The 40,632-nt window shown below is 60.6% G+C and carries 30 protein-coding genes and 1 tRNA gene (1 of these 31 cut by a window edge); 16 read left to right on the plus strand and 15 right to left on the minus strand.

Annotated features, from left to right (window positions below; translation table 11 throughout):
- The 3 genes from AB5750_RS05220 to AB5750_RS05230 form a co-directional block, all read left to right on the plus strand.
- Positions 1-292, plus strand: the 3' end of a protein-coding gene (locus AB5750_RS05220) for a DnaJ C-terminal domain-containing protein (protein ID WP_195503000.1). The gene continues 674 nt to the left of window position 1, outside the view; the window shows 292 of its 966 coding nt (coding positions 675-966); its start codon lies off the left edge, out of view; the stop codon is at positions 290-292.
- 72 nt (positions 293-364) lie between these two features.
- The gene (locus tag AB5750_RS05225) at positions 365-781 is read left to right on the plus strand and encodes a heat shock protein transcriptional repressor HspR (RefSeq protein ID WP_006235210.1); all 417 of its coding nucleotides are present in this window, start codon (positions 365-367) and stop codon (positions 779-781) included.
- Positions 782-1,232: 451 nt separating this feature from the next.
- Entirely contained in the window at positions 1,233-3,533 is a 2,301-nt protein-coding gene (locus AB5750_RS05230; protein WP_368145640.1) for a hydratase, read from the plus strand.
- Between the two features lie 211 nt (positions 3,534-3,744).
- Here the strand turns inward: AB5750_RS05230 and AB5750_RS05235 are convergent, their stop codons facing one another.
- Positions 3,745-4,392, minus strand: coding sequence for a hypothetical protein (locus AB5750_RS05235; protein ID WP_368145641.1), 648 nt, complete (start codon positions 4,390-4,392; stop codon positions 3,745-3,747).
- Between the two features lie 823 nt (positions 4,393-5,215).
- On the opposite strand from AB5750_RS05235, the gene clpB reads away from it, so the two are divergent.
- The 3 genes from clpB to AB5750_RS05250 all read left to right on the plus strand — a co-directional run bounded on the left by clpB (position 5,216) and on the right by AB5750_RS05250 (position 9,853).
- The gene (gene clpB, locus AB5750_RS05240) at positions 5,216-7,843 is read left to right on the plus strand and encodes an ATP-dependent chaperone ClpB (protein ID WP_138375308.1); all 2,628 of its coding nucleotides are present in this window, start codon (positions 5,216-5,218) and stop codon (positions 7,841-7,843) included.
- A 132-nt stretch (positions 7,844-7,975) separates the two neighbouring features.
- A complete protein-coding gene (locus tag AB5750_RS05245) occupies positions 7,976-8,179 on the plus strand; it encodes a hypothetical protein (RefSeq protein WP_138340859.1) in 204 nt (67 codons plus the stop codon).
- A 321-nt stretch (positions 8,180-8,500) separates the two neighbouring features.
- The gene (locus AB5750_RS05250; RefSeq protein ID WP_368145642.1) at positions 8,501-9,853 is read left to right on the plus strand and encodes an ATP-binding protein; all 1,353 of its coding nucleotides are present in this window, start codon (positions 8,501-8,503) and stop codon (positions 9,851-9,853) included.
- Between the two features lie 73 nt (positions 9,854-9,926).
- Here AB5750_RS05250 and AB5750_RS05255 read toward each other — a convergent pair whose 3' ends face one another.
- The 3 genes from AB5750_RS05255 to AB5750_RS05265 all read right to left on the minus strand — a co-directional run bounded on the left by AB5750_RS05255 (position 9,927) and on the right by AB5750_RS05265 (position 13,373).
- Complete coding sequence (locus AB5750_RS05255) at positions 9,927-11,408, minus strand: hypothetical protein (RefSeq protein WP_368145643.1); 1,482 nt, start codon at positions 11,406-11,408, stop codon at positions 9,927-9,929.
- Between the two features lie 231 nt (positions 11,409-11,639).
- Positions 11,640-12,647 carry a DUF5692 family protein gene (locus AB5750_RS05260; protein WP_368145644.1) on the minus strand — a complete coding sequence of 336 codons (1,008 nt, stop codon included), beginning with the start codon at positions 12,645-12,647 and terminating at the stop codon, positions 11,640-11,642.
- Positions 12,648-12,710: 63 nt separating this feature from the next.
- Entirely contained in the window at positions 12,711-13,373 is a 663-nt protein-coding gene (locus tag AB5750_RS05265) for a TetR/AcrR family transcriptional regulator (RefSeq protein ID WP_368145645.1), read from the minus strand.
- A 189-nt stretch (positions 13,374-13,562) separates the two neighbouring features.
- On the opposite strand from AB5750_RS05265, the gene AB5750_RS05270 reads away from it, so the two are divergent.
- The 7 genes from AB5750_RS05270 (at position 13,563) to AB5750_RS05300 (ending at position 20,930) form a co-directional block, all read left to right on the plus strand.
- Positions 13,563-16,340, plus strand: a complete 2,778-nt coding sequence (locus tag AB5750_RS05270; protein ID WP_368145646.1) for an FAD-dependent oxidoreductase — start codon at positions 13,563-13,565, stop codon at positions 16,338-16,340.
- A gap of 96 nt (positions 16,341-16,436) precedes the next feature.
- A complete protein-coding gene (locus AB5750_RS05275; protein ID WP_368145647.1) occupies positions 16,437-16,865 on the plus strand; it encodes a hydrogenase maturation nickel metallochaperone HypA/HybF in 429 nt (142 codons plus the stop codon).
- Between the two features lie 403 nt (positions 16,866-17,268).
- Positions 17,269-18,258 (plus strand): PTS sugar transporter subunit IIB, encoded by a 990-nt coding sequence (locus tag AB5750_RS05280; protein ID WP_148332486.1) that lies wholly within the window; start codon positions 17,269-17,271, stop codon positions 18,256-18,258.
- An 18-nt stretch (positions 18,259-18,276) separates the two neighbouring features.
- Positions 18,277-19,095, plus strand: coding sequence for a PTS mannose/fructose/sorbose transporter subunit IIC (locus AB5750_RS05285; RefSeq protein ID WP_055285302.1), 819 nt, complete (start codon positions 18,277-18,279; stop codon positions 19,093-19,095).
- A gap of 16 nt (positions 19,096-19,111) precedes the next feature.
- Positions 19,112-20,032 carry a PTS system mannose/fructose/sorbose family transporter subunit IID gene (locus AB5750_RS05290; protein WP_195364104.1) on the plus strand — a complete coding sequence of 307 codons (921 nt, stop codon included), beginning with the start codon at positions 19,112-19,114 and terminating at the stop codon, positions 20,030-20,032.
- Positions 20,033-20,152: 120 nt separating this feature from the next.
- A complete protein-coding gene (locus AB5750_RS05295; RefSeq protein ID WP_117646410.1) occupies positions 20,153-20,551 on the plus strand; it encodes a DUF956 family protein in 399 nt (132 codons plus the stop codon).
- 303 nt (positions 20,552-20,854) lie between these two features.
- A tRNA-Arg gene (locus AB5750_RS05300) sits at positions 20,855-20,930 on the plus strand.
- 265 nt (positions 20,931-21,195) lie between these two features.
- On the opposite strand, the gene AB5750_RS05305 is transcribed toward AB5750_RS05300, so the two are convergent.
- From AB5750_RS05305 to AB5750_RS05350, 10 genes are all read right to left on the minus strand, one after another.
- A complete protein-coding gene (locus AB5750_RS05305) occupies positions 21,196-21,717 on the minus strand; it encodes a restriction endonuclease subunit S (protein WP_368145658.1) in 522 nt (173 codons plus the stop codon).
- Complete coding sequence (locus tag AB5750_RS05310) at positions 21,602-22,339, minus strand: restriction endonuclease subunit S (protein ID WP_368145648.1); 738 nt, start codon at positions 22,337-22,339, stop codon at positions 21,602-21,604. Before AB5750_RS05310 ends, AB5750_RS05305 begins: the two co-directional genes overlap by 116 nt.
- On the minus strand, positions 22,332-24,248 hold the full coding sequence (locus tag AB5750_RS05315; protein WP_368145649.1) for an HsdM family class I SAM-dependent methyltransferase: 1,917 nt from the start codon (positions 24,246-24,248) through the stop codon (positions 22,332-22,334). The genes AB5750_RS05310 and AB5750_RS05315 overlap by 8 nt, the downstream gene beginning before the upstream one ends.
- Positions 24,249-25,014: 766 nt before the next feature.
- On the minus strand, positions 25,015-26,976 hold the full coding sequence (gene pknB / locus AB5750_RS05320; RefSeq protein WP_349087507.1) for a Stk1 family PASTA domain-containing Ser/Thr kinase: 1,962 nt from the start codon (positions 26,974-26,976) through the stop codon (positions 25,015-25,017).
- A 132-nt stretch (positions 26,977-27,108) separates the two neighbouring features.
- Positions 27,109-29,979: an FtsW/RodA/SpoVE family cell cycle protein gene (locus AB5750_RS05325; protein WP_368145650.1), complete on the minus strand. Its 2,871-nt coding sequence runs from the start codon at positions 29,977-29,979 to the stop codon at positions 27,109-27,111.
- 16 nt (positions 29,980-29,995) lie between these two features.
- Complete coding sequence (locus AB5750_RS05330; protein ID WP_368145651.1) at positions 29,996-31,930, minus strand: Stp1/IreP family PP2C-type Ser/Thr phosphatase; 1,935 nt, start codon at positions 31,928-31,930, stop codon at positions 29,996-29,998.
- Positions 31,927-32,343 carry an FHA domain-containing protein gene (locus AB5750_RS05335; RefSeq protein ID WP_368145652.1) on the minus strand — a complete coding sequence of 139 codons (417 nt, stop codon included), beginning with the start codon at positions 32,341-32,343 and terminating at the stop codon, positions 31,927-31,929. Before AB5750_RS05335 ends, AB5750_RS05330 begins: the two co-directional genes overlap by 4 nt.
- 6 nt (positions 32,344-32,349) lie before the next feature.
- Positions 32,350-33,363 carry an FhaA domain-containing protein gene (locus AB5750_RS05340; protein ID WP_368145653.1) on the minus strand — a complete coding sequence of 338 codons (1,014 nt, stop codon included), beginning with the start codon at positions 33,361-33,363 and terminating at the stop codon, positions 32,350-32,352.
- Positions 33,360-35,213, minus strand: coding sequence for a serine/threonine-protein kinase (locus AB5750_RS05345; protein WP_368145654.1), 1,854 nt, complete (start codon positions 35,211-35,213; stop codon positions 33,360-33,362). Before AB5750_RS05345 ends, AB5750_RS05340 begins: the two co-directional genes overlap by 4 nt.
- Before the next feature lie 148 nt (positions 35,214-35,361).
- A complete protein-coding gene (locus AB5750_RS05350; RefSeq protein ID WP_368145655.1) occupies positions 35,362-36,078 on the minus strand; it encodes a hypothetical protein in 717 nt (238 codons plus the stop codon).
- A gap of 115 nt (positions 36,079-36,193) precedes the next feature.
- On the opposite strand from AB5750_RS05350, the gene dnaX reads away from it, so the two are divergent.
- A complete protein-coding gene (gene dnaX / locus AB5750_RS05355) occupies positions 36,194-38,656 on the plus strand; it encodes a DNA polymerase III subunit gamma/tau (RefSeq protein WP_368145656.1) in 2,463 nt (820 codons plus the stop codon).
- Between the two features lie 21 nt (positions 38,657-38,677).
- Here dnaX and AB5750_RS05360 read toward each other — a convergent pair whose 3' ends face one another.
- Complete coding sequence (locus AB5750_RS05360; protein ID WP_368145657.1) at positions 38,678-39,151, minus strand: hypothetical protein; 474 nt, start codon at positions 39,149-39,151, stop codon at positions 38,678-38,680.
- A 339-nt stretch (positions 39,152-39,490) separates the two neighbouring features.
- Here AB5750_RS05360 and AB5750_RS05365 point away from each other — a divergent pair, with 339 nt between their 5' ends.
- Together AB5750_RS05365 and recR are read left to right on the plus strand one after the other, a co-directional pair.
- A complete protein-coding gene (locus AB5750_RS05365; RefSeq protein ID WP_006235174.1) occupies positions 39,491-39,811 on the plus strand; it encodes a YbaB/EbfC family nucleoid-associated protein in 321 nt (106 codons plus the stop codon).
- Positions 39,812-39,824: 13 nt separating this feature from the next.
- Positions 39,825-40,421 carry a recombination mediator RecR gene (recR, locus tag AB5750_RS05370; RefSeq protein WP_099432550.1) on the plus strand — a complete coding sequence of 199 codons (597 nt, stop codon included), beginning with the start codon at positions 39,825-39,827 and terminating at the stop codon, positions 40,419-40,421.
- Positions 40,422-40,632: the final 211 nt, after the last annotated feature.

Below are 40,632 nucleotides of genomic sequence, written 5' to 3' on the forward strand. Positions count from 1 at the left end.
CTCGGTCTATGAGGCGGCGCTCGGCTGCACGGTGGACGTGCCGACGCCCGGCGGCGCGACGGTTCGTCTGAAGGTGCCCGCTGGCACCCAGACGGGCAAGAAGTTCCGCTTTAAGGAGATGGGTGCGCCCGACGTTAAGCATCGCGGGCGCACCGGTGCACTGCTTGTCGAGATCAAGGTGCAGGTTCCCACGAACCTGTCTGATGACGAGCGCGATGCCATGACCAAGCTGCGCGAGGCCGACGCGCGCGACTATCGCGAGAAGGTCAACCGTTACAAGGCGACGTACTAGGGTGGTCGTGGCGCACGCCCGCGCCCGCGGGCTTATGATGGACGATAACGAGACGGAAAGGGGTCAGGTAGCATGGCCGAGGACAATAGGAACAAACCGCTGTACATGATCAGCGTGGCGGCCGAGCTGACCGGCATGCACCCGCAGACTCTGCGCGTCTACGAGTCCAAAGGCTTGGTGAATCCCCAGCGCTCGGGCGGCAACACGCGTCTGTATTCGCGTGCCGATATCGAGCGCCTGGAGCTCATCAACCAGCTGACCGACGAGGGCATCAACCTTGCCGGCGTGGTGCGTATCCTCGATATGAAGGAGCGTGCTGAGGAGCGCGAGCGCGAGAACGAAAAGCTCCGTGCCCGCGTGCGCCAGCTCGAGGACGAGCTGCACGAGTACAAGATGCAGAAGAAGATCACCGCCCTGGCCCCGCGCGACGGCTCGGTTAACCCCGAACAGGTCATGCGCAAGCTGCTGGGCGCCGGCGGGGATTTGTAGTTACGCGGGTTTACCAACCCGCGTAACGGGCCGACGCTGCGCGCCGCCCAGAGCGACAATTTGTCATTCAAAAGGCAAGGCATGACCAGAAGGTCTATGCCTTGCCTTTTTCATGCCAACTTGTTCGCTCTGGACGTCGCTCGCTGTCCGTCCCCTGCCTGCGGCGTCGCCTTGCTCCGGATGCGGTAGTCGTTGGTAGCCATTGGGCCCCGCTCGCTGTCGTTGCCAAAACATCGACGTTGTTATGGGTAGCCATTGGGGACGTTCTTAAATGACTAGTCGAAAGGGACGCTCTTGCACCAAATCTGTCGGCCCTCGCCGGGCTCGTCCTTTACTTTACCGAGATAAAGTGAACGTGCAGATTCGTAACCCACTTGCAACCGTTCTATGGCACGATATTGAACGAATGTATGCTATGCGCCCGAGCCTTTCGGGCAGAGTGGGAGACAGTATGGTTAAGCTGTACGAGGACGGCATCTACCTGCGTGGCGGCAGCGAGGTTGTGCCTGCGGCCGAGGCTGCCGAGCGCGGTATTACGCAGACGCCCGAGGACGCCAAGCGTGGCACCATCGCGTATTCGATCCTTCAGGCACACAACACGTCCGGCGACCCCGAGGCGCTCAAGATTCGTTTCGATGCCATGGCGAGCCACGATATCACCTTCGTCGGCATCATCCAGACGGCGCGCGCCTCGGGCATGGAGCAGTTCCCGCTGCCCTACGTGCTCACCAACTGCCACAACTCGCTGTGCGCCGTGGGCGGCACCATCAACGAGGACGACCATGTCTTTGGCCTTTCCGCGGCCAAGAAGTACGGCGGCATCTTCGTTCCGCCGCACATCGCCGTCATCCACTCCTTTATGCGTGAGAACTTCGCCGGCTGCGGCAAGATGATCCTGGGTTCCGACTCGCACACCCGCTACGGCGCTCTGGGCACCATGGCCGTGGGCGAGGGCGGCGGCGAGCTGGCAAAGCAGCTGCTGCGCGACACCTACGACGTTGCCTATCCCGGCGTCGTTGCCATCTACCTCACGGGCGCCCCGCGTCCCGGCATCGGCCCGCACGACGTGGCGCTCGCCATCATCCGCGCCGTCTTTGCCAAGGGCTACGTCAAGAACAAGGTCATGGAGTTTGTGGGCCCGGGCATCGCGAGCATGACGACCGATTACCGCAACGGCGTCGACGTCATGACCACCGAGACCACCTGCCTGTCGAGTATCTGGGCTACCGACGAGGACACGCACGCATTCTTGACCATGCACGGCCGCGGCGACGACTACCGCGAGCTCAAGCCCGCCGATGTCGCCTACTATGACGGCTGCGTCGAGGTCGACCTGTCGAGCATCAAGCCCATGATCGCGCTGCCGTTCCATCCTTCTAACGGCTTTGAGATTGACGAGCTCAATGAGAACCTCGAGGACATCCTGCATGAGGTCGAGCTCGAGGCCGCCAAGATCGGCGAGGGTAAGACGCACTTTAGCCTGCTCGACAAGATCGTCGACGGCAAGCTGCACGTGCAGCAGGGCGTCATCGCCGGCTGCTCGGGCGGCAACTACGACTCCGTGGTCCAGGCTGCCCGCGTGCTTAAGGGCGCCAACACCGGCTGCGGCGAGTTCTCGCTGTCGGTCTATCCTACAAGCCAGCCCGTGGCGCTCGAACTTACGCGCCGTGGCTATATCTACGACCTCATGGAGGCCGGCGCGATCGTGCGCACGGCGTTCTGCGGTCCGTGCTTTGGCGCCGGCGACACGCCCGCCAACAACGGCCTGTCCATCCGCCACACCACGCGCAACTTCCCCAACCGCGAGGGTTCCAAGCCGGGTAATGGCCAGCTGAGCGCCGTGGCCCTGATGGACGCCCGCTCCATTGCGGCGACGGCTGCCAACGGCGGCATCCTGACGCCGGCGACCGACCTGCCCGAGGAGACTTGGGACGAGGCCTGCGAGTACACCTTTGACGACGCGCCGTACAAGAAGCGCGTGTACTGGGGCTTTGGCAAGGCTGAGCCGGCCGACGAGCTGGTCGAGGGCCCCAACATCAAGCCGTGGCCCGCGATGGAGCCGCTCGGCGACGACATCCTGCTTAAGGTGTGCTCCAAGATCATGGACCCGGTCACCACGACCGACGAGCTCATTCCCTCGGGCGAGACGAGTTCCTTCCGCTCCAACCCGCTGGGTCTGGCCGAGTTTACGCTGAGCCGCCGCGATCCGGCCTACGTGGGTCGCTCCAAGGAGGTCGACGCCGTGGAGAAGCGCCGCGTGGCCGGCGAGGCTACGGGCGACCTGGCGGCGCTCAATGCCGAGCTTGCCGGTGTGTTTGAGGCGCTGACCGGCGCGGGCGTCGCGGCCGATGCCAAGGCGACCGAGTTTGGCTCCATGCTCTATGCCAAGAAGCCCGGTGACGGTTCCGCCCGCGAGCAGGCCGCGAGCTGCCAGCGCGTAATTGGCGGCCTGGCCAACATCGTTCACGAGTACGCCACCAAGCGCTATCGCTCCAACGTCATGAACTGGGGCATGGTGCCCTTCCAGATGGAGGCCGAGCCCAACTTTGAGGTGGGCGACTACGTCTTTGTGCCGGGCATCCGTGCCGCGCTCGATGGCGACCTCAAGAACATCGCCGCCTACGTGGTGCGCGCCGATGGTGCGGTCGAGCAGATTGAGCTCTACATTGCCGATATGACAGCCGAAGAACGTGCCATCGTCAAGGCCGGCTGCCTGATCAACTACAACAAGTTCAAGGCCGCTGCCGAGTAACGCACTTAATTGTCCGCCCGGGGCTTACCCTTTCTCGCCCGCTCACGCGCTTCGCGAGGGTCGCGTTCGGGAAAGGGTAAGCCCCGGACTACATTTCTGTGTTCTCGTTGGGTCTTGAGGGACGCTAATAAATAGACTTGCTTGATGCCGCCTCTTTTTATTGGGGCGGCTTCTTTTTGGACCACCACAAAGGTGCCTGTCCGGCGGGTTCTTATTTCGATGGGGTCCAGGTTATCTCATCGTCAAATAGCCAAGTGCGTGCTGAGCCGCTGTCGCGCGCTGTCTGCGGATCGGGCTCGCAGGTTTGTTCGTAGGCATCCTCGGTACACCGATCCATAAAATCGACGACTGCCGTCTGGTCGCCTTCCATGACGTAGATCACGTTGCCATCCGAGATATAGACTCCCGGCCCTTCGTTGTCCACGTAGCCGGGGTCGTATGAAACGTTGCACAGTCTGCTCCCGTTTGCCGCATCGAGTTCAAGGGTCGAATAATACCCGCCATTCATTTGGCCTTTCTTGGCTCGATATATTGCGGCGCCGTACCATCGCTTAAACGTCTTGCCTTTGAGTAAACTGGTTGCCTTGCCGATAAGCTGCTCATCTTGGGTATAGCGCGTGGCTCCAAGTTCGATTCGGGGATAGTTACTGATCCCAAGCGCTGCGGGCGTACCGTCGAAATCGACGTTGATTGAATCGGGTTTGACGATATCGGTGAGGATTTCGATGGGGTAGCTTACGGTTTCAACCGCCGCCTGCGTCGCAGAGGCGGGGAGAAATGCGAGATAGATAATTCCTACGCCGACTGCGGTAATCGCAAACGCTAAGACGAGCAGGCCGATATAGGTGGAGCGTTTCACGGCGGGTACCTCGCAAACAGCATGCATTCATTAAGATAGGTGATACCAGCTTACGACAATATTCAAAAGAAAGCGATCGATCGAAATGACGGGGCGAAAAGGCCCTATTGGGCTTCGATTTGACCTCTAATAGGAATATTTGCCCCACTCATTCTGGGCGAGAGGTCAATAATCGAGTCCACGAGTTTTGAGCGATACTCTTCTCACTAAACTCACTATTTTCACTATAAGCACTATAAATACGATAGGGAGGACGACGAGAACAATGTGGCGTGCGATAGCTAAGCCGTTTAAGCCGGACTCTGACCTTGAATCTCTGCCTCTATCTGTGCGAACGGGCTATTGTCGGTTCTCGATTTCATCACTGCGTTCTCGTTGGGTCTGGGGATCGCCAAACGTTGACTGGGCTTGATACCGCCTCTTTTTATTGGGGCGGTTTCTTTGTTGGACCACCACGAAGGTGCCTGTCCCCTTTGTGGTGGTTCTTGGTTTGTCTCGATCTGTAACAGTTAGATCCTAATTTGCCGAGTAGATGTTACAGATTGAGACGAACGGGCGCCGCTGGTCATTTCATCTTGATTTGTAACATCTGGAGCCATAAACAGTCGCTAGATGTTACAGATTGAGATAGTAAGGGGATGAGGCCGCAGCGGGTGAGCGCGCCTGTCCCCTTTGTGGTGATTTTCCATGTCATGAGAGCACTCAGAAAATCTTATATATAGAGACTTAGATTTGTGTATAAGATCGTACAAAGCTGGCAACAATACTTCTCGAACAACGTGAAGCCGCCCCGTAGGGTGGCCGCCCCAAGAGAGGTGATTCCATGAGAATCGATAAGCTAGCAATGACGTCGCGCGAAGCGCTGCAGACCGCCATGAGCACGGCTGCCGACGCGCAGGCCGGCGCGGTGGAGCCGATTCATCTGCTGTCTGCCCTGCTCGGTGCCGGCGAGCGCAATATCTCCGTGATCATCGAGCGCATTGGTGCCGACCCGGCTCAGCTCGCACGCTCCACACAGGATGCCATCGACCACGCGCCCAAGGTTTCGGGCGAGGGCCAGCAGATGGGCCTGTCCAACGAGCTCGTCCGCGTCATCGAAAAGGCCGAGAAGAAGGCCACCAAGATGGGCGACAGCTTTGTGGTGACTGAGCATCTGCTGATGGCGCTTGCCGAGGACAAGGGCGAGGCGGGCCGCGTGCTGCGCGACGCCGGCGTCACCAAGGAGCGCATTGAGCAGGTCTACGAGGAGCTGCGTGGCGATGACCGCGTGACGTCTGCCGAGGACAAGACTCAGTTTGAGGCACTGGAGCAGTACGGCCGCAATATCTGCGACCTTGCCCGCGCCGGCAAGCTTGACCCGGTCATCGGCCGTACCGACGAGATCCGTCGTACCATCCAGGTCCTGTCCCGCCGCACCAAGAATAACCCCGTGCTTATCGGTGAGCCGGGCGTCGGCAAGACGGCCATCGTCGAGGGCATCGCTCAGCGTATCGTGGCCGGCGACGTGCCGAGCACCCTGCGCGACCGCGACCTTATCGAGCTCGACATGAGCGCGCTGGTCGCCGGTGCCAAGTACCGCGGCGAGTTCGAGGACCGCTTGAAGGCCGTGCTCAAGGAAGTGCAAAAGTCCGAGGGCAAGGTCATCCTGTTCATCGATGAGCTCCACACCATCGTGGGCGCGGGTGCCACCGAGGGCTCCATGGACGCCGGCAACATCCTCAAGCCGGCGCTCGCCCGTGGCGACCTGCACGCGATCGGCGCGACCACGCTCGACGAATACCGCAAGTACATCGAGAAGGACGCGGCGCTCGCCCGCCGTTTCCAGACCGTTATGGTGAGCGAGCCTACCGTCGAGGACACCATTTCGATCCTGCGTGGTCTGAAGGAGAAGTACGAGATCTTCCACGGCGTGCATATCACCGATAGCGCGCTCGTGGCAGCTGCCGACCTCTCCGATCGCTACATCGCCGACCGCTTCCTGCCCGACAAGGCCATCGATCTGGTCGATGAGGCGGCAAGCCGCCTGCGCATGGAACTCGACAGCATGCCGGTCGAGATCGACGCCACCACGCGTCAGCTCACCCAGCTGCAGATCGAGGAGCAGGCGCTCATGAAGGAGACCGATGACGCCTCCAAGGAGCGTCTGGAGGCCCTGCGCCAAGAGATCGCCGAGGTCCAAGAAAAGCTCAACGTGCAAAAGGCCGGTTGGCTCAACCAAAAGAACGCCATCGACCACGTGCAGGAGCTCAAGGGACAGCTCGACGAGGCCAAGAGCGAAGAGGAGCGTGCGACGCGCAACGGCGATTTGGGCCGTGCGTCCGAGCTGCGCTACTCCGTGATTCCGGGTCTGCAGCAGCAGATTCAGGATTCCGAGGCTGCGCTCGAGGCGCAAAAGCAGCAGGACGGCGAGGGCCTCAACGAGCAGGTGACCTCCGATGAAATCGCCGAGGTCGTGAGCGCCTGGACCGGCGTGCCCGTGTCCAAGATGATGCAGGGCGAGCTCGACAAACTGAAGGGCTTGGAGGGCGAGCTGCATAAGCGTGTCATCGGCCAGGACGAGGCCGTCTCCGCTGTCGCCGCAGCCGTGCGCCGCAGCCGTGCGGGCCTCTCCGATCCGGACAAGCCCATCGGCAGCTTCTTCTTCCTGGGCCCCACCGGCGTGGGCAAGACCGAGCTCGCCAAGGCGCTGGCCGAGTGCCTGTTCGACGACGAGCGCGCACTCGTGCGTATCGACATGTCCGAGTACATGGAGAAGTTCAGCGTCCAGCGTCTGATCGGTGCGCCCCCGGGATACGTGGGCTATGATGAGGGCGGCCAGCTCACTGAGGCCGTTCGCCGTCGTCCGTATTCCGTGATCTTGCTCGACGAGATGGAGAAGGCTCATCCTGATGTCTTCAACGTGCTGTTGCAGGTGCTCGACGACGGCCGTCTGACCGATGGCCAGGGTCGTCAGGTGTCCTTCAAGAACACGATCATCATCATGACGTCTAACGTGGGCTCCAAGGCTATCGCCGAGCTTTCGGGCAAGGACGAGGAGGAGATGCGCCATCAGGTCGACGCCGCCATGGCTCAGACCTTCCGCCCCGAGTTCCTCAACCGTATCGACGACATCGTGGTGTTCCATCCGCTCGGCATGGCGCAGATCGAGAAGATCGTCGACATCCAGCTTGCCGACGTCCGCGCGCGTCTGGCCAAGGAGCGCATGACGCTTGCCATCACCCCGGCGGCCAAGCAGATGCTCGCCGTGGGCGGCCTGGACCCCGTGTTCGGTGCCCGTCCGCTCAAGCGCCTGGTCCAGCGCGAGGTCGTGGATGCCATCGCGGCGGCCATCATCGACGGCACGGTGCGCGAGGGCGATCAGGTGACGGTCGATGTCGACAAGGACGGCGGCTTTACCGTCGTGTGCGACAACACGCCGGCGGCCACCTACGAGGTCCCCGACGCCGAGTAGATTTTGGCCATGCCTTAAAATCTGCCAGTCGTCTCTAAACGCCAAGGGCGGCGGATCCAATTGGGTCCGCCGCCCTTTTTCGTGCGACAATCGATGATGTTGAGCATGAGTACATGGCAAGGAGATATGCAGATGAAAGACGAGAACAAGACGCACGCACCGGTTGCTGAGGCAGCGCCCGCCGCGCCGGTCGCACCGAAGGCTTCTCCCAAACCGGCGCCCAAGCCGCGCGACCCCTACATCCGTGCCGAGAACGAGGACGATGACGGCTACGATCCCTACAGCGATCGCCGCCCCGAGCGCGAGCCGATGTTCGAAGCCGACCCCTGGCGCTAAGTGCCACCCAAAAGGCCACCAATAAGTTGCGGTGAAATAGGGACTGTTTTGCGGTTTGACCAGCAAAAACAGCCCTATTTCACCGCAACTGCGTTAGGGATTTTTCTACAGGGGGAGGGTAGTCAAAAAAGCCCCGTCCCAAATTGACTGCTCGGGGAGTCGCATTCGAGCTCGGTTGTCCTCTTAGCCACTCGATATCCTTCGGAGCAATAACGGTGATAAAACTTGCTTAAGTGTTAATCAAGCTACACACAATCTTGCTCTCTAATTAATCAAGAATCGGTATAATTTTGATTAGCTAGAGAGCAAGATTGGAGAATCATGGCATTCAACGACTTGATCGCCCAGAAAATAAAGGACTTTGAACAGCAGGGGGTTCCGCAGGTTTTTGAGCGAGACCTTGATCTAGGAAACCCACAGGAGCCAAAGCGCGACAACATCGTAAATGTGATTGTGGGGGCCCGCCGTTGTGGAAAGACGTATCGCCTGTATCAGGAGATGCGGCGGCTTCAGAGCCGGGGCGTCGAGCTTGACCGGATGCTTTACTTCAATTTTGAGGATGAGCGCTTGCGCCCGTATGAGCCATCGCTGCTGGCGGACGTGCTCGACACGTTCTATGCGCTGTATCCTGTTGCTCGAACCGAGGGCGCTTACATTTTCTTTGACGAGATCCAGGAAATTCCCGAATGGGGTGCGTTTCTGCGGCGTGTAGTCGATACGGAGAAAGCGACCGTCTATGTGACGGGATCTTCTTCTAAGATGCTGTCCTCAGAACTTAAGAGCGAGTTCAGGGGTCGTTCTCTTGTGCGAGAGCTTTTTCCGTTGAGTTTTTCGGAATACGTTCGATATAAGACGGGGAGCGTTCTCGAGCCAGATGCGACCTTTTCCCCGAGCGATGCAGCGCTGCTTCGACATCATCTGATCGGGTATCTTGAACGAGGGGGATTCATTGCGACACTTGAGCAGACGCCTGCAGACGCGATTCAGCTGCTACAGGAATATGCTTCGCGAACGGTCGCCATGGACGTCGTTGAACGTTACGACGTCAAGAACCCTCGCCTGGCATCGCTGTTCTTGACGCGGTGTATGGCATCTTCGGGACGAGAGCTGTCAGTGAACAAAGTGTACAACGAGTTCAAGAGCAGACAGATACCCGTCAGTCGTAATTCGCTTAGCGATTTACTTGAGTATTATGAGGACGCCTACCTGTTATTTTCTGTGCCGGAGTTCACGCGTTCACTGGCAAATAACATGCGGTCTGCGTCTAAGGTCTACGCTGTCGACCCTGCGATGTTTGGAGCATTCTCTCCGGCATCGGCATTGGACCAGGGCCAGAGGCTCGAGACCGCAGTGTTCAATGCGCTAAGAAGAAGGACTCCCGCGGTGAGGGCCGGCTCGGTCTGCCGCCTGCTGATCAAAGAGAAGAGCAAAAGCCATGAGGTGGACTTTGTGGCTGGGGACGCGCTTCTCATGCGGGCTTATAGCCTGATTCAGGTAAGTGCGGATATGGCAAGTGAGAAAACGCGCGAGCGCGAAATTGCCGCGCTTGATGCCTCGATGGCCCAGTTCGATCTTGGCGAGTCGGCAATCGTTACCATGGATGAACAGACCGATATTCCATGCGAGCACGGTGTGGTCCACGTTGTGCCCGCATGGAAGTGGCTCCTTGCCTAATCATCTATGGACCTGTGGGGTCAGGACCTCCTGGCTCCTTCATCACGGTTGGGGAGCACCTTGCTGCGCCAGGCTAGTCCTGGGCTTTGATACTCGGCAGGAGAATCTGGGCGAGGTAGTCGGTCTCGAGTTTGGTCGCGGCGTCGGCTTTGCCGTCTTTGCCGACCAGTACGTTCTTGATCTGGCTATAGGTGTAGCGGTTGCCGGTCGTAAGCTCGACAAGCTCAATGGCCGTGTCCATGGGGTAGGTTGACACGGGGTTCTGCGTCCGTCCGTTGATGGTCTGGGGCACCACGTACGGATAGACGGGGCCGCTGGCATAGACGGTATAGCCGTTGCCCAGATTGGCCGCACCCAAAACCGTATCGCCCTCATCGGGCGTAAAGCTCTCGCCCTCGCGCACCGCGACGAGCGTCACGATCGGCGTATCGCTGTCGCCGGCAAGATAGATGCATAGTGTGCTGCCGTTTTGCCAAGTCGCGACTTTGCCGTACCACTCAACGGGAATATCGAGCTGATACAGGTCCGTTGCCTTATGTCGAGCATCGGCGTCGCGGGCCGCCTGCGCCTTGCGGGAGCTCACGGCGTTGGTTGCGGCGTCGCGCCGCGCGGTTGCCGCCTGCTGGAGTACCTTGGCGGTGGCGGCGGAGCTCGCACCGCCCTCCTCGGCATACTTGGCGGCGGCATCGATCTGGTCGTCGGTTACCGTGTCGGCTGAAGGCACCTTGAGCTTAAAGGTAGCCTGGGCACTTAAATCCTGTTCATCGCTCTTAACGGTGACCTGCGTCTTGGTGGTCGGGACGGTATAGATGGTGCCGTCGGCCGCGATGGGGGAGGCGGCGATGGAGAGCGTGTAATCGCCGGGCAGCAGTTTGATGCCGCGGCCGTGCTCGTCAACATAGAGCGTTTCGCTCACGGAGGAGCCGTCAGAATCCTGACCGCTCACCTGTACGGGAATCTTGGAGCCAGTGGAACAGTCGAGGCCCGCGGCATGCACGCCAATCTGCACTGACATCATCGTGTGGGCATTGGCGGCGACAGTGGCAGCCTGCTCTTGCTGATATCCGTTCCAGGCAGCATAGCCTGCACCGCCGGCGACGAGCGCGACGGCCACGACACCGGCGACCATCAGATTGCGGCGCTTGGGCGACATCTTGCGATGGCGAACCTCGGCCTCGCGTGCCGAGGGAACGGACGGCAGGGGAATATCGCCCATGGCGATGGTTTCGTCCACGGCTGGTGCGGAACCCAAGCCAGGAAGCTCGCGGGTCAGCGAATCCTCGGCCGGCAAGCTGTTGAGCAAGACGGTTTCCTCGCCCGTGTCGGATTCGGGCTGGTCGTCGGCCTCGCTATCGTCCTCTTCGGCTTCGTCAGGAGCGTCTTTGGCGTCGCTGCCTTCGTCCTCAGTGTCTTCGTGCACCTCGTCCTGCGCGTCGACGGCCGAATCGCTAAACGAGAGCTCGTCTAGCGCGATCCGGTCAAGGCTCTCCAGGGCTTCGGCACATGCTTCCGCATCCTGGGCCGCATCCTCGCGGCCATACGTCTCATCGCTCATATATCCTCCAATGCAATATCGGCTCAACACTGTACCCAAAAATGGAGCCATATAAAGCGCATACGAAATATAAGATCCGATTTAACCTGAGCGCATCGTTCGGCCGCATCCTCGCAACAACAAAAAGCCCCCGGAAAGCGGACAAATCGCTTTCCGGGGGCATGCAATACGTTGCATAGCGCGGAGTCGGCCAGGCGGCTTCACATTCAAGCGGTGCTTGCGTCAGGCGCGTTACTCGGCGTGCGCGTAATCAACCTTGGCGCGGCGAGCAGTAGCCTTCTCCCAATCGCTGGTGCCCTCAAAGACATCCTGCTTGTAGGGATTGCGGCCGAGCTTCTTGGCGCGGTAGGCGATGTAGATGATCGCGGCGACGTTGGCGACCAGTGCGGCGATCGAGACCGCGGTAGCGGCGCCGGGGTCGAGCGTGGAGTGGGTCACAAAGATGGACTCCTCCTGGAAGTACGGGAACACCTGGGCAAACATGCACCAAATGGCCAGCGTAAAGGCGCGGTTCTGGATCCAGCCGCCCTTGTTCCAGATAAAGGCGGCGACGGTGGGCGCCAGCAGCAGCGCAAAGCCGCAGAACCAGGAGTGGGTGGGCAGGCAGTTGTAGGTGTAGCAGAAGTTCCAGATATCGTAGGCGATGATGTAGACCCAGGTCATGTCGGGCCACAGCATATCGGTCTTGTCCTCGGAGGCGTAGACGCTCCACCAACCGGTCATGCAGAAGATGTTGATGAGACCGGCGATGCCGTTGAACACGTTGTTCCAGCCGGCCAGCTGCGTAGCACCTTCGGAGGTGACCCAGGTGGATTCGCCCAGGACAAAGAAGTGATAGGCGCTCTCGAAGTCGGACACGACGGCGATCAAGATGTTGATGGCGACGATCACAAACGGCCACGCGCGGAACCAATGCGCCTTGCCGATCTTTCCCCACTGGTACTTAATGGCGATGAAGCCCCAGCAACCGGCCAGCGCCGCGTATACCTTGGCGTAGTGGAACCAGCTGTTCTGGTACACATGGGTGGGGTTGGTGAGTGCCCACTCGGCACCCTGCGAAACGCCGATGGCGATGGCGACGCAGTAGATGGTCATGGCCAGCGGAGCCACGCCAAAGATGATTGCCGCGCCCAGCTTGGTGCGGCGGCCGACCTCGTTGAGCACGATGAGACCAATAAAGACCATGGCCCAGCCGGCCCAGTGGATAAGGGTATCGCTACCCCAAATATCGAACAGCATGCTGCTCTCCTTTCACACGCCCGCGGCCCCTCTTCTGATCGCGGGCAGTTTGGCCAAATGTCGTCAGTTCTGGGGCATGCGCTCCGGATACTTGGCGGTATAGCCCTCGATGTGGAGCGTCGAGGCGATGATTTCCTTGACCGTCTCGTCGGGCACATCGGGGTGCGTGCGGATATACATCAACAACCCCATGATGAGGGTGTAGAACGTCTCGTAGACGTGGTCGATGCGTAGCTCATGATGGGCGACAAAGTCCACCACGGTGGTGTCGCAGATATACTGCGCCACGCGCTGAACCACGTTGTGCAAAAAGCCGCCGTAGAGTGCGCCGCTGCTTGAGGTGAGCGTACTCGGCAGCTCGTGTCCGCTGGCGACCAGGCGCTTAAAGAGCGGGGCGACGGTGTCGAGCGCGCCCTCGATATCGCCGACGGTGCGGTTGGCATTCCACTGCTCGAGCTCGGAGATAAAACCGTCGATCGCCTCGTCCATAACGGCGGTGACAGCGGCGTCCATATCGGCAAAATAGTGGTAGAACAATGAACGCGTGCAGCCGGCTCGCTTGGTCACGGCCGATACCGATAGGTGGGACACGCCCAGCTCAGAGCTTACGGTGCGCACGGCATCGAGGATCTCGCGCCGGCGTTCGTCGCCCGTCAGGCGCTTTGTCGCGCTATCGGATGCGGGAACGGCATCGACCACAGAGGTATCTGCTGTGTTGCTGCCCATGTTTTGCCGCCTTTCATCCTCTTTTGCCTGACCGTTCGCCTAACAGTCTTGAATATTGTTGACAGTTCGTCAATACTATTTTTGACACAATGTCAACTAATGGCGGGTGAACGGCATGGGGGCATGCCCGGCCTGCAAAAAAGAGGGGCGCTGCGGCCTCGTCGGGCTGCGGCAAGAGAAGGGACAACCATGATTCTCAACGGACCGGGGATTAGCTACACCGAGCCTGACATCGGTTCGGAGTTCGTGCCGCCGCTGCCGGAGCATCCGCGCGAGGCCATCGTCAAGCTGTGCGAGCACTGCACCAACCGTCTGCTGCATCGCGACGAGCTGTTGGGCTACGAGTACTGGTCGTTTGCCGAGGCCGCAACCGACGAGCAGGCCGAAGTGCTCTGCAAGATGAAGATGCGCCGTCCCTATACGCTGCCCGAGATGGTTAAGCTCACCGGCATGCCCGAAGCCGATATCGAGAAGATGCTCGACGACATGAGCCTCACGGGTCTGCTCGAGTACAACTGGGAAAACCCCGAGCGCGCCAAGCAGTGGGTGCTGCCCATGCTGGTGCCGGGTTCCGCCGAGTTCCTCAACATGCGCGTGAGCCAGCTCGAGGAGCACCCGGTCTATGCCAAGTTCTTTGAGCAGGCGTCCAAGGGACCGCTGTCCAAGGCCACGCCGATGGTGCCGCCCGGAGGCGCCGGCATCGGCATGCACGTCATTCCGGTCGAGAAGGCCATCGACGCCGCGAGCACCTCGGTGCCGATCGAGCATATCGAGCACTGGCTCGACAAATACGATGGCAAATATGCCGCTAGCACCTGCAGCTGCCGCGCGAGCCGTCGCGTGATGGGTGAGGGCTGCGCCGACGACCCCGCCGACTGGTGCATTGCCGTGGGCGATATGGCCGACTATGTGGTTGAGACCGACCGCGGCCATTACGTGACGCGCGACGAGGTCTACGACATCCTGCGCCAGGCCGAGGACAACGGCTTTGTGCACCAGATCACCAATATCGACGGCGAGAACAAGATCTTCGCTATCTGCAACTGCAACGTCAACGTGTGTTATGCCCTGCGCACCTCTCAGCTGTTCAACACGCCCAACCTGTCGCGCTCGGCCTATGTCGCCAAGGTCGAGAAGGACAAGTGCGTTGCCTGCGGTCGCTGCGTTGAGGTGTGCCCGGCCGGCGCCGCCAAGCTCGGCCAGAAGCTCTGCAGCAAAAAGGCCGGCGGACAGGTGCCCGAGTATCCGCGCCAGGAGCTGCCCGACGCCACCAAATGGGATCACACCAAGTGGTCGCCCAACTACCGCAACGACAACCGTATCGAGACGCATGAGTCCGGCACCGCTCCCTGCAAGACGGCCTGCCCCGCGCACGTTGCCGTTCAGGGCTATTTGAAGCTCGCGGCTCAGGGTCGCTATGACGAGGCCCTAGCACTCATTAAGCGCGAGAACCCGCTGCCCGCTATCTGCGGCCGTGTGTGCAACCGCCGCTGTGAGGATGCCTGCACCCGCGGCCGTGTGGACGCCGCCGTGGCCATCGACGAGGTCAAGAAGTTTATCGCCCAGCGCGATCTGGATGCCGCGACCCGCTATGTCCCACCTGTGGTGACGCCGACGCGCGCTGGCGGCTTCGATCAGAAGATTGCCATTATCGGTGCCGGTCCGGCCGGCCTGTCCTGTGCCTTCTATCTGGCCGAGAAGGGCTACAAGCCCGTCGTATTCGAGAAGAACGAGCACCCGGGCGGCATGCTCACCTACGGTATTCCCAGCTTTAAGCTGCAGAAGGATGTTATCGAGGCCGAGGTCGAGGTCATTCGCCTGATGGGTGCCGAGTTCCGCTATGGCGTGGAAGTCGGTCGAGACGTGACGCTCGACGAGCTGCGCGCGCAGGGCTTTAAGGCCTTCTACGTTGCCATTGGCTGCCAGGGCGGCCGCCTCGCCGGTATTCCGGGTGAGGATGCCGAGGACGTGGCCGTGGCCGTCGACTTTTTGCGCGAGGTCAACAGTGGCAAGATCGACGCGCTGCCCGGCCGCACCATTGTGGTGGGCGGCGGCAACGTGGCCATCGACGTTGCCCGCAACGCCTGCCGTCTGGGCTCTGAGCATGTTGAGATGTTCTGCCTGGAGAGCGAGGCCCAGATGCCCGCCAGCGAGGAGGAGCGTCGCGAGGCCGTTGAGGACGGCGCTCACATCAGCTGTGGCCGGGGCCCCAAGGAGATTCACTTGGACGAGGCCGGTCGTGTGTGCGGTATCACCTTCAAGCGCTGCACGCGTGTCTTTGACGACGAAGGCCGTTTTGCGCCCGAGTACGACGAGAACGATCTGCGCCGCGTCGATGCCGATCGTGTCGTCATGTCGATCGGGCAGTCCATTGTGTGGGGCGACCTGCTGGCTGGCTCCAAGGTGGAGCTCGGCCGCGGCCAGGGTGCCCTTGCCGATCCCCAGACCTATCAGACCGCCGAGTCCGACATCTTTGTGGGCGGCGACGTCTACACCGGCCCCAGCTTTGCCATCGACGCTATCGCCGCCGGCCACGAGGCCGCGGTGTCCATCCATCGCTTTGTGCAGCCGTGCTCCACGCTCACCATCGGCCGCAATCAGCGCCGCTACACCGCGCTCGACCGCGACGACGTTGTGCTCGAGAGCTACGACAACGCGAGCCGCGAGGTTGCGCATGTGGACCGCGAACGCGAGAAGGCTGCGCCGTTTAGCGAGTATGTTGAGACCTTTACCGAGGAGCAGGTGCGCGCCGAGACCGCCCGTTGCCTGGGCTGCGGCGCCTCGATCGTCGACCCCAACAAGTGCATCGGCTGCGGCCTGTGCACCACCAAGTGCGCGTTCGACGCCATCCATCTGGATCGCGACCGCCCCGAGTGCTCAACGATGGTCAAATACGAGCAAAAGCTCCCAAGCCTTGGCAAGTATGCTCTAAAGCGTGCCATCAAGATTAAATTTGGTCGTAAATAGGTAGCCATGGCGGGTAAGGGGACGGCGCAGACTAGATCTCGTCGTCCCCTTGCTTTGAGTTTGCATCGAATCAACCTCTGCAGAAAGGGTTTCGCCTTGCATGAATTGGGAATCGTCTATCACATCATTCGCGATGTCGAGAACGTGGCGCGCGCCAATGGCGTGCGTCGCGTTTCGAGCGTCACGCTGCTGCTGGGCGAGGTCTCGGGCGTCGTTCCCGACTTGCTACTCGACGCTTGGCGCTGGGCGGCAGATAAAAAGCCCATCACCGAGGGTGCAGAGCTTATCGTGGAGCCCGTTGAGGCCGTGACACATTGCGAGGCGTGTGGCTGCGACTACTCGCCGGTCGAGCACGGCAAGGCCTGTCCCCATTGCGGTAGCGGCGAGACCTATTTGCTGCAGGGCCAAGAGGTAATGATCAAACAGATCGAGACCCCCGAAGAGGATCCGGCAGGCGCTGCCCCCGACGGCCCTTCCGACGCGCCCGATGCCGTCGACGCCGCCAACCCACTCCACATCGTCTAGGATCCCCTATAAGTTGCGGTGAAATAGTTCCAATCCAGCCTTCTGACTCTTAAACAAGAACTATTTCACCGCAACTTTTTTGAGTAGTTTTGTTGAGCATAAGTCGTGCAAATAGTCAAGCCATGTCTGTTTAAACAAAATAGTGACAGTACGAGCACATTCGCACTTGCTTAATATCGATATTAATGAACAGCTTGCTTGTATCTATAAAATACATAGCTTGATGAGCGACGCCTTGTCGTGTAATGAGTCAAAAAGCAGTAACGTAATCAACTTGTAACAAACCTAGACGTTTAAACAAATAATCCAACCTTTTGCGGATTTAGCTATAATTCCACAATCCAAACAGGTATACTCCTTTCATGTCGTGTAGGAAATACGTAGACAAAAAGGAGGTTATGTGATGGTAAGTATTGTTCTTGCTAGCCACGGGGACTTGGCAGCTGGAATCAAGCAGACGGGCTCGATGGTCTTTGGCGATCAGCCGTCTGTTGCCGTGGTCTCGCTCGAGCCGAGCATGGGCCCCGACGATTTCCGTGCCAAGGTCGAGGAAGCAGTCGCTTCCTTCGAGGACCAGGAGCAGGTGCTCTTCCTCGTTGATCTGTGGGGCGGCACGCCGTTCAACCAGATCAGCGGACTCATCGAGGGCCACGATTCCTGGGCTATCGTCACCGGTGTCAACCTGCCTATGCTCATCGAGGCATATTCGCAGCGCTTTGACGCAAAGAACACTGCACATGCGATTGCAAAACATCTCGTGACTGAGGCTAAGGCTGGCGTGCGCGTCAAGCCCGAGTCTCTGGAGCCCGAGGAGAAGAAGCCGGCTGCGGCCGCCGCTGCTCCTGCAGGCGCTATTCCTCCGGGAACGGTCATCGGCGACGGGCACATCAAGATTGCCCACGTCCGTATCGACACCCGTCTGCTTCATGGTCAGGTGGCCACCACGTGGACCAAGCAGATCAACCCCAACCGCATCATCGTGGTTTCCGACGGCGTTGCTCACGACGAGCTCCGCAAGACCATGATCGAGCAGGCTGCCCCTCCGGGAGTCCATGCCAACGTCGTGCCCATCAAGAAGATGGCCGAGGTCGTCAAGGACACGCGCTTTGGTGACACCAAGGCCATGCTGCTCTTCGAGAACCCGCAGGATCTGCTCAAGGCCATCGAGGCCGGCGTCGACATCAAGGAAGTCAACATCGGTTCCATGGCTCACTCCAAGGGCAAGGTCGTCGTCACCAACGCCGTCGCTATGGGCGATGACGACGTCAAGACTCTCGAGGCCCTCAAGGCCAAGGGCGTCAAGTTCGAGGTCCGCAAGGTTCCTTCGGATTCCTCCGAGGATCTCGACGCCATGTTGAAGAAAGCTAAGGCCGAACTGGCCGCTCAAGCATAGTAAAGGAGGGTCCGATACATGTCTGCAATCACTATTCTGCTTGTTGCGATTGTCGCGTTGCTTGCCGGTATGGAAGGCATTCTGGATGAGTTCCAGTTCCATCAGCCGCTCGTGGCATGCACGCTTATCGGTCTCGTAACCGGTCACCTTCAGGAGGGCATCCTCCTGGGCGGTTCGCTCCAGATGATGGCCCTTGGCTGGGCTAACGTCGGCGCCGCCGTCGCGCCTGATGCCGCTCTGGCTTCGGTCGCTTCTTCGATCATCATGGTGCTCGCCCTCAACGGCGGCGCCACCGATTCGGCCAAGGCCGTTACCGCCGCCATCGCCGTCGCCGTCCCGCTGTCGGTCGCTGGCCTGTTCCTGACCATGATCTGCCGTACCCTGGCTACCGCTATCGCTCACGCCATGGACGGTTGCGCCGAGAAGGGCGACTTCTCCGGCATCGAGCGCTGGCAGTACGCTGCCATCCTCATGCAGGGCCTTCGTATCGCCATCCCGGCAGTACTTCTGTGCATCATCCCGGCCGAGGCTGTTACCAACGCGCTTAACGCTATGCCCGACTGGCTGTCCGGCGGCATGGCTGTCGGCGGCGGCATGGTCGCTTCCGTCGGTTACGCCATGGTCATCAACATGATGGCCACCAAGGAGACCTGGCCGTTCTTCATCCTCGGCTTTGTCCTTGCTGCCATCCCTCAGCTCACGCTGATCGCCCTTGGCCTCATCGGCATCTCCCTTGCCCTCATCTACCTTGGCCTTAAGGATCTGGCCAAGCAGGGTGGCGGCATGGGCGGTGGCTCCGGTGACCCGCTCGGCGACATTCTGAACGATTACGAGTAGGAGGGGAGTGATACATATGGCAGAGAACAAGATTCAGCTCACCAAGGCTGACCGCAAGAAGGTTTGCTTCCGTCATCAGTTCCTTCAGGGCTCGTGGAACTACGAGCGTATGCAGAACGGCGGCTGGTGCTTCGCAATGATCCCTGCGATCAAGAAGCTCTACACCAACAAGGATGACCAGATTGCCGCTCTTAAGCGCCACCTGGAGTTCTATAACACCCATCCCTATGTTTCCGCCCCCGTCATTGGCGTCACCCTCGCTCTCGAGGAGGAGCGCGCCAACGGTGCTCCGATCGACGACGTCGCCATTCAGGGCGTCAAGGTCGGTATGATGGGCCCGCTCGCCGGCGTCGGCGACCCCGCCTTCTGGTTCACCCTTCGCCCGATTCTGGGCGCTCTGGGCGCTTCCCTGGCCCTGTCCGGCAGCATCGCCGGTCCGCTGCTGTTCTTCTTCGCGTGGAACATCATCCGTTACGCCTTCCTGTGGTACACGCAGGAGTTTGGCTACAAGGTCGGCTCCTCCATCGCCAAGGACCTCTCCGGCGGTCTGATGGGCAAGGTCACCGAGGGTGCTTCCATCCTGGGTATGTTCATCATCGGCGCCCTGGTCGAGCGCTGGGTGTCCATCTCCTTCACCCCGGTCGTCTCCAAGGTCACGCAGTCTGCTGGCGCCTTTATCGACTGGGCTAACCTGCCCTCCGGTTCTGAGGGTGTCAAGGAAGCACTGACGATGTACAACTCCATCGGTGCTAACGCCCTTGATCAGGTGAAGGTCACCACGCTTCAGGCCAACCTCGATCAGCTCATCCCCGGCCTTGCCGCCGTGTGCCTGACCCTGCTGGTCTGCAAGCTCCTCAAGAAGAAGGTCAGCCCGATCGTCATCATCCTGGCTCTCTTCGCCATCGGCATCATCGGTCGCGTCTGCGGCTTCATGTAAGCACGTTTCGGCTTAAGACCGAGAATTGCTAGGCAAGGGCTTTTGAGCCATTGAAACGGACCGCACCCGGTGGGTACACTGGATGCGGTCCGATTGTTTTATTTGGAGGGCGAGGCGCGCATGGCGCAATCTCAGAACAGCACGGTCGATCTGGCAACGCCGGCAACCTGCCTGATGGGGCTTACCAGCCACGGTAACGTGATGGTGGGCAATAAGGCGTTTGAGTACTATAACGAGCGCAATCCCGAGGATTTTATTCAAATCCCGTGGGATGAGGTTGACTATATTGCCGCCGAGGTTTTGCGCGGCACCAAGAAGATCACGCGTTTTGCGATCTTCACCAAGGACAACGGTCACTTTACGTTTTCGACGCGCGACGACAAAGAGACGCTTCGCGCGGTCCGCAAGTACGTCGACGAGGATAAGCTCGTGCGTTCGCCCGATTTTATCGATGTGACGGCCAAGGGCGCCAAGAGCATTCCCTCCGTTATCAAAAACCTCTTCCACAAAGGCAACTAGTCATTAAAGAGCGCCCCCCAAGTGGGACGCAGTTTCCCATGGGGCTCGATCGGGAAAGTGCATCCCAGTTCGAGCGCTGATTCCGGGATGTAGTTTCCGGAATGGGGTCGTTTGGGAAACCGTGTCCCGTTTCGAGCCGAAATTCTGGGACACAGGTTCCCAGCGAGGTCCCATGGGGAAAGTCTGCCCCAGAATTTGCCTGGATAGTGGGACGCACTTTCCGGAGGGCTGTTCCACCGTAACTTCGAAGAGTGGTTATACGCTGCATTACAACGGTGTAAATCTGCTACACTAGTACAACATGCCTCCGTAGCTCAGGGGATAGAGCACCGCTCTCCTAAAGCGGGTGTCGACGGTTCGAATCCGCCCGGGGGCACCAGAAAAATCGCAGGCCAGACGCTGTAAATCGTCTGGCCTGTTTTTTATGAATAGGGGCAAAACTCGATTGAGAGGTGAGCTAGGGGTGAAAGTTCTTTCTATGGTGAAATCATTTCAACTCCATATTTTGTCCTCGGGGCCGGTTCAGCCCTTCCCATAGCCTACGGGCTTATAAGAAGCCCTTCGGTCATGGAAGGCGTTGAAAACCTAGGTTGCCGTTGCTACGAGATGGGCGAGTTTCCAACAGTCCCCGGCGTCTCCGGGTTTCACTCGGGACCCTCCAACACCGAGGACCGTTGAAAACTCGCCATTCTGCCAAAAACTAGCTTCTCTATGTAGTTCATTTGTCTTTTAAGCAGCCGAAGGGTAATCGTTCGCCCGACTGTTTCCATGAAAGCTAAATCGGGCTCACCGTTGTTTGCGGACGGGAGCATAATCGACTGTCTTGCCATCCTTGTGGCGTTGAACTTGTAGAGATAGCCAAACTTGCTCTTTTGTTGTTGGATGGTGACCTTTAGGAACAGATAAATATACTCGTTTCCCTCACTGCTTTTGAGATGAAAGCGTTTGACGTCATCAGAGAAGATGCATTCATACGGGTGATAGAATCCCAGACAAACTCCGTTGCCGTTATAGTTCACGCCGAGGACATTGCTGTCGAGTGACGAGTTGCTATCGGCTGTGAAACCGGCGATACCGTTGCTGTTGTCGAGTGCCCCGATGAATGGACGTCTTCCGGGCTCTCGGTTGCGGGATTCTAGGCGTTTTCCAGAGCGAATGTCGAATATCTGGCTGATTGGGTATGACTTCCAATTTCTCCTGAACAAGGAAGAAGAGTTGAGCTCGAAGTCGATTACTCTCTCTCTCTCTCTCGATATCGGCGATGCGCTTCATTAGGAATTCGCGGCAACGCTGGACTTGAATGGCTTCTCGCTCGCGGATGTAATCCTCCATGAACTGCCAATCGGGATTGCTGGACTCATCGATGGGAAGCATTACTCGTAGCAAATTGAGCCGTTTAAGGCTGATTGACCTTCCGTGTCCGAATAGCGTTCGCTGTTTAGAAATGGATGCTGCCACGAATTGCATGGCATATCTTGAGAGGTCTCCGATTGAGTCTCTTGGCCTTAAGTCCGTTACGTGGGTGTCGAGAGCGAACTCCATTGGTTGGTAGTATGCGAGACCCGCCCCGCCATCGCCGTCATTGTTTAGAGTGATGGCGTGGCTACGATGGAGTCTTTCGTTTGGGATAGAGACAAAAGCCTTTACGCCGTTGTCGCAGTTGCGAGCGGAAATAAGTGGAACGTCTCCGACCTGAAGAGAGGTCATGTTTTTTTCGGTGCCGCGAGCCGGTTGAAATAGGTCCGAGATTTTAAAGGGTGCCCAATCCCTGTTATTCAAATCAAGCATCGGGGCCCTCCTCAAAGAGATAGCTACGACCATGAGAAACCATGTCTAGCTGGAAAGTTAGATAGTCGGCTATGGCCTTCTCGAAATCCTCGTCGGTCGGTATTTCGTCGTTGAAGTAATAGAAGCTGTGAAGCCACTCATCGTTGGCCTTGACAGTTGAGCGAACGCAGAACTTCGAGGGAGCATCTTCGTGACCGTTCCAGACGTCGATGAGGTGCTGTTTCTTGTCCTTTGCGGAGTCTCCTTCGACTAGGCCGACATGCGCACGCACCTCGTAGCCGTCGTCTCTGAAATCGATGAATCGGCACTCTTTATCAGAGTCATGAGGCTCGCCAGCGGTAAATACAGCTATGACGGGATTAGTCCCGACCCCATAGAATGTATCGGTGTTGCACGTAATAACGCCTTCGAGGGTGTGATGCTTGAGGATGGAGACCTTGAACTCCTTCTCGGCTTTGCTCTTTCCTGTCATTGATGATTGCGGAACGATGACTGCCGCTCTCGCACCTATTGTGAGAGAGTCGAGAAGACGTTCCACAAAAGATAGCTCGTATTGGCTTGGATCCGCTTTGGTTCCCTGGCTGTAAGGAGGATTCATCAGCCCGACCGTTGCCCCTTTGAGCTGTATTTGGGCCGGATTTTGCTTGAGGAAATCGCAGCATTCAAGGTTGCTGTTTCCGTCGCGCCTAAGAATCATGTTTGCAGCCGCGACTGCAAACATGTTGCTTTGAAGCTCGATGCCGTGAAGGCGTTTTTTCTTAATGTCTTTGCGTTCCTGTTCGCTGGTTGCAGAAGAAAGCATGCGATGCATGGCGGCGATGAGAAATCCCGCCGTTCCGCATGTTGGATCAAGCACCGTATCCGAAGGCTTGACGTCTACGAGCTCACACATAAGATCGCAGATGTGCTTTGGCGTGAGCACGATGCCGAGCGTTTGGCCGTCCCCGCCGGAATAGCTCATGAACTCGCCATAAAAGCGACCTATGAAGTCTTCTGAAGTCTTCTGGTACTTGATGCTCTTAAAAACGTGCTCGTTAAGGAAGTTGGTGTAGTAGTGCAACGGGGTCATCCCGAGGGTATCGTTGACTTCGTTCAAGCGGAAGCTTGTTTGAATAATGCCGAACTCAGCAAGAAGCTTGTTTTTCTTTACATCTGGCCCGACGTTGGAGCGCGTGAGTCTTCCGCGAATGGCATTCATCAGCTTATCGCCGTCGCGCATGCCCTCGGTCTGGTCGCCGGTAAGGGAGCCGATTGAGAACCCGCCGTATTCGATTTCATCCAGAGCGAGAAGGATGCCAGCCACTACGAGGGCCTTATCTTGGTCCTTGATGGAGCCGTAGGTGCGAAGATATTCGTGGAGCTCTGCCGCATCCTTGAGAATTTGTTCGGTGGTCTTCTCGACGTCGGTTGGTTCGTCAAGAACATACCGTGTGTAGTATTCAACGATGTTGCTCGGTGAGAGCCAAGTGAACGATTCGAGGTCTGGGAGCCTCTTGTAGCCTTCTCGGTCATTCACGAACACGGGAGATATGGTGTGATGCTTGGAGTCCCCTGAAACCCCAACGGCGAAGACCTCAGTGAAAGGGCTCTTCTTTGCGATGTGCGAGGCGTAGTGATAGGCACCGTTGACGGCGTAATCGGTAACGGCCTCGGTGCTCATGTCGAGGATGCCAGAATCTGTTAGCTTTTCATGTCGGCTTTGGCTCGCCTTATCTTCGATGACAAGAACAAAGCGGCCAATTTTCGAAACGTATTCAGGATAGCCAGCGTTTCCCGTTCCGCGCTTGGATGCGTCCTTGAGGGCGTTGTCGATTTCTTTGATGCTGCTCCCCTGTGATGTGAACTCAATATCACACTCGGTGAGCCTGTCGGCAACCCAAAGGTCGAGTGCGGCTTCTTTCCTGGCCATGTGAAATCCTTCGATAACGAGCTGATGCGAATTTAATCGTGACAAAGATATTCAACAGTTTAACCTCAGGCTATAGATTAAAGAAAAACTACTTTCGACCAGGTTCTTCGAACGGCAGCGATTCGGATTTGCTGCGTAGCAATCGGCCTCACGGCCGATGGGTCCCGTTTATGGGCGGCCCCTGCGACGCGCGGCATCGCTCTCGTTGCGGCTCTCTGTAACGATCCCATGGGTCGCATTTCGTCTAGCTCCGCTCACGCCACCCTTTCCGTCGTCCGCATCATCAGGGCTGCATCGGTTAGAATCGTGTGTGCGACGCATCCCGTGCGCGGGCGGCCGAAGACTTGATCGGAGGTCCCCAATTGCTGAAATTCCTTAACGCGCTCGCCGCCCTTGCGACGGTCGGCACGTTCATCATTGCGTTTCTTGATTCGTATGAGGTTCGGTTTAAGGTCCGTAGGCGCACGCGCGGTGCGGACGGTTCTCGGCGTTTGCGCCGCAAGCGCAAATAAAAACGGCCGGGGTTGCAGCCCGGCCGTTTAACACGTTAGAAAACTAGGCCGCCCGCGCTCCTTAACACTTACGCGGGATGCGTCGTTTTCTAGAAACATTCTACCCGTCCGGCTGCGAGTCCGTCCACATTTTCCAAATCAAATCATCAGATGTCTACTGAGACACGCAAAGCGCCCGCTTGCTGGGGGAGCAAGCGGGCGCCTGTGAGCGAATATGTTTGCGGCGAAAGCCGCGATGAGCGGTGGGGTGGCGACTAGTTGGTCGTACCGGAATCGTCGCCCGTGCTCGTGCCCGAGCCCGAGCCCGAACCAGAAAGTGCGACCGTCAGCGTAATCGTGCTGTCGGTGGACTGCTTTCCAGTGGGGGAGACGCCCGTAACGGTGGCATCCTCGTTACCGCTTACGGGATTGCCGTTCTGGTCACAGAAGCCAATGTTATAGAAACCGGCGTTGTTGAGCGCGGTAACGGCGGCGGAAATGCTCTTGCCGTACAGGTTGCCCGGGACGGTGGCCTTGCCGGACTTCTTGGCGATGACGACGGTAATCGTGGCGCCGGGCTTCTGCTTGCCGCTGGGGTTCCAGCTGATCACGGTGCCCTCGGTAACCGAGTCGTTCTCCTGGTAGCTCACGTCGACACCAAAGCCTGCCATATCGAGGGCGTTGCGCGCCTGGGCCTCGGTCATGTCGGTCAGGTCGGGGACGGACGTGGTATCCGGGCCGCTCGAGACCTTGTACGAGATGGTCGTGCCCTTCGCGACTTCCTTACCGGCTTCGGTGCCCTGCTCAAAGACCTGGCCCTCATCAGCCTCGTTGGCCTCCTCGGAGGCGTTGCCCTTCAGGCCAACGCTTGCCAGTGCGGCTTCTGCTTGGTCCTTGGTCAGGCCGACAAGTTTGGGAACCTCAACCTTTTCGGAGGGCTTGGGGCCCTTGGAGATTACCAGGTTCACCTTGGTGCCCTTGGTCTTCTTGGTGTTGCCGTTGGGCGTCTGCTCGGCGACCTTGCCCTCGTCGACATCGTCGTTGTAGCTTTGGTCGATGGTGCCGACCTCGAGGCCGGCTTCCTTGATCAGCTCGACGGCAGTCTGCTGGTCCTTGCCCAGCACATCGGGCACGGTGACCTGCTCGCCGCCAAAGAGTCCTGTGGCAAAGGCCACCACGATGCCGATGACGGCAACGGCTGCCACCACGGCGGCGATGATCTTGTTCTTGTTGGATTTGGGCTTTTCGACCTCGTAGGAGCCGGTGGAGCCCGAAACCGAGCTGCGGGCGGTATTTTGGCCGCTCACGCCCGAGACGGGACGCACCATGGCGCGCGTCTGATCGGAAAGCTCGCGAGTCTTGGTGGCGCCCAGCTCACCGGGGGCACCGATGATGCGCGTGGGCTCCGAGACGTTGACGGCACGGCCCGACAGGTAGCTGTTGAGCACCTGGCGCAGCTCGTCGGCGGTCTGGAAGCGGTTTGCCGGGTCCTTCTCCATGCACTTGAGGATGATGCGCTCAAGGTCGGCGTCGACACCGGAGTTGATCTGGCTCGGCGGAATAGGCAGCTCGTTGACCTGCTTGAGTGCGACCGAGATAGCGTCGTCACCGTCAAAGGGAACGCGGCCAGTGGCGCACTCGTACATCACGACGCCCAGCGAGTAGATATCCGAGGTGGGGCCGAGGTCCTGACCACGGGTCTGCTCGGGGCTGACGTAGTGGGCGGTTCCCAGCACGTTGTTGTCTTGCGTGAGGTGGCTGTTCTTGGCGCGCGCGATGCCAAAGTCCATCACCTTGATGTTGCCGTCGGGCAGCACCATGATGTTCTGCGGCTTAATGTCGCGGTGGATGATCTCGTGCTTGTGGGCGACCGAAAGCGCGGAGCTGATCTGCGAGCCGATCTGCGCGACCTTCTTGGGGTCGAGGGCGCCGTGGCTCTTGATGCCGCTCTTAAGGTCGGTACCGCGCAGGTACTCCATGACGATGTAATAGGTGTCGCCGTCCTTGCCCCAATCGTAGACGCCCACGATATAGGGGGAGGAGAGGCCGGCTGCTGCCTGGGCCTCCTGCTTAAAGCGTGCGGCGAAGGTCGCGTCGCCAGCATACTGCGGCAGCATGATCTTGACGGCTACCGTGCGGTCGAGAACCTGGTCCTGTGCACGGTAGACGGTCGCCATGCCGCCTGTTCCCACCTTATCCTTGAGGAGGTATCTTCCCCCGAGGACCCTCTGTTCCATTCCTGCTCCTAACATAACTATTCGCTCAACGATGTGTGTAGTACCTACGATGTGGCCGCTGGGGCCGTGTGACGCGTTGCCGCTAACCCTTAGGCCGCGGCGCGCCTCGGGTGTCCGATTCGATCATGGGCATCACGCTCCCTGTGCGGCAAGCGCTGCGGTCAGGACGATACCGGCGATCTTAGCGGCCTCGACGTCATGCTTGTCGAAATCCTCCAAGGCCACCGAGATAGCGACCGTGGGTGAATCGTAAGGTGCAAAGCCAACGAACATCGAGTTGACGTTGGTGCCGCCGGTCTCGGCCGAGCCGGTCTTGCCGGCGACCTTGACGCCGGGGATCTGGGCATCGGTGCCGGTGCCGGACTGGACGACGGCAAGCATGGCCTGCTTGACCTGGTCGGCCGTGGCGGAGCTGACGGCCTGACCAAGCGAGCGGGACTGCGTGGTCTTGACCACGGTTCCGTCCGGGGCGAGTACCTGGGCTACAAAGTACGGGTCCATGACCACGCCGCTGTTAGCGATGGCGGCGGCAATCACGGCGTTTTGCATGACGGTGGTCTGCGGGCCGGGCGTGTGGTCCATGCCGACAGGCTGGCCGGCGCCGGCCCAGGCGGTCTCCCACTCGGTCATGAGCGACGGGTCGGCCATGATGGAGGCCGCGGAGGTCAGGTCTTGGCCGAGCTTTTGGCCGTAGCCAAAGGCGTTGGCAAACTGCACGAGCGTGTTTGCGCCAACTTCGTTTGCCACCTGGCCGAAGACGACGTTGGAGGACACGGCAAAGGCCTGCTGCAGGCTGATGGTGCCGTAGCTCTCGTTGGCAGAGTTGGTGACCGGTGCGTTGCCGATGTCCATGGAGCCGGGCGCCTGGTAGGTGCTGGTCAGGCTGGCGGTGCCGGTTTCGAGTGCCGCGGAAAGCGTAACGACTTTAAACGTGGAGCCCGGCGTGTACAGCGCGTCCATGGCGCGATTGTACATGGAGCCGTCCTCGCCGCCGCCCGTCTGCAGCAGGGCATCGATGTTGGTGTTGTCGTAGGTGGGCGAGCTGGCACATGCGAGTACCGCGCCGGTACGCGGGTCGATGACCACTACAGCGCCCTTAAAGCCCTTGAGTGCCTGCTCGGCCGCCGTCTGGATGCGCGAGTCGATGGTGAGCTTGGCGGTGTTGCCCGGCTGGGTCTGGCCCGCGAGCGACGCGATGGCGTTGTTCCAGCTGGAGTAGTCCTTAGAACCGGTGAGTGTGTCGTTCATGACGCTCTCGATGGCGGTGGTGCCATACTGCTGGCTCACGTAGCCAACCACGTGCGCTGCCAGGTTACCGTTGGGGTAGGAGCGTACGTAGGTGCCGTCCTCCTGCTGCAGCGACTCGGCCAGCGTCACGCCGTCGGACGTGATGATGGAGCCGCGCTGGATGTACTTGGAGCGGGCGATGGTGTGGTTGTTGGTCGGCATGTCCTGATAGTCCTTGGCCTTGATGACCTGGACATAGGTGAGGTTGCCGATAAGGATGGCGAACAGCGCCGTAAAGGCGAGCACCGCGCGGGTTAGACGGTTGGCGAGCGCCACGCGGCCGAGCACACCGGATTCAGGTGTGTCGAGCAGGCGACGGCGCATGCGCGAGCCGACGGAATGGCTGCCGCTGCCGTAGGAAGACGAGGTGGCAAAGCGCGTGCCCGTCGGGGCGGCGGCAGATGCGACCTGATCATCGGTGATGGCGGCCATGGTGCCGGTGCCGGTAAGCTCGGCCTCGCGTCCGGTCGCCTCGTCACCGGCGCGCAGCAGGAGCGCGACGATGATAAAGCTCGCCAGCAGAGAGGAGCCGCCCTGGCTCATAAAGGGCAGGGTGACGCCGGTCAGCGGGATCAGGCGGGTTACGCCGCCAACGATCAAGAAGGCCTGGAAGCTGATGGCGGCCGTAAGGCCCGTGGCGCTAAAGGCAGCGAGGTCGGATTTAGCGCGGGCAGCCGTGGTCAGGCCGCGAACGGCAAAGAGCATAAAAAGGATGAGCACGGCGCCGCCGCCCAAAAGGCCCATCTCTTCGCCGATAGCCGAGAAGATAAAGTCGGACTCGACGACAGGGATGTTGTTGGCCATGCCGTTGCCGATGCCAACACCGACCAGGCCGCCATCGGCAAGCGAGAAGAGCGACTGGACGATCTGGTAGCCCTGGCCCTGGGCGTCCTTAAACGGATCGACCCAAACCTGGAAACGCACCTGAACGTGAGACAGGAACTTGTAGGCGCCCACGGCTCCAACGGCTAAGAGTGCAAGGCCGATAACGACATACGAAAAGCGTCCCGTGGCAACGTAGAGCATTAGCAAGAAGATGGTGTAGAACAGCACGGCCGAACCCAGGTCGCGTTCGAAGACGACGACGAGCAGGCACACACCCCACACGGCAAACAGCGGCAGCAGCAGTCGCAGGCGAGGGATCTTAAAGCCCAGGATCTTGCGGTTGGAGATGGAGAGCAGCTCGCGGTTCTCGGCCAGGTACCCGGCCAGGAACAGCACGATAAAGACTTTGGCGAACTCGCCGGGCTGGATGGTAAAGCCTGCGATGCGAATCCACAGCTTGGAGCCCGAGATCGTGGTGCCGATAAAGATAGGCAGCATCAGCAGAATGATGCCGATAATGCCAAAGGTGTACTTGTAGCGCATGACCACGTCGAGGTTCTTAACCAACGCGAGCGTTCCCACCATCAGGGCCACCGAGACAAACAGGATGATGAGCTGTGAGATGGCGAGAGCGGGGGCGAGACGCGTCACAAACGTGATGCCGATGCCCGAAAGCACAAAGACAATGGGCAGGATGGCGGGGTCGGCACCGGGTGCCAAGATGCGCACGGCAATGTGGGCCGCGGCAAAGGCGGCAAAGAGGCCGATCGGTACGGCGAGCGTCTCAAAGGAGATGGCAGCGCCCACGGTGAGGACGTACATCGCATACAGCAGGATGACGGGGAACGCCGAGGCGATGAGCAAGAGCAGCTCGGTGTTGCGGCGACTCATAAGCGGCACTCCCTTTCTAATTCTTATCGGAGGCTTCGGCCTCGGCGGACTGTTCGGCGGTTTTCTCGGAATCTGATTCGGAGGTCGATCCCTGATTGGTGTTGTCGCGAATCGTTTGCGCGTCGATCACCTGGCGGGTCTGCTCCTCGTCGATCTGGTGGCGGTACTTGGATATCGTGTCCTGCGCATCGTCGACACTTGTTTGCGGAATGCCCGCCTTGAGGCGGTTTTGCGTGTCTTCGGGCAGGTCGGACAGCTTGATGCTGGTTTCGCTTTCGAGCCAGTGGAGCTTGAGTCCGAGCGGCTTGCCGGGCAGGCCGCGCCAGACGGCGACATTGCCCTGGTAGGTACCAAGGTAGTACGAGCCGGTGACACCCGTGTAGGCCCAGATGCCAGCTGCCAGCACAAAGACGAGGGCCAGGATGGCGGCGATAGTAACGTTGCGGCGACGCACGCGTTGCGCCTCGCGCATGACGCCATCGTCAACCAGGTCAACGACTACTACGGTCACGTTGTCGTGGCCGCCGGCGGCAAGCGCCGCGTCCACTAGGTTGTCGACGCAGATTTGCGCGGTTGAGGATTGCGTGGCGATGTTCTCGATATCGCTATCGGGAATCATGCTCGAAAGGCCGTCAGAGCACAGGATCAGGCGGTCGCCTTCCTCGATATGCAGAGTGAAGTGGTCGGCATACATGGCGGGGTCCGAGCCCAGCGCACGGGTGATGACCGAACGGTTGGGGTGGACGCGAGCCTCGTCTGCCGTGATCTCGCCGGCGTCCACGAGCTCCTCCACGTAGGAGTGGTCGCGGGTCACGCGGATGAGCGTGCCCTCGTGGAGCAGATAGGCGCGAGAGTCGCCCACGTGGGCGATGGCGAGCGTGTCGTTTTCGATATAGGCGCAGGTGGCTGTGCAGCCCATGCCGGGCTTGCCCAGGCCGTTCAGGGCCGCCTCGATTACGGCGGCGTTGGCTGCCTCGACGGCTGCGGCCAGGCGCGCTGCGTCGGCGGACTGTGGGGCCGTCTTGGCAATAGTCTCGACGGCGATGGAAGAGGCTACCTCGCCGGCAGCGTGACCACCCATGCCGTCGCATACGCAAAAGAGCGGCGACTGCACCAGGTAGGAATCCTCATTGTGCGGGCGCACGCAGCCAACGTCGGAGCGGGCGCCCCACATGAGTTGCGTGGTGGTGCCGGCATCATAGGTCGAGTCGGTCTCGATGCGCTCCTCGGTCAGGGGCTCAAAGCTCATGGTCGAGCCGGGGTCTTTGAGCTTGGCCTCAACGGCGGCAACGTCGATTTCAGCTGTGTCACCGGGAGAGACGGTGTCGGTCACGGCGTTTGATTCGGAATCGCCGGTGTCCGGGGAGTCGGGCTCCTCGGAAACGCGGGCGGTCGACTCGTCGTCTTGCGGGCTGACGTCTATAGACTCGGGCGTCGCAAAGTGCGACGGCGCGGGCGTGTTTTTCGACTGGGCGGCGGGCTCGGCCACGGCATCGGACTCGCTTGCGGGCGCAGGCTGCGGGGTCTTGGGTGCAGGGCCGTCCTCGGGGGATGGCCCTGCCTCGGGCGCCGGCGTAGACGCGGGCGCAACCTCGGATGCCGGGGCTATGGGAAACGCCGGCGCGGCGGGCTCGGGTGCCGCAAACACCGCAGCGCTCTCGTTGATTGCCGCGGCGACGGGCTCTGCAAAGTGAGCCGGCGCCGGGGTTGCTTCGGGCGCTGTGGGCTGTTCCGCAGCATGTGCGCCGATGGGCGCCGCTACGGCATCCTCTTCGTCCTCGTTATCGGCGAGATCCGAAATATCATGCGTTACATGCGAAAGAGGCAGGGAGAACACGGTGTCCTCGGGCTCCACGGGCGCGGAGTCCGCCGGAGCGGCGTGGGCCGGTGCAGCCGCGGCGGCAGCCGGTGCCTCGGTCATGGTTGCGGACTTGTTCTCCTCGTCGATCATCGACGGTTCACCTTCATGACCACATCGCCAATCTGAACCTCGTCGCCCTCGCGCAGCGTCGCGGGCTCCACGAGCTGGCGGCCGTTGACGAGCGTGCCGTTAAGCGAGTTGAGGTCCTCGATGATGAGTGCAGGGCCCTGCAGCGAAAAGCGTGCGTGCGAGGCCGAGACAAACGGTTCGTTGACGCAGATGTCCGAAGACGGCGAGCGGCCGACGATGACGGGGCCGAGCATATCCACGTGGATGCCGCGGATGCCGCGCGGACCCTTGTCCACATCGATCGTCCAGATAGCCGAGTCGCGGCGCTGGCCGCGCACGAGGCCCACGCCGGTCTTCATGACGGCGAACAGGAAGATATAGAGCAGGGCGACCAGGACGATGCGGCCTGCAAAAAGGACGATATCGATGTTCATAAGCGACTATCCCCTAAATTCAAAGGTGCTCAGGCCAAACGTCAGCAGATCGCCGTTGCGCAGCGGGCAGCGCGTGATGCGGCGGTTGTTGACGAGCGTGCCGTTGGTGGAATTGAGGTCCTCGATCGACCAGTCCGAGCCGGTAAAGGTGAGCTGGGCGTGACGGCGCGACACGTTGGGGTCGCGCAGGGCGATATCGGAAACCGAGCGCTCGCGGCCGATGGTCACCTGCGCGGAGGTGATGCTGTGGCTCTCGCCGCTCACGACGTCGACGAGCTGGGCGAGCGGGCGCTGCGGGGCGCGGGTGCTCGCCATGTTGGAGGCGATACCGGCCGCGGCGCCAAGGCCAACGGCGGCACCGGTCGCGGCGGCTCCGCCCATGCCGGCAAGCGCGTCGCGCGAGACGGTCTGCGGCACCGGAATAGGAGCGGCGGCGGGGTCGGGGACGCTGGGCGCAAAGGGGTCGGCCGCGGCGAGCGGGTCGGGAGCGGCGGCGCGAGGCATCGGCTGCTGCTGGGGCATGGCTGCGGGGCGTTGCTGCTGCGGGGCGGCAAACTGCTGCTGGCCGGCGCGTGGGGCGCTGACGGCACGGCTTGCGGCGGAGTTGTTCTGGCCCAGGCCGTTTTGATAGGCGCGCTCTTCTTCGTACAGGCGGCCGAGCGTGGGGGCATCGACATTCTCGGCGAAGACCGAGAACTTGCCGGCGCGCAGCTGCGGGTCGATCATAAAGCGAACGAGGGGCTCGCCGACAAAGACGTAGCGGCGCTTTTCGGCCTGCGCCTTCACGAACTCGCGGACTTCGCGCGAAAGCTCGGGGTAGAACGGGGCGAGCATGGGATCGTCATCGGCGGCGATAAGGATGGTATAGAGTGCCGGCGCCGTGTTGACGCCGTTGATCACCAGAGTCTGATCCTCCATGTCGCGAGCGGCCTGCTTGGCAAGCTTCTTAAAGGAGAACGGGGCACGGGTGGCACCGAAGATGCCGGCCACGTGGTCCTCGAAGATGTTCAGGAAGTTCACGAAAGATCACTCTCCGTATAGGTTCTTTGGTATCCGAGCAAATATAGGCATATCCCAACGATTATAGAGGATAGGGTTCCCGCAACCGCCGCCTTGGCGACGACCGCGGCTGCAAGGCTGGCAATTTCCATATGGTGTGCAAGACAGGACGCCGTTGCGCAGCCGATGCCGGTGACAGCGATGGCGGCGATTGCGACAAGGTTTGAGCCCTGATCGGCACGCTTGGCATGGGCATTGAGCAGCGCAGATGACGCTGCGGCAGTTGCCGCGACCAGCACAAAGGCAGCCCAAAGGAGCGGGTCTCCCAGCGCTGCAGCAACGTTACCGAGCCCCAGCACGCCTCCGGCTGAAAGCGCGACCGTGGCCAGACGGGCAAAAAGCGCGCCCGCGCCCGTTGCCGCGGCGGCGCTTGCCGGGCCGAGCCAAAATGACGCGACGCCGGCGGCGACCCCAGCTGCCAGGAAGGTATTGCCGGTCAGACAGCCAAGCGCGAGTGCACAGGTGAGCGCGGCGCTCGCGGCAGCCTCGGTGCGACCCCAGGCAATCCACCAACCGGACATGGCGGCGGCAAAGATCACCGCGACGGGCAACATCGACAGGATGCCCTGCGCCTGCATGGTGGCGTTGGCCATGAGCACCAAAAAGCCCACAGCCGAGATGGCCGAGCCAATCTGGGGGGCCAGGCCAGCCGCCGCTCCGATCGCGATGGCCGCAATGACCAGGCCGGGAAGCGCCGCGACCCCGGCCGTTTGCATCAGCAAAAAGCTATAGGTGCCGCACGTTAGCGCCGAGATAGTGCGCATGGTGTAGTCGCGCGCATGGCTCCAGCGCGTGCCCGCCCAGCCGAGTGCGGGGTCGACCTCGATGGCATCGTCCTCGTAGTGCGACGGCTCGATATCGTCGAGCTCCTGCTCGTCATCCGAAAGCTCGCCAACCATTTGCTCCAGGCTGCGACGGCCTTCGCGCACGCTGCCCAGACCGGCAAGGAGCTGGTCGCAAAATGCCTCGATGCTGTTGGGGCGGTCCTGCGGCATGGGGGAGAGCGCGCTCATGAGCGCGGCCTCGGCTCCCGGGGGAAAGTGTGGTATCAGCTCGCTGGGATAGGTGGCGCCGCCGATGATGCGGTCGAGCGAGTCGGCGGGCGTGGCCGCCATAAAGGGAGCGCTGCCGCACAAGCCCTCATAGATAACGCAGGCGAGGGCAAAGACATCGGCGCGCTCGTCGACCGTGCCGGTCTCGATATCGAGCTGCTCGGGCGGCATGTAGCCGATGGTGCCGCCGCGCGAGCCGCCAAAGCCGCCGGCAGACGACAGCCGCGCCATGCCAAAGTCGGTGAGCTTTACATTGCCCGAATGGTCGATAAGCACATTGGCGGGCTTTATGTCCAGATGAAGCACGCCGTTTGCATGGGCAAAGGTGAGTGCCTGACCCAGCGCGTCGGCAATGGCCGCGGCCTCGTCAAAGGTAAGGGAGTGGCCGTCTACGCGATGCAAAAACTCGGCCAGCGACATGCCATCGACATATTCCATGACCAGGTAGGCATAGGCTGTGTCGTGCGTAAAGTCGATGACCTGCACGATATTGGGATGTTGAAGCATGGCGGCAGTGTGCGCCTCGCGCAGGACATCCATGATGTCGCTGGCGGGCATGCCAGCACCGTTGATGAGGGGGATGCGTTTAATGGCGACGCGGCGGCGCAGGTGCGTGTCGCGGCAGATTTCGATGGAGCCAAAACCGCCGGTCGCAAGTGTCTCGAGCGGCTGGTACCGCTTGAGCAGCTCGCGAGAGCTGGTGCCCTCCAAAGGAACGTCCGGCGAGAACCGGGCGGTATGTTGCGAGAAAAGCGGCATGGCCAACCCTCGTGCGTTTAAAGTTCGTTTGCGAGCGGCGGGCGCGGGGCCGAGCCGTTCGCGGTGGCATAGATGCTGCTAGTGTAGCACGCGCAGATGGGCGACATTCAATTTAAGCTCCGTCTGGGGTCTGGACCCTGCGTCCGGCCTAGCGCTTCTTCTTGTTCTTCTTCTGCTTGCGCTGCTTGCCCTTGGCCTCCTGGGGCTTGTCGCCCTGCTTGGCCTCGGCGGCGGCCTTCTCGGCCTTCATTTTCTTCTTCTTGGTCTCGATACGGAGTTTTTTGTTGATGCGGGCCTTGAGGAAGGGACCGAACTGCTCGGCATCGCCACGGACGAAGGTGTCCTTGGGGATCGTCACGCCCTGGTCGGCGAACATGGCCACAAAGATGCGCTCGCCGTCGAGTACGTGGTCGAGCTTCTCAAACGGGAAGAACTGCGACTTGCCGCTCTTACCCCATACCATCAGACCGTCCTCGTTGGCGGCGACGCGGCGATAGCGGCCACCCATGGACTCGTCGGCCTCAACGGCGTCGATAAAGTCGCGGGCGAGGGTGTGGTGAAGGTTCTTGCTCCACCAGGCCAAAAAGGCGCCGAATACGATCAGGACGACGCCAAACTTGATCCAGTTGTCGCCGGCCACCAGCATGCCGATACCGATGAGCGCGGCAATCGCGGCGGTGACGTACAGGGAGCCGCGACGCCTGGGCGAGGCGACCAGGCGGGCGAAGTCGGTGACCAGGTCGTTTTCGTACTGGTACTCGTTGAGGTACAGGATGCCGTCGTCGGCTGCGGCCTGCTCCTCGAGCGCGACCTCGACCTGGTCGGCTGCTTCGGAGGGAACGAGGTTGCTCTCTGCGTCTGCCATGCTCTTTGGACTCCTATCGCGGCGGGCTCGCCGTACGGGTATTATGGAATACAGTATGCCGTGCGACCGCATGGCCGCCGCGGCAACAAGACTCAGTATACCCGGGGGAGCACCCATGGAATCGTTGTACCGAAAGTATCGCCCGCTCACCTTCGACTCCGTGGTGGGCCAGCAGCATATCGTCTCGACGCTCGAGCACGCCATCACCGAGGGGCGCCTGTCCCACGCCTACCTGTTCTGCGGACCGCGCGGCACGGGCAAGACCACCATGGCGCGCATTCTGGCCAAGGCGCTGCTGTGCCGCAATGCCGAGGCGGCGCGCGCCGAGGGTGCGAGCGGCTGCATGCCCGACGGTACTTGCGAGGAGTGCGAGCTCATTGCCGAGGGTAACCACCCAGACGTTTACGAGCTCGATGCCGCCTCCCGCACGGGCGTGGACAATGTGCGCGAGGAAATCATCAACTCCGTCAACTTTGCCCCGGTGCGCGGCAAGTACAAGATTTATATCATCGACGAGGTCCACATGCTCACAACGGCGGCGTTTAACGCGCTGCTCAAGACTCTCGAGGAGCCGCCGGCACACGTGATCTTTGTGCTGTGCACCACCGACCCGCAAAAGATTCTGGAGACCATCCTCTCGCGCTGCCAGCGCTTCGATTTCCACCGCATCGGCAACGAGGATATCGAGCATCGCCTGTCTTACGTGTGTGAGCAGGAGGGCTTCGATTACGACGACGAGGCGCTGGCCATTGTGGCGCGCCATGCCAAGGGCGGCATGCGCGACGCGTTGTCCACGCTGGAGCAGCTGAGCGTTTTTGGCAACGGCGCCGTGCATGCGGACGATGCCCGCTCGCTTTTGGGCGAGGTTTCGGACCAGATCCTGGGCGAGTTTGCCCGCGCCATTGCCGATCGCGATGTTGCCGAACTCTATGGACTGATTCGTGCGCAGGTCGAGGAGGGCAATGACCTGCTTGAGCTGACGCGCGACCTGGTGGCGCATGTGCGTGACGTGTATGTTGCCTGCGTTGCCGGTGCCCGTGCCGAGCTGTTTGAGGGCGGCTCGGAGCAGGCCGAGGCGCTTGCTGCCGAGGCCGCTGCCTTTGGCGAGCATCCTGCTGACCGCCTGGCCCGTGTGCTGACAGTACTCGACGATGCCGCGCTGGAGATGAGGGGCGCGAGCGACGTGCGCCTGGTGCTCGAGATTGCCTGTACGCGTCTGGCACGTCCCGAGGCTGATTTAACGATTGAGGCATTGGCCGAGCGCGTGGCACGCCTGGAGGCCATGGTCGCCAACGGCGCCGTGCCGGCGAGTGTGGCTGCTGCTCAGGCTGCCGCGCCTGCCGCATCCGTATCCGCTGCTGCCCAACAGCCGACGCTCATTTCGGGCGCCCGTGCTGCTACGTCCGCGCATCAGGGTGGCATGCCTTGGGACCGCGGCGCTGCTGTTCCGGCTGCCCAGCCTGCTCCCCGTTCTGCGGCCGTGTCAGCTTCCGAGTCTGCAGCGCCTGCACCTCAGCCTGCGCCGGCTCCGGCGCCTCGGCCCGTTGCGGCCCCCGCGTCTGCCACCGCTCCGGCACCTAAGCCCCAGTCCAACAATGGCGCCCAGGTTGCCGCCGCCGGTGCTGCCAAGACACCCGCGGTCGAGGATGCCGGCGAGCTCCAGCGCAAATGGGCCGAGGTCGTCGAGCGCGTCAAGGCGCGTCAGGCTTCCTACGCAGGGCTTTTGCTCAACGCCCGCGCCACGGCCGACGACGGCTCCAAGCTCACGGTCTCGTTCCCCGCGGGTTCGACTTTTGCCATTAAGATGCTCGGTCGCGCCGATACGCAGTCGGTGGTCCTGCCGACGGTCTGCGCGGTCTTCGGTCGTCGTACCGTCGACTATGTCCTGGATGGGGGTGGCACGCCGGCTCCTCAACATGAGGAGCATTCTCCATCTGCACGGGCTGCGGTATCTGCGGACCCGCAACCCGTGTCCTCGGTGCCCCCTGCATCCTCGAGCGCCAGCGCGACGCAGCCAAAAGCGGCGCCGGTAGCGGCACCGACCCCGTCGGCGCCTGAACCCGCTGCGCCCAAACCGGCTGCTCCGATCCCCGCGCCCAAGTCCGCTGCCGCGCCTGCGCCCAAGTCATCCGACCTGGCCAAGGCCCCTTGGCTGCGCTCCGACAACCCTGCCGGTGCTCCTGCCACGGGCAAGCTCCCGACCGAGCCCGCGCCCCGAGCGCCCGAGTGCGCGTCCGTCCCCATGGCTCAGCCGCCTGCGCAGGCTGCGCCATGGGAATCCGAGCAGGTGCCCTACGACGATGCTATGGTCGGTGGTTTTGCTGCCGATGCCGGCGGGGACGATCTGCCCCCGTTCGACGTGCCGGGTGCGGCGTCCGCGACCAAGGCCGCTGCTGTGGCACCCGCAGCCTCTGCAAACGACGACGTCCCCGCCGCTCCCTGGGAATCCAATCCCGGTGCTGGCAGCCCCTTCGGCCATCAGGGCGCAGCCCCGAGCATCCCGCAGACCGAGGACGAGGCCAAGGCCCTCATCCGCAGCGTCTTTGGCCAGGCCACCATCTTCAAGCCGGTGGAGTAGCTGCGCAGGCGGGTATACTGCTCAAGAAGAGGACCCCTTGTCCGGGCGCATCTGTATTTCGGACATGTGTAGTGTGGTGCCGCGTATGTCGCATTTGAGCAGACAGGTGCGTGACGGTCGGCCTAGGATGCTGAGGTCGATACGATACGTCGCATGGCTGTCCGTGTACTCGACTTGCTCGGCGTTAATGGTTGCTCCGATTGCCAAATAAACGCCTAGCTCGGCATCGACAATCTTGAAGTCCTTTATCTTGACCTTGAACTCTTGATAGAGGGACGGGCTGTTGTAGTAGACGGTTCGGGTTCCGTCGGTGCACTCATCGGTCGTCTCCCATTTGACGACGGGCTGGTCCGAGCTGGCTATCAGCAGTTCTGCTCCAAAAGCTATGGCATGGGTGATGACAACCAGCAATGCCCAGCCGACAAAGAGATAGAGAACCACATATGCAACGGGGTGTTTTGAGCGGATGATTTGGAGCGCGTTGGGGGCATTCATGGGGCACCTCCAAATTACTATCTATGGCAATCAAATTATACCCTGCCGCCATGTGCGCCGCCTCGAGCAGCGGTTCGGCATTTAGCTATTTAGTGGTACGCATTAAATGTCGGATTCCGGCTCTACGAGATTTAGCTTTCAATATTATGCAGATGCGAATTATTCAACTTTGCATAATCTTGGGGGCGCATCACGCTCCAGGACATGTATATCGACTGAGGTAACACGTCCGCCCCGCTTTCTCGCCGCGCGCCGTGGTACGATTTTTGAGTTTGAAAGTCCTGCCGTGCTCCGGCTGCCCTTGCAGCTCGGCGTGCGGCCGCACGTAAAGGAGCCATCATGGCCGGTATGAACATGCAGCAGATGATGAAGCAGGCTCGCAAGATGCAGGAGCAGCTTGCCGCCGCGCAGGAGAACCTCAAGTCCCAGACCGTCGACGCCTCTGCCGGCGGCGGCATGGTCAAGGTGACCGTTAACGGCGAGATGGAGCTCGTCAACCTCACCATCGATCCCGATGCCCTCGATCCCGAGGACGTCGATATGCTGCAGGACATGATCATGGCTGCCGTCAACGAGGCCGTCCGCGGCGTCAACGAGCTCGCCAACAAGCAGATGGGCGCCATCACCGGCGGCCTCAACATCCCGGGCATGCCGTTCTAAGACACGCATATATATGAGTGCGAATCACAGTCTGCAAAAACTGCTCGATGAGCTGGGTCGTCTGCCGGGTATTGGTCCCAAGTCGGCCCAGCGCATCGCCTATTACCTGCTCGAGGCCGATGCCGAGGAGGCCCGCCGCCTGGCCGAGGCCATCCTGGAGGTTAAGCAGGAGGTCCACTTTTGCAGCCGTTGCTTTAACTACGCCACGGCCGACGAGTGCTCCATCTGTCAGGATTCGATGCGCGACACAACTCGTATTTGCGTGGTGGGCGAGCCGCGCGACGTCCAGGCAATCGAGCGCACGGGCAGCTACCATGGCCTGTACCATGTGCTGGGCGGCGTGATCAGCCCCATGGACAAGATAGGTCCCGAGCAGTTGCACATCCGCGAGCTGCTGGCGCGTCTGGGCCACGAGGACATCCACGAGGTCATCATCGCCACCAACCCCAATATTGAGGGCGAGACCACGGCGAGCTATCTGGCCCGCACTATCAAGCCGCTGGGCGTCGAGGTATCGCGTCTGGCGAGCGGCCTGCCCGTGGGCGGCGACCTGGAGTATGCCGACGAGCTTACGCTTGGCCGCGCCATCGAGGCCCGTCGCGCGATTTAGGTGGCGAGCCTGCCCCTGCCGTATGTTCTCCTCGCGACGCACGGGGTAGCCATAATTTCCCCGTGCGACTGTGAGTTTGTTGTGCAACAAAGATGCTTCGTATCCGCTTATCGCATGGATGCTTCCGGTCGCATTGTTAGCGTCGGATTATTTTAGCCAAATATAGTCGGCCGAGATTGACCAATCCCGGCCGACCCATTTTAGCCAACAC

Origin of the sequence: Collinsella aerofaciens (assembly GCF_040926185.1) — a bacterium.
In the GTDB taxonomy this organism is placed as follows: domain Bacteria; phylum Actinomycetota; class Coriobacteriia; order Coriobacteriales; family Coriobacteriaceae; genus Collinsella; species Collinsella aerofaciens_BC.

Excerpts from the sequence above, each read along its gene's own strand:
- AB5750_RS05225 (WP_006235210.1), top strand. The coding sequence starts at position 365 with ATGGCCGAGGACAATAGGAACAAACCGCTGTACATGATCAGCGTGGCG.
- AB5750_RS05230 (WP_368145640.1), top strand. The coding sequence starts at position 1,233 with ATGGTTAAGCTGTACGAGGACGGCATCTACCTGCGTGGCGGCAGCGAG.
- clpB (WP_138375308.1), top strand. The coding sequence starts at position 5,216 with ATGAGAATCGATAAGCTAGCAATGACGTCGCGCGAAGCGCTGCAGACC.
- AB5750_RS05245 (WP_138340859.1), top strand. The coding sequence starts at position 7,976 with ATGAAAGACGAGAACAAGACGCACGCACCGGTTGCTGAGGCAGCGCCC.
- AB5750_RS05250 (WP_368145642.1), top strand. The coding sequence starts at position 8,501 with ATGGCATTCAACGACTTGATCGCCCAGAAAATAAAGGACTTTGAACAG.
- AB5750_RS05255 (WP_368145643.1), bottom strand. The coding sequence starts at position 11,408 with ATGAGCGATGAGACGTATGGCCGCGAGGATGCGGCCCAGGATGCGGAA.
- AB5750_RS05260 (WP_368145644.1), bottom strand. The coding sequence starts at position 12,647 with ATGCTGTTCGATATTTGGGGTAGCGATACCCTTATCCACTGGGCCGGC.
- AB5750_RS05265 (WP_368145645.1), bottom strand. The coding sequence starts at position 13,373 with ATGGGCAGCAACACAGCAGATACCTCTGTGGTCGATGCCGTTCCCGCA.
- AB5750_RS05270 (WP_368145646.1), top strand. The coding sequence starts at position 13,563 with ATGATTCTCAACGGACCGGGGATTAGCTACACCGAGCCTGACATCGGT.
- AB5750_RS05280 (WP_148332486.1), top strand. The coding sequence starts at position 17,269 with ATGGTAAGTATTGTTCTTGCTAGCCACGGGGACTTGGCAGCTGGAATC.
- AB5750_RS05285 (WP_055285302.1), top strand. The coding sequence starts at position 18,277 with ATGTCTGCAATCACTATTCTGCTTGTTGCGATTGTCGCGTTGCTTGCC.
- AB5750_RS05290 (WP_195364104.1), top strand. The coding sequence starts at position 19,112 with ATGGCAGAGAACAAGATTCAGCTCACCAAGGCTGACCGCAAGAAGGTT.
- AB5750_RS05295 (WP_117646410.1), top strand. The coding sequence starts at position 20,153 with ATGGCGCAATCTCAGAACAGCACGGTCGATCTGGCAACGCCGGCAACC.
- AB5750_RS05310 (WP_368145648.1), bottom strand. The coding sequence starts at position 22,339 with ATGCTTGATTTGAATAACAGGGATTGGGCACCCTTTAAAATCTCGGAC.
- AB5750_RS05315 (WP_368145649.1), bottom strand. The coding sequence starts at position 24,248 with ATGGCCAGGAAAGAAGCCGCACTCGACCTTTGGGTTGCCGACAGGCTC.
- pknB (WP_349087507.1), bottom strand. The coding sequence starts at position 26,976 with ATGGAACAGAGGGTCCTCGGGGGAAGATACCTCCTCAAGGATAAGGTG.
- AB5750_RS05325 (WP_368145650.1), bottom strand. The coding sequence starts at position 29,979 with ATGAGTCGCCGCAACACCGAGCTGCTCTTGCTCATCGCCTCGGCGTTC.
- AB5750_RS05330 (WP_368145651.1), bottom strand. The coding sequence starts at position 31,930 with ATGATCGACGAGGAGAACAAGTCCGCAACCATGACCGAGGCACCGGCT.
- AB5750_RS05335 (WP_368145652.1), bottom strand. The coding sequence starts at position 32,343 with ATGAACATCGATATCGTCCTTTTTGCAGGCCGCATCGTCCTGGTCGCC.
- AB5750_RS05345 (WP_368145654.1), bottom strand. The coding sequence starts at position 35,213 with ATGCCGCTTTTCTCGCAACATACCGCCCGGTTCTCGCCGGACGTTCCT.
- AB5750_RS05350 (WP_368145655.1), bottom strand. The coding sequence starts at position 36,078 with ATGGCAGACGCAGAGAGCAACCTCGTTCCCTCCGAAGCAGCCGACCAG.
- dnaX (WP_368145656.1), top strand. The coding sequence starts at position 36,194 with ATGGAATCGTTGTACCGAAAGTATCGCCCGCTCACCTTCGACTCCGTG.
- AB5750_RS05360 (WP_368145657.1), bottom strand. The coding sequence starts at position 39,151 with ATGAATGCCCCCAACGCGCTCCAAATCATCCGCTCAAAACACCCCGTT.
- AB5750_RS05365 (WP_006235174.1), top strand. The coding sequence starts at position 39,491 with ATGGCCGGTATGAACATGCAGCAGATGATGAAGCAGGCTCGCAAGATG.
- recR (WP_099432550.1), top strand. The coding sequence starts at position 39,825 with ATGAGTGCGAATCACAGTCTGCAAAAACTGCTCGATGAGCTGGGTCGT.